The organism is Stenotrophomonas sp. SrG, assembly GCF_050031795.1.
GTDB lineage: Bacteria > Pseudomonadota > Gammaproteobacteria > Xanthomonadales > Xanthomonadaceae > Stenotrophomonas > Stenotrophomonas rhizophila_A.
The window spans coordinates 114,251-165,278 of sequence record NZ_JBNBBE010000011.1 but is presented as its reverse complement, the minus strand read 5'-3'; the positions used below and the strand labels follow the sequence as shown (position 1 = coordinate 165,278).

Annotated in this window: 49 protein-coding genes and 1 tRNA gene (1 of these 50 only partly in view); 16 read left to right on the top strand and 34 right to left on the bottom strand. The window is 66.2% G+C overall.

The window, feature by feature from the left end:
* The 4 genes from ACQG3P_RS12385 to ACQG3P_RS12370 all read right to left on the bottom strand — a co-directional run.
* Positions 1 to 314, bottom strand: a 314-nt coding sequence (locus ACQG3P_RS12385; RefSeq protein WP_426805223.1) for a biotin/lipoyl-containing protein, incomplete at its 3' end; no start/stop codon positions are given.
* A 17-nt stretch (positions 315 to 331) separates the two neighbouring features.
* Complete coding sequence (locus ACQG3P_RS12380) at positions 332 to 982, bottom strand: hypothetical protein (RefSeq protein ID WP_426805222.1); 651 nt, start codon at positions 980 to 982, stop codon at positions 332 to 334.
* Positions 979 to 2,697, bottom strand: a complete 1,719-nt coding sequence (gene aceF / locus ACQG3P_RS12375) for a dihydrolipoyllysine-residue acetyltransferase (RefSeq protein ID WP_426805221.1) — start codon at positions 2,695 to 2,697, stop codon at positions 979 to 981. Before aceF ends, ACQG3P_RS12380 begins: the two co-directional genes overlap by 4 nt.
* A gap of 179 nt (positions 2,698 to 2,876) precedes the next feature.
* Positions 2,877 to 3,431 carry a DNA-deoxyinosine glycosylase gene (locus ACQG3P_RS12370; RefSeq protein WP_426805220.1) on the bottom strand — a complete coding sequence of 185 codons (555 nt, stop codon included), beginning with the start codon at positions 3,429 to 3,431 and terminating at the stop codon, positions 2,877 to 2,879.
* Between the two features lie 162 nt (positions 3,432 to 3,593).
* On the opposite strand from ACQG3P_RS12370, the gene ACQG3P_RS12365 reads away from it, so the two are divergent.
* Both ACQG3P_RS12365 and glpK read left to right on the top strand, forming a co-directional pair.
* Positions 3,594 to 4,226: an OmpW/AlkL family protein gene (locus tag ACQG3P_RS12365; protein WP_426805219.1), complete on the top strand. Its 633-nt coding sequence runs from the start codon at positions 3,594 to 3,596 to the stop codon at positions 4,224 to 4,226.
* A 235-nt stretch (positions 4,227 to 4,461) separates the two neighbouring features.
* Positions 4,462 to 5,964, top strand: a complete 1,503-nt coding sequence (gene glpK / locus ACQG3P_RS12360; protein WP_426805218.1) for a glycerol kinase GlpK — start codon at positions 4,462 to 4,464, stop codon at positions 5,962 to 5,964.
* A gap of 29 nt (positions 5,965 to 5,993) precedes the next feature.
* Here the strand turns inward: glpK and ACQG3P_RS12355 are convergent, their stop codons facing one another.
* Together ACQG3P_RS12355 and ACQG3P_RS12350 are read right to left on the bottom strand one after the other, a co-directional pair.
* The gene (locus ACQG3P_RS12355; protein WP_184125734.1) at positions 5,994 to 6,788 is read right to left on the bottom strand and encodes a MetQ/NlpA family ABC transporter substrate-binding protein; all 795 of its coding nucleotides are present in this window, start codon (positions 6,786 to 6,788) and stop codon (positions 5,994 to 5,996) included.
* Positions 6,789 to 6,881: 93 nt separating this feature from the next.
* Entirely contained in the window at positions 6,882 to 7,847 is a 966-nt protein-coding gene (locus ACQG3P_RS12350; protein ID WP_068854112.1) for a helix-turn-helix transcriptional regulator, read from the bottom strand.
* A gap of 89 nt (positions 7,848 to 7,936) precedes the next feature.
* Here ACQG3P_RS12350 and ACQG3P_RS12345 point away from each other — a divergent pair, with 89 nt between their 5' ends.
* Together ACQG3P_RS12345 and ACQG3P_RS12340 are read left to right on the top strand one after the other, a co-directional pair.
* Positions 7,937 to 8,566, top strand: a complete 630-nt coding sequence (locus ACQG3P_RS12345) for a hypothetical protein (protein ID WP_426805217.1) — start codon at positions 7,937 to 7,939, stop codon at positions 8,564 to 8,566.
* A gap of 116 nt (positions 8,567 to 8,682) precedes the next feature.
* Entirely contained in the window at positions 8,683 to 9,459 is a 777-nt protein-coding gene (locus ACQG3P_RS12340; RefSeq protein WP_068854114.1) for a DUF481 domain-containing protein, read from the top strand.
* An 80-nt stretch (positions 9,460 to 9,539) separates the two neighbouring features.
* Here ACQG3P_RS12340 and hemC read toward each other — a convergent pair whose 3' ends face one another.
* From hemC to ACQG3P_RS12310, 6 genes are all read right to left on the bottom strand, one after another.
* The gene (gene hemC / locus ACQG3P_RS12335; RefSeq protein ID WP_426805216.1) at positions 9,540 to 10,451 is read right to left on the bottom strand and encodes a hydroxymethylbilane synthase; all 912 of its coding nucleotides are present in this window, start codon (positions 10,449 to 10,451) and stop codon (positions 9,540 to 9,542) included.
* A gap of 17 nt (positions 10,452 to 10,468) precedes the next feature.
* Positions 10,469 to 11,239 (bottom strand): LytR/AlgR family response regulator transcription factor, encoded by a 771-nt coding sequence (locus tag ACQG3P_RS12330; RefSeq protein WP_176472593.1) that lies wholly within the window; start codon positions 11,237 to 11,239, stop codon positions 10,469 to 10,471.
* Complete coding sequence (locus ACQG3P_RS12325; protein WP_426805215.1) at positions 11,208 to 12,254, bottom strand: sensor histidine kinase; 1,047 nt, start codon at positions 12,252 to 12,254, stop codon at positions 11,208 to 11,210. The genes ACQG3P_RS12330 and ACQG3P_RS12325 overlap by 32 nt, the downstream gene beginning before the upstream one ends.
* A gap of 3 nt (positions 12,255 to 12,257) precedes the next feature.
* Entirely contained in the window at positions 12,258 to 12,932 is a 675-nt protein-coding gene (locus ACQG3P_RS12320) for an alpha/beta hydrolase (RefSeq protein ID WP_426805214.1), read from the bottom strand.
* A gap of 43 nt (positions 12,933 to 12,975) precedes the next feature.
* Entirely contained in the window at positions 12,976 to 14,880 is a 1,905-nt protein-coding gene (gene mdoH / locus ACQG3P_RS12315) for a glucans biosynthesis glucosyltransferase MdoH (RefSeq protein WP_426805213.1), read from the bottom strand.
* Positions 14,881 to 15,280: 400 nt separating this feature from the next.
* Positions 15,281 to 15,460 carry a hypothetical protein gene (locus ACQG3P_RS12310; RefSeq protein ID WP_426805212.1) on the bottom strand — a complete coding sequence of 60 codons (180 nt, stop codon included), beginning with the start codon at positions 15,458 to 15,460 and terminating at the stop codon, positions 15,281 to 15,283.
* Positions 15,461 to 15,656: 196 nt separating this feature from the next.
* Here ACQG3P_RS12310 and ACQG3P_RS12305 point away from each other — a divergent pair, with 196 nt between their 5' ends.
* Entirely contained in the window at positions 15,657 to 16,046 is a 390-nt protein-coding gene (locus tag ACQG3P_RS12305; protein WP_068854119.1) for a DUF2628 domain-containing protein, read from the top strand.
* Positions 16,047 to 16,103: 57 nt separating this feature from the next.
* Here the strand turns inward: ACQG3P_RS12305 and ACQG3P_RS12300 are convergent, their stop codons facing one another.
* Both ACQG3P_RS12300 and ACQG3P_RS12295 read right to left on the bottom strand, forming a co-directional pair.
* Complete coding sequence (locus tag ACQG3P_RS12300) at positions 16,104 to 18,701, bottom strand: methyl-accepting chemotaxis protein (protein ID WP_426805211.1); 2,598 nt, start codon at positions 18,699 to 18,701, stop codon at positions 16,104 to 16,106.
* Between the two features lie 169 nt (positions 18,702 to 18,870).
* Positions 18,871 to 20,325: a SulP family inorganic anion transporter gene (locus tag ACQG3P_RS12295; RefSeq protein WP_426805210.1), complete on the bottom strand. Its 1,455-nt coding sequence runs from the start codon at positions 20,323 to 20,325 to the stop codon at positions 18,871 to 18,873.
* Positions 20,326 to 20,393: 68 nt separating this feature from the next.
* Here ACQG3P_RS12295 and ACQG3P_RS12290 point away from each other — a divergent pair, with 68 nt between their 5' ends.
* Entirely contained in the window at positions 20,394 to 20,678 is a 285-nt protein-coding gene (locus ACQG3P_RS12290; protein WP_068854122.1) for a putative quinol monooxygenase, read from the top strand.
* On the opposite strand, the gene ACQG3P_RS12285 is transcribed toward ACQG3P_RS12290, so the two are convergent.
* The 11 genes from ACQG3P_RS12285 to ACQG3P_RS12235 form a co-directional block, all read right to left on the bottom strand.
* The gene (locus tag ACQG3P_RS12285; RefSeq protein WP_426805209.1) at positions 20,672 to 22,621 is read right to left on the bottom strand and encodes a response regulator; all 1,950 of its coding nucleotides are present in this window, start codon (positions 22,619 to 22,621) and stop codon (positions 20,672 to 20,674) included. The genes ACQG3P_RS12290 and ACQG3P_RS12285 overlap by 7 nt on opposite strands.
* Entirely contained in the window at positions 22,608 to 23,471 is an 864-nt protein-coding gene (locus ACQG3P_RS12280; protein ID WP_426805208.1) for a sensor histidine kinase, read from the bottom strand. The genes ACQG3P_RS12285 and ACQG3P_RS12280 overlap by 14 nt, the downstream gene beginning before the upstream one ends.
* Positions 23,468 to 24,484 carry an ATP-binding protein gene (locus ACQG3P_RS12275; RefSeq protein ID WP_426805207.1) on the bottom strand — a complete coding sequence of 339 codons (1,017 nt, stop codon included), beginning with the start codon at positions 24,482 to 24,484 and terminating at the stop codon, positions 23,468 to 23,470. The genes ACQG3P_RS12280 and ACQG3P_RS12275 overlap by 4 nt, the downstream gene beginning before the upstream one ends.
* On the bottom strand, positions 24,475 to 24,876 hold the full coding sequence (locus ACQG3P_RS12270; protein WP_426805206.1) for an ATP-binding protein: 402 nt from the start codon (positions 24,874 to 24,876) through the stop codon (positions 24,475 to 24,477). The genes ACQG3P_RS12275 and ACQG3P_RS12270 overlap by 10 nt, the downstream gene beginning before the upstream one ends.
* A complete protein-coding gene (locus tag ACQG3P_RS12265; protein WP_068854127.1) occupies positions 24,873 to 25,253 on the bottom strand; it encodes an STAS domain-containing protein in 381 nt (126 codons plus the stop codon). The genes ACQG3P_RS12270 and ACQG3P_RS12265 overlap by 4 nt, the downstream gene beginning before the upstream one ends.
* Before the next feature lies 1 nt (position 25,254).
* Complete coding sequence (locus tag ACQG3P_RS12260; RefSeq protein WP_426805205.1) at positions 25,255 to 26,112, bottom strand: STAS domain-containing protein; 858 nt, start codon at positions 26,110 to 26,112, stop codon at positions 25,255 to 25,257.
* A gap of 205 nt (positions 26,113 to 26,317) precedes the next feature.
* The gene (locus tag ACQG3P_RS12255; protein ID WP_426805204.1) at positions 26,318 to 26,464 is read right to left on the bottom strand and encodes a hypothetical protein; all 147 of its coding nucleotides are present in this window, start codon (positions 26,462 to 26,464) and stop codon (positions 26,318 to 26,320) included.
* Entirely contained in the window at positions 26,464 to 27,165 is a 702-nt protein-coding gene (locus ACQG3P_RS12250) for a glycosyltransferase (RefSeq protein ID WP_426805203.1), read from the bottom strand. Before ACQG3P_RS12250 ends, ACQG3P_RS12255 begins: the two co-directional genes overlap by 1 nt.
* A complete protein-coding gene (locus ACQG3P_RS12245; RefSeq protein ID WP_426805202.1) occupies positions 27,162 to 27,749 on the bottom strand; it encodes a methyltransferase in 588 nt (195 codons plus the stop codon). The genes ACQG3P_RS12250 and ACQG3P_RS12245 overlap by 4 nt, the downstream gene beginning before the upstream one ends.
* On the bottom strand, positions 27,746 to 28,504 hold the full coding sequence (locus ACQG3P_RS12240; protein WP_426805201.1) for a PIG-L deacetylase family protein: 759 nt from the start codon (positions 28,502 to 28,504) through the stop codon (positions 27,746 to 27,748). The genes ACQG3P_RS12245 and ACQG3P_RS12240 overlap by 4 nt, the downstream gene beginning before the upstream one ends.
* Complete coding sequence (locus ACQG3P_RS12235) at positions 28,492 to 29,454, bottom strand: acyl-CoA dehydrogenase (protein ID WP_426805200.1); 963 nt, start codon at positions 29,452 to 29,454, stop codon at positions 28,492 to 28,494. Before ACQG3P_RS12235 ends, ACQG3P_RS12240 begins: the two co-directional genes overlap by 13 nt.
* A 345-nt stretch (positions 29,455 to 29,799) precedes the next feature.
* On the opposite strand from ACQG3P_RS12235, the gene ACQG3P_RS12230 reads away from it, so the two are divergent.
* From ACQG3P_RS12230 to ACQG3P_RS12210, 5 genes are all read left to right on the top strand, one after another.
* Positions 29,800 to 32,037, top strand: coding sequence for an ATP-binding protein (locus tag ACQG3P_RS12230; protein ID WP_426805199.1), 2,238 nt, complete (start codon positions 29,800 to 29,802; stop codon positions 32,035 to 32,037).
* Positions 32,034 to 32,507 (top strand): response regulator, encoded by a 474-nt coding sequence (locus ACQG3P_RS12225; protein WP_217535648.1) that lies wholly within the window; start codon positions 32,034 to 32,036, stop codon positions 32,505 to 32,507. The genes ACQG3P_RS12230 and ACQG3P_RS12225 overlap by 4 nt, the downstream gene beginning before the upstream one ends.
* Positions 32,500 to 34,893 carry a PAS domain-containing protein gene (locus ACQG3P_RS12220; RefSeq protein WP_426805198.1) on the top strand — a complete coding sequence of 798 codons (2,394 nt, stop codon included), beginning with the start codon at positions 32,500 to 32,502 and terminating at the stop codon, positions 34,891 to 34,893. The genes ACQG3P_RS12225 and ACQG3P_RS12220 overlap by 8 nt, the downstream gene beginning before the upstream one ends.
* 15 nt (positions 34,894 to 34,908) lie before the next feature.
* On the top strand, positions 34,909 to 35,103 hold the full coding sequence (locus tag ACQG3P_RS12215; protein WP_068854137.1) for a hypothetical protein: 195 nt from the start codon (positions 34,909 to 34,911) through the stop codon (positions 35,101 to 35,103).
* Between the two features lie 344 nt (positions 35,104 to 35,447).
* Positions 35,448 to 38,006: a TonB-dependent receptor plug domain-containing protein gene (locus ACQG3P_RS12210; RefSeq protein WP_426805197.1), complete on the top strand. Its 2,559-nt coding sequence runs from the start codon at positions 35,448 to 35,450 to the stop codon at positions 38,004 to 38,006.
* A gap of 405 nt (positions 38,007 to 38,411) precedes the next feature.
* Here the strand turns inward: ACQG3P_RS12210 and ACQG3P_RS12205 are convergent, their stop codons facing one another.
* Positions 38,412 to 39,182: an oxygenase MpaB family protein gene (locus ACQG3P_RS12205; RefSeq protein WP_426805196.1), complete on the bottom strand. Its 771-nt coding sequence runs from the start codon at positions 39,180 to 39,182 to the stop codon at positions 38,412 to 38,414.
* A gap of 173 nt (positions 39,183 to 39,355) precedes the next feature.
* Here ACQG3P_RS12205 and ACQG3P_RS12200 point away from each other — a divergent pair, with 173 nt between their 5' ends.
* Together ACQG3P_RS12200 and ACQG3P_RS12195 are read left to right on the top strand one after the other, a co-directional pair.
* Positions 39,356 to 40,276 (top strand): MBL fold metallo-hydrolase, encoded by a 921-nt coding sequence (locus tag ACQG3P_RS12200; protein ID WP_426805195.1) that lies wholly within the window; start codon positions 39,356 to 39,358, stop codon positions 40,274 to 40,276.
* A gap of 118 nt (positions 40,277 to 40,394) precedes the next feature.
* Complete coding sequence (locus tag ACQG3P_RS12195; RefSeq protein WP_426805194.1) at positions 40,395 to 41,348, top strand: alpha/beta fold hydrolase; 954 nt, start codon at positions 40,395 to 40,397, stop codon at positions 41,346 to 41,348.
* 245 nt (positions 41,349 to 41,593) lie between these two features.
* Here the strand turns inward: ACQG3P_RS12195 and ACQG3P_RS12190 are convergent, their stop codons facing one another.
* Both ACQG3P_RS12190 and ACQG3P_RS12185 read right to left on the bottom strand, forming a co-directional pair.
* Complete coding sequence (locus ACQG3P_RS12190) at positions 41,594 to 42,559, bottom strand: hypothetical protein (protein WP_426805193.1); 966 nt, start codon at positions 42,557 to 42,559, stop codon at positions 41,594 to 41,596.
* The gene (locus ACQG3P_RS12185; protein WP_426805192.1) at positions 42,556 to 43,500 is read right to left on the bottom strand and encodes a LysR family transcriptional regulator; all 945 of its coding nucleotides are present in this window, start codon (positions 43,498 to 43,500) and stop codon (positions 42,556 to 42,558) included. Before ACQG3P_RS12185 ends, ACQG3P_RS12190 begins: the two co-directional genes overlap by 4 nt.
* A gap of 101 nt (positions 43,501 to 43,601) precedes the next feature.
* Here ACQG3P_RS12185 and ACQG3P_RS12180 point away from each other — a divergent pair, with 101 nt between their 5' ends.
* The 3 genes from ACQG3P_RS12180 to ACQG3P_RS12170 all read left to right on the top strand — a co-directional run bounded on the left by ACQG3P_RS12180 (position 43,602) and on the right by ACQG3P_RS12170 (position 45,627).
* Positions 43,602 to 43,931, top strand: a complete 330-nt coding sequence (locus ACQG3P_RS12180) for a nuclear transport factor 2 family protein (protein WP_426805191.1) — start codon at positions 43,602 to 43,604, stop codon at positions 43,929 to 43,931.
* On the top strand, positions 43,928 to 44,710 hold the full coding sequence (locus ACQG3P_RS12175; RefSeq protein ID WP_426805190.1) for an SDR family oxidoreductase: 783 nt from the start codon (positions 43,928 to 43,930) through the stop codon (positions 44,708 to 44,710). The genes ACQG3P_RS12180 and ACQG3P_RS12175 overlap by 4 nt, the downstream gene beginning before the upstream one ends.
* 137 nt (positions 44,711 to 44,847) lie before the next feature.
* Positions 44,848 to 45,627, top strand: a complete 780-nt coding sequence (locus tag ACQG3P_RS12170; RefSeq protein WP_426805189.1) for an alpha/beta fold hydrolase — start codon at positions 44,848 to 44,850, stop codon at positions 45,625 to 45,627.
* Positions 45,628 to 45,719: 92 nt separating this feature from the next.
* On the opposite strand, the gene ACQG3P_RS12165 is transcribed toward ACQG3P_RS12170, so the two are convergent.
* From ACQG3P_RS12165 to rpoD, 6 genes are all read right to left on the bottom strand, one after another.
* Positions 45,720 to 45,989, bottom strand: coding sequence for a putative hemolysin (locus tag ACQG3P_RS12165; RefSeq protein ID WP_426805188.1), 270 nt, complete (start codon positions 45,987 to 45,989; stop codon positions 45,720 to 45,722).
* Positions 45,990 to 46,180: 191 nt separating this feature from the next.
* On the bottom strand, positions 46,181 to 46,660 hold the full coding sequence (locus ACQG3P_RS12160; RefSeq protein ID WP_217535627.1) for a hypothetical protein: 480 nt from the start codon (positions 46,658 to 46,660) through the stop codon (positions 46,181 to 46,183).
* A 486-nt stretch (positions 46,661 to 47,146) separates the two neighbouring features.
* Entirely contained in the window at positions 47,147 to 48,106 is a 960-nt protein-coding gene (locus ACQG3P_RS12155; protein WP_426805187.1) for a hypothetical protein, read from the bottom strand.
* Positions 48,107 to 49,093: 987 nt separating this feature from the next.
* Positions 49,094 to 49,552 carry a hypothetical protein gene (locus ACQG3P_RS12150; RefSeq protein WP_426805186.1) on the bottom strand — a complete coding sequence of 153 codons (459 nt, stop codon included), beginning with the start codon at positions 49,550 to 49,552 and terminating at the stop codon, positions 49,094 to 49,096.
* Positions 49,553 to 49,737: 185 nt separating this feature from the next.
* A tRNA-Ile gene (locus ACQG3P_RS12145) sits at positions 49,738 to 49,813 on the bottom strand.
* A 387-nt stretch (positions 49,814 to 50,200) separates the two neighbouring features.
* Positions 50,201 to 51,028, bottom strand: the final stretch of a protein-coding gene (gene rpoD / locus ACQG3P_RS12140; protein WP_068854157.1) for an RNA polymerase sigma factor RpoD. It continues 1,023 nt past the right edge of the window; the window shows 828 of its 1,851 coding nt (coding positions 1,024–1,851); the start codon falls outside the window, past its right edge; it ends in the stop codon at positions 50,201 to 50,203.

The window sequence follows — 51,028 nt, the reverse complement described above, 5'->3', positions numbered from 1 at the left end:
TTCACCGGCGGCTTGCTGGCCGGGGCGGCGGCCTTGGGCGCTTCCGCCGCAGGCGCGGCCGGGGCGGCAGCGGCGCCTTCGGCGTCCAGCACCACCACCACATCGCCCTCGGACAGCGTATCGCCGAGCTTGACCTTGATTTCCTTGACCACGCCGGCAGCCGAAGACGGCACTTCCAGGGTGGCCTTGTCCGATTCCAGCGTGACCAGGCCCTGGTCCTTCTTCACCGTGTCGCCCACGGCGACCAGCAGTTCGATCACCGGCACCGCGCTGTAATCGCCGATGTCGGGAACCTTGATTTCAATAGCGGCCATTCGTCTTCTCCTGGGTCTCAGCCGGCGTTGCCGGCGAGCAGTTGCTGCAGTTCGTCGAGCGACTCGTCCAGATCCTGCCAGCGACGGTCGAGCTTCTTTTCCTTGGTGTCGCTGGCTTCGATCAGCAGCGCCACCTGTTTCATCATCAGTTTGCCGGCGCCGCACTCCCAGCGCGGGCCGCTGTAGCGCTCGCCAGCCACCTGGAAGGACAGCACCTCACCGTCGGTCACCGGCGCCTTGCGCCCTGCCGGCACACCCGAATCCAGCGCGGCCTGCCAGCTGCGCACCAGGCGCTGGGCCAGCGCGGCGGGGATGGCGACCTGGTACTGGTCCGGTTCCTGGTCCACGCGCAGCTCCACGCCACCACCGCGTGCACTGTTGTTCCAGTTGTACACGCGCTTGTCGGCCTCGCTGTAGCGCAGGGTCCACGCCTGGTCCTGGCTGCCGGGCAGCAGCGCCACGCCGGTTTCCACCCCGCCCTTGGGCAGGATGGTCAGCGCCAGCGCGGGCTGTGCATTGCCATTGAACAGGGTTTCCACGGCCTGGCCGTAGTTGCCCACCGCCGGCGGCCAGCCGCGGCCGATATCGGTCGTGCACGCGGCGGACGCGCCGGGCGCAACGACCAGCGCGGCCAAGATCACCGCAACGCCCGCCAGGCGCTGCCTCACAGCAGCACGCGCCGCATGTCGGCCAGCACCTGCGACAGGTACGTGGTGAAGCGCGCGGCCAGCGCACCATCGATGACACGGTGGTCGTAGCTCAGCGACAGCGGCAGCATCAGCTTCGGAGCGAATTCCTTGCCGTTCCAGACCGGCTGGATGGAGGACTTGGACACGCCCAGAATGGCCACTTCCGGTGCATTGACGATCGGGGTGAACGCGGTGCCGCCGATGCCGCCCAGCGAGCTGATCGAGAAGCAGCCGCCGCTCATGTCGGCCGGGCCCAGCTTGCCGTCGCGCGCCTTTTTGGCCAGCTCGCCGGTTTCCTGCGCGATCTGCACCACGCCCTTCTTGTCGACATCACGGATCACCGGAACGACCAGGCCGTTCGGGGTGTCGGCGGCGAAGCCGATGTTGAAGTACTTCTTCAGCGTCAGGTTTTCACCGGCCGCATCCAGCGATGCGTTGAATTCCGGGAACTGCTTCAGCGCCGCGGCGCTGGCCTTGATCAGGAAGGCGAGCATGGTCAGCTTGATGCCGGCCTTCTCGTTTTCCTTGTTCAGCGCCACGCGCAGGCCTTCCAGGTCGGTGATGTCGGCCTGCTCGAACTGGGTGACGTGCGGAATCATGGCCCAGTTGCGCGCCAGGTTGGCGCCGGAGATCTTCTTGATGCGCGACAGCGGCTGGGTCTCGACTTCACCGAACTTGCTGAAATCGACCTTCGGCCACGGCAGCAGGTTGAGCCCGCCACCGGCGGCGACCGTGCCACCGGCAACGGCGGCGCCAGCGCCGGTCAGCGCCGACTTGACGAACTTCTGCACGTCGGCCTTGGTGATGCGGCCGCCCTTTTCAGTGCCGGTCAGCTGGTTGAGGTCCACGCCCAGCTCGCGGGCGAACACGCGCACCGCCGGGGTGGCGTAGGGCACCTTGGACGGCAGCACGCTGTCGGCGTTGAACTGCACCGGCGGGCTGCTCGGGGCACCGGCCGAGGGGGCGCTGGCGATTTCGCGCGCCGCCAGCTTGTCCGGCTGGGCCGGCACGGCGACCGGTTCCACCTTGGTGCCGGTTTCGGCGGCGGCCGGGGCAGTGGCAGCGGCGGCCTGGCTCGGCGCCGGGGCGGCAGCGCCCTCGGCTTCGATGATGGCGACAACCTTGCCCTGCGACAGGGTGTCGCCGACCTTGACCTTGATTTCCTTGACCACGCCGGCAACCGACGACGGCACTTCCATCGTGGCCTTGTCCGACTCGAGCGTGACCAGGCCTTGGTCCTTCTTGACGGTATCGCCGACGGCGACCAGCACTTCGATCACCGGGATGTCGGTGTAATCGCCGATGTCCGGCACCAGCGCTTCCACCGGGCCACCGCCGGCAGCAGCCGGTGCAGCGGCGGGCGCGCTCTGGGTGGCCGGGGCCGGGGCGGCAGCAGCAGCGGCCTTGGCCGGGGCGGCAGCGGGTGCCGGCGCAGCCGCCGCAGCGGCCGCGTCAGCCACTTCGATCAGCGCCACGACCTTGCCCTCGGACAGGTTGTCGCCGACCTTGACCTTGATTTCCTTGACCACGCCGGCGACCGAGGACGGCACTTCCATCGTGGCCTTGTCCGACTCGAGCGTGACCAGCCCCTGGTCCTTCTTGACGGTGTCACCAACGGCGACAAGCACCTCGATTACCGGGATATCGCTGTAGTCACCGATATCGGGGACAAGTGCTTCCTTGATTTCGGCCATGGGGATAACTCCGGCAATCTGGTGTAGGGAATCGCCTATTGTGGGGGCATGAGGCGTCAGCGCCAACCAGCTTGGGCAATTTTCACTCGCTCTGTCCCGGGACAGCCTGTTGCAGCAGGGATGGGCGCTGCTGCGGCGGGTGTTCCAGTCGGTACCGTATTGTCCCGCTGCGGTCCGGCTCAGCCGGCCAGGACATCGGCGACGGGCTGCCACGCCACCTGCAGGCGCGGGAGCGGCCATGCCGCATTCGCCGGGCTGGTCGAGGGCAGCGACCACACCGACAGGGACGCCGCACGTTCGCCCAGCACCGGCAGGATGTAACGCACGAAGGCGGCGTGTGCAGTGGCGCCATTGCAGGCGACCGCCGCGAGGGCCGGCAATTGGCCAACCAGATCGGCCACGGCGTTGGGCACTTCGCTGCCGCGCACGATCGCCGCGTCCAGGCTGCCACGCCGCTCGCACTGCCCGATCACATCCCACAGCCCTACGCCCGCCGATTGCAACGCCTGCAGGCGATCAACGTAGGAAAGGCCCGCGTTGATCCCGGTCAGCGCCGACATCAACGGCCAGAATCGGTTGCGCGGATGCGCGTAATACTGCGCTGCATGCAGCGATGCCACGCCCGGCATCGATCCCAGCACCAGCACGCGGCAACCTGCCGAAACCTGCGCAGGCAGGCCGATGCACAGCGTTGGATTCGTCACAGTGTCTCCAGATGCATGAATGTCGCGCATTGCATGATCGCGCGCCAGCGCAACGATTTCGCGCTGCTGGCTGAACAGAACAAACTAAATTTTAACGTGCGTCGGATTCGATTCATGTTGCGGGGACTACGTTTGCCTCGCCCCGATGCAACGGGGGCCCAAGAACAAAAAAATACCTGAGGAGATTCCCCCATGCGCTCCATCCGCACCCTGACCCTGGCTACCCTGGCTGCCCTTGCCTTCGCACCTGCCGCCTTCGCGCAGGACAGCACCACCGACACCGCGTCGGGCAAGCATTTCGCCGTTGTCGGCGGCGTTGCACTGCTGCAGCCCAAGAATGATCCGCTGGAAGGCATCGACAAGGTCGATGGCGGCCCGGCGCCGACGCTGAGCTTCAGCTACTACATCAACGACAACTGGGCCGTGGAACTGTGGGGCGCAGCTGACAAGTTCGACCACCGCGTGCGCGGCGCCAACAATGCCAAGCTGGGCACGGTTGAGCAGCAGCCGATCGCGCTGAGCGGCCAGTACCACTTCGGCCAGGCCGACAACGTGTTCCGTCCGTTCGTGGGCGTGGGTTACTACGAGTCGAACTTCAGCAACGAGAAGCTGGCCAGCGACGCCGGCCATATCGGGCTGGAAACCGCCAAGGGCGCCATCGGTACCGTCGGCGTGGACATGAACATCAACAGCACCTGGTTCGCCCGTGCCGATGCCCGCTACATGCATTCGCGCCCGGACCTGACCGTCAACGGCCGCAGCACCGGCGACGAAGCCAAGCTGGATCCGTGGACCGTGGGCTTTGGTATCGGCGCGCGCTTCTAAGCGCTTCCGCTACACGTAGCAAGGCAACGGGCCCCTCGCGGGCCCGTTGTCGTTTCTGGCATTGCCCTTTTTACCGGTCGCGCGACCAACGGTGGGGCGCTGCCGCTTTCATTCTTCCTTGCGGCGGCGACGTCGATACTGCTCACCATAGCGAGGGGGAAGCCCATGGATGACATGCTGGATGTCCCGCTTACCATCGCCAGTGCATCGTGCCGGCCGCACCCCAGGATCCCCCATGGACAAACGCTACGTACTCGCCATCGACCAGGGCACCACCAGCTCGCGCGCAATGCTGTTCGACCGCGCCGGGCACGTCGCCGGGGTGGCGCAGCGCGAGTTCGGGCAGATCTTCCCGCAGCCGGGCTGGGTTGAACACGATCCGCGCGAGATCCTGACCAGTGTCTATACCACCCTGACCGAACTGCTCAATCGCGAGCAGATCGACCCGCGCCAGATCGCGGCGATCGGCATCACCAACCAGCGCGAAACGACTGTGGTGTGGGACAAGGCCACCGGCCAGCCCATCCACAATGCGATCGTCTGGCAGTCCCGACAGAGCAACGACATCTGCGAACGCCTCAAGGCAGAAGGCCACGAGCCGCTGATCCGCGCACGCACCGGGCTGCTGGTGGATGCCTACTTTTCGGCGACCAAGATCCGCTGGATCCTTGACCACGTGGAAGGCGCGCAGGCCCGCGCCGAGCGCGGCGAGCTGCTGTTCGGCACCATCGACAGCTGGCTGGTGTGGAACCTCACCGGCGGCGCGGTGCACGTCACCGACTACAGCAACGCGGCCCGCACGCTGCTGTTCAACATCCACACCCTGGCCTGGGATGACGGGTTGCTGGCGCTGCTGGACATCCCGCGCGCGATGCTGCCCGAGGTGCGCAGCTCCAGCGAGGTGTATGGCACCACCCGTTCGCAGTTCTTCTTCGACCAGCACATTCCAATCGCCGGCATCGCGGGCGACCAGCAGGCCGCGCTGTTCGGCCAGGCCTGCTTCGAACCTGGCATGGTCAAAAACACCTATGGCACCGGCTGTTTCATGCTGATGCATACCGGCATCCGCGCGGTGGCCTCCAGCAACGGCCTGCTTACCACGCTGGCCTGGGGCATCGATGGGCAGGTGGAGTACGCCCTGGAAGGCTCGATCTTCGTGGCCGGATCGGTGGTGCAGTGGCTGCGCGACGGGCTGCGCATGTTCGGCAAGTCCAGCGACTGCCAGGCCTATGCCGAACGCGCGGCCGACAACGGCGGGGTGTACATGGTGCCGGCCTTCGTCGGCCTGGGCGCGCCGTACTGGCGCAGCGATGTGCGCGGGGCGGTGTTCGGCCTGAGCCGGGGCACCACCAAGGAACACTTCATCCGCGCGGCGGTGGAATCAATGGCGTACCAGACCCGCGACGTGCTGGCCGCGATGCAGGCCGATGCGGGCATTGACCTGAAGGAACTGCGCGCCGATGGGGGCGCGATCGCCAATGACTTCATGGCGCAGTTCCAGAGCGACCTGCTGGGCGTACCCGTGCTGCGCCCGCAGGTGGCCGAGACAACCGCGCTGGGCGCGGCCTACCTGGCCGGCCTGGCGACCGGGTTCTGGAGCAGCCGCGCCGAGATTGCCGAGCAGTGGGCAGTGGATCGCCGGTTCGTGCCGCAGATGGCGGTTGACCGGCGCGAAGCGCTGTATGCCGGGTGGCTCCAGGCGGTGGAAGCGACGATGGGCTTCCGCCCCCCGCGGTAGGAGCCGACCGTTGGTCGGCTCTTCCCCGATCAGAACGCCGGCAGCACCGCGCCTTTGTACTTCTCGGCGATGAAGGCCTTTACTTCCGGGCTGGTCAGCGCCTTGGCCAGCTGCTGCACGCGCGGGTCGTCCTTGTTGTCCGGGCGGGCGACCAGGAAGTTCACGTACGGCGAATCCTTGCTTTCAATCGCGAGCGCGTCCTGGGTCGGGTTGAGGCCCGCGTCCAGCGCGTAGTTGGTGTTGATCAGGGCCAGGTCCACCTGGTCGAGCACGCGCGGCAGCATCGCTGAATCCAGTTCGCGGAACTTGAGCTGCTTCGGGTTGGCAATGATGTCGCGCTGGGTGGCCAGTGCGTTGGTCGGGTCCTTGAGCGTGATCACGCCGGCCTTGTGCAGCAGGATCAGCGCACGGCTGTTGTTGCTCGGGTCGTTGGGAATCACCACGTCGGCACCCACCGGCAGATCGGCCAGCGACTTGACGCGGCGCGAGTAGGCGCCGAACGGCTCGATGTGCACGCCGATCACCTTGGTCAGGTCGGTCTTGCGGTCGCGGTTGTAGGCGTCCAGGTAGGGTTCGGTCTGGAAGTAGTTCACGTCCACCTGCTTCTGCACCAGCTGGTCGTTGGGCTGCACGTAGTCGTTGAAGACCTTTACGTCCAGCTCCAGGCCTTCCTTCTGCAGGATCGGCTTGACCACCGCCAGGATCTCGGCGTGCGGCACCGCAGTGGCCGCAACGACCAGTTTGCTGGAATCGGCGGCAGGCTTGCCGCAGGCGGCCAAGGCCAGCGTGACGGCCAGCAACGGGAGCAACAGGGTCTTTTTCATGGGGACGGAATCCGGGGGGCTGCGTAGCAGCCAACCATACCGCAAGCCCCGGCCAGCGGGGTATCCCGGCCATATGACCGGGGGGCATGACCGCTATTCGTAATTGCTTAGCGCCATCATCAGCAGCGCCTTGGCCTGCTCGCGCAGCACGGTCGGCTCGATGATTTCCGCATCCGAACCGTAGTGCAGCACGTCCATCAGCAGCTCACGCGAAACGCTGTAGGGCACCTTGAGCTCATAGCGGCCGTCGGCCAGGAACCGGCCCTGCTGCTTGGAATGCCAATGCTCGTCGGCCACCCAGCGCGCGGCCTTGGCACTGAAGACGATGGTGGCCCAGCCCTTGGGCGGGCCGGAGAAGATGCCGTAGCTGGCACCCAACTGCTCGTCCAGCTCGGTGTCGTCCACGTCGCGCGCAACCGTGTCGACCACGCGGGCCTTGTAGATGCGGTCCACGGCGAAGCTGCGCAGGCCCTCGCGGCCGTGGTCCCAGGCGTCCAGGTACCAGTTGTCGCGATAGTGGGTCATGCGCTGCGGCGACACGGTGCGCTTGGTCGCCTCGTCGGTGGAACGGGCCCGGTACTCGAACGCCAGCTGCCTGCGCTCCAGCACGGCCGAGGCCACGGCGCGGAAGCTGGCTTCATCGAACTTGCGGCCGCGGTGCGGAATGACCCGCACCCGGTCCACCGGCCAGGTCGACACGCCGGCCTGCGCGGCCAGCAACCCTTCGATGCGCTGCTGCAGCGGTGCCAGCACCGACGACAACACGCCACCGCCGGTACGCGCCAGCAGGTGCTGGGAGGCCAGCAGGGCGTGCAGTTCTTCGGAGCTGAGCCATAGGCCGGGCAGCTCGAACCGCTCGCTCTCGTTGTCCTGGTAGCGGAAGCCGGCCTCGCCATCGCCCTCGACCGGCGCCATCAGCGCATCGCGCAGGAAGGCCAGGTCGCGATAGACGGTGGCGCGCGAACACGCCAGTTTTTCCTGCAGGGTCGCCACCGTGACCGGATAGCGGGCGGACTTCAGCAGACGATGCAGGGCGTTGATGCGTTCATATCGGTCCATGACCCGATTATGTCCGAGTCGCCGCCGTTGTGGCGGCCCGGATCCGAACTTCGGCTATCGTGGGGCCCCCTGCCCGCCCGAACCCCGCCATGCGCCTGCTGCCTGCCGTTGCCGTGCTGTCCCTGCTGCTGTCTGCCTGCGGGCAGGCACCTGCGCCCGCCGCGCCCGCCGCGCCCGCCGCGCCTGCAGCCGCCACGCCGCCGGTGCCGGTCGCCAGCGATCCCGCGCAGGCGGTACTGGCCGCCAGCCAGCGCTTCGGGCAGCTGCGCAGCTTCCACGCCAGCCTGCACATGCAGGGGCCGCGAACGCTGGACGCCAGCATGGAATTCGTGGCGCCGGACCGCTACCGCCTGCAGACCGACGAGGGCGTGCAGACCATCATCGGCGACACGTTCTTCCTGCAGCGCGCCGGCGAAGCCCGCCAGGTGCCGGTGCCGCCGGGCCTGCTGGCGCAATGGCGCAGTCCGTTGCCGGCTGACGCCACCGCCGCCGAACTGCAGGTTGAAGCGCTGGGCGAGGAACGCGTGGACGGGCAGCCCGCCCGCCGCTACCGCGTGCGCCATGCCAGCGCCGCACCGGACGGCATGCTGTACTGGATCAACGCGGCCGGCCTTCCGGTGCGGATCGAACGCCAGGGCCAGACCCAGGGCAAAGCCTTCAAGGTCACGGTGGAGTACAGCCGTTTCGACGACCCCACACTGCAGATCGCAGTGCCCTGAACAGGCGACAAGTCCAAACCTCTCCTAAAGCACGGGCGGGAAAAGGAAAAACGGCGTGAAGGCATCCAGTATCATCACGCGTTGCTCCTCCCCCCTGTTGATCCGGAGAATCGTTGATGTCCCTGCGCGTGACGTTGCTTGCTTCCCTGCTGCTCAGTGCCCCGGCCGCCTTTGCCCAGGACACCACCGACCTGGCCGCGATGACCTCGCCATGGAGCGGCAGCGGCGGCGAACTCGGCTTTGCCTCCGCACGGGGCAACAGCAACACCGAAAGCGCCAACGGCCGCCTGCGCCTGCGCTATACCGATGACGACTGGGTGCACAGCATGGACCTGTTCGGCCTGCGCTCGCGTTCGGAATACACCGAAACCGCCGACGATGGCACCGTCACCAAGCGCAGCAACACCACCGCCAACCGCTACACCGGCAGCGCCGGCAGCGCGCTGCAGCTGGGCGAGCACCGCCAGATCACCGCCACGGTGCGTTATGAGCGCGACGATTTCGCTACCTACGACCGCCAGAGTTCATTCGGTCTCGGTTACGGCACCCGGCTGGTGGAAGGCGACCGTTTCTACATGGACGCGCAGATCGGCCCCGGTGTGCGCCGCACGCACAACACCGAAGACGATGAAACCCGTACCGGCCTGATCGGCCGCGGGCTGTTCGACGTGAAGTATTCGCTGACCCCCAATACCGACCTGATCAACACCCTGCTGGTGGAATCGGGCTCGTACAACACCTTCGGCCAGAACGATTTCGGCGTGTCGGTGAGCATGAACGAGCACCTGGCCCTGAAGGCCGCCTGGCAGGCGCGTTACAACAGCGACGTAGCCGAGGACAAGCGCAAGACCGATACCCTGACCACGATGAACGTGGTCTACAAATTCAAGTGATTCCAGCGCGACGTGCCGACCAACGGTCGGCACCTACCCGCAACGCACGGTAGGTACCGACCGTTGGTCGGTACGCCCTGTCAGACGGCGATCAACTCGCCGGCGCCGCCGTCCAGCAGGCCCTGGGCCACCGCCTTTCCGAGCGCATCCGGGTCGTTGCCCGGGCCCCGCGCTTCGGCGCGGATCAGCCGCCCGTCGGCCACGCCGCCGACCAGGCCCTGCAGGAACAGATCGTCGCCCTCCCACTGCGCGTAGCCGGCCACCGGCACGTGGCAGCTGCCGTGCAGCGCGCGGTTCATGGCGCGCTCGGCTTCCACGCAGGCGCGCGTACGTGCATCGTCGAGCGCGGCGAACAGTGCCATCACCCGCGCATCGTCGCCGTTGCATTCCACCGTGACCGCGCCCTGCGCCGGCGCCGGCAACCAGTCCGGTGCAGCGAGCCGCGCCACGATGCGCGCGCCCAGCCCCAGCCGTTCCAGGCCCGCCACGGCCAGCACGATGGCGTCGTAGCCGCCGTTGTCGAGCTTGGCCAGGCGCGTGTTGACGTTGCCGCGCAGGTCCAGCAGTTCCAGGTCCGGGCGCAGCGCGCGCAGCTGGGCCTGGCGGCGCAGCGAGGAGGTGCCCACGCGCGCGCCGATCGGCAGCGCGTCCACCGAGGCGTACAGGTTGGAAATGAACCCGTCGGCCGGGTCGTGCCGGGCCAGCATCGCCGGCAGCGCGAACGGTGCGTCCAGTTCCATCGGCACGTCCTTGAGCGAGTGCACGGCGCAGTCCGCATCGCCCCGCAGCATGGCCAGCTCCAGCTCCTTCAGGAACAGGCCCTTGCCGCCGATCGCGGCCAGCGAGCGGTCCAGCACCTCGTCGCCGCGGGTGCTCATCGGCACCAGCACCACGTCCAGCCCGGGGTGGGCCTGGCGCAGGCGGTCGGCAACGTGTTCGCTCTGCCACAGGGCAAGCGGGCTCTTTCGGGTGGCGATGCGCAGGCTGGTCATGCGCCCATTATCGCCGGTTACAGGTGCTTGAGGTCCTGCTTCAGGCTCGCCACGCAGCGCCGGCTGACCTCCAGCGGGGCCTTGCCATGGCGCAGCACGGCCTGGACCTGGCCTGCGCCATTTCGTCGCAGCTCCACCAGTTCGTGGCGGGCCACCAGGCAGTTGCGGTGGATGCGCACGAAACGGCTGGCAAATTCCTCTTCCAGCGACTTCAGCGACTCCTCGATGAGGTCCTCGCCGCGCGCATGGTGCACCACCACGTACTTTTCCTCGGCCTGCATGTAGTGGATGTCGTCGATCGGGATCAGCCGCAGGCTGCCGCGCAGGCGCGCGCACAACAGCGTGCGTGCCTGCTGGCTGGGCGCGCTGGGCTGCCCGTTGCGGCCGGCCAGGAACGTCCGGGCGCGTTCCAGCGCGGCAACCAGGCGTTCACTGCGTACCGGCTTCATCAGGTAATCGATGGCAGCCGCTTCGAATGCGGACAGCGCGTGCGCATCGTAGGCGGTGCAGAACACCACCGCCGGGCGCGGATCGAAGGTGGCCAGGTGACGGGCGGCCTCCAGGCCGTCCAGCCCGGGCATGGCGATATCCAGCAGCACCAGGTCCGGCTGCAGCTCCGCGCAGGCATGCAGCGCCTGCTCGCCATTCTCGGCTTCGGCCACCACCTCGACCCCGGGCTGTTCGGCCAGCAGGCTGCGCAGGCGCTCGCGGGCGAGCGGCTCGTCGTCGGCGATGACAACTCTCAAGCAGGCTTCCTCACTGAACAGGCACGAAGATGTCGCAGGCATAGTAGCCGTCGTTCCATGCCCCCGTCATCCGTGCAGCCGGGCCGAACCGCCAGGCCAGGCGATGCGCGATGTTGCGCTGCGCGTGCCCGGCGCCCTGCATCAGCGGCAGCGCACGCACGTCCGGATCGGGCGCGGGGTTCTGGATGCGGATGTGCAGCTGCGCCCCTTCGAAGGACAGCGCAATGACGATGGTGCCGCCAGCCGGCAGCCGCGAAATGCCATGCAGCACCGCGTTTTCCACCAGCGGCTGCAGCACCAGGCGCGGCATCGGCAGGGTCCAGGGCAAGCCGTCTGCGCGTTGCCATTCCACCTGCAGGCGCTCCCCCAGCCGCAGCGATTCGATCGACAGGTAGGCTTCGGCCAGTTCGCACTCGGCCTGCAGGGTGGAGTCGCCCTCGCCCGCCCCCAGCGCGGCACGGAACAGGTCGGACAGATCCAGCACCGCGCGCTCGGCCACTTCCGGATCACGCCGCACCAGGCTGGCGATGAGATTCATGCTGTTGAACAGAAAATGCGGGCGGATCCGCGCCTGCAGCGCATCGGCCTGCGCGCGTGCGTTGGCCACGGTCTGCGCGCTCCAGCGATCGCTGACGTAGAAGTAGCGCAACGCCAGTGCCACGATCAGCGCGGTGACCGTGGCGCAGCCCAGGGTGAACCGCCAGAAGCCGACATCCCCGGCGAAACCGCGCGCATCCAGCACCGCATACAGCGCGTGCACGATGCCCGTGCAGGCGGCAGCGATCAGGGCGGCCATGGCTACTGCCAGCGCCGAACCCAACGTTTCCGGGAGCCGCGACAAGGTCGCCCGCGCCGCGCACAGACTCACCGTGACCGCCAATGCCAGCCACAACGCCAGGCCGCTGGCCGACAGGAAATCCGGCACGCTCCATTGCCGGCTGCCGTCGGGCGACAGCGCTACCACCACCACCACCAGCTCTGCCAGGCCGAGCATCGCGCCCAGCCGCGGCAGGCGGCACAGCTCGGGCAACCACAGCTGCTGGCGCGGATCGTTCATGGCTCAGGCGGCGGCGAAGCGTGCGTCCAGCCAGTCGCCCAGCGCCTGCAGTTCTTCGGCGCAGACCTGGTGGGCCATGGAATAGGAATGCCACTCCAGCGGGAAGCCGGCTGCCGTGAGCCGCTGGGCGGTGTCGGCAGCGATCACCTGCGGGATCACCGGATCCTGCGCGCCATGGGCCATGAACACCGGCGGCCGGGCGCCATCGGCAATGGCGGCCTTGATGGCCGCTTCCGGATCCGGCAGGTAGGTGGACAGCGCGATCAGACCGGCGATGGGCCGGGTCGAGCGCAATGCGGCGCTGAGGATGATCGCCCCGCCCTGCGAGAAGCCGGCGAGCAGGATGCGCTCGACGGGAATGCCGCGCGCTACCTCGGCATCGATCAGGGCATCCAGCGCCCGTACCGAGGCATCCACACCGGCGGCATCGGCGCGCGAGCGGAAGTCCATGCTGACGATGTCATACCAGGCGCGCATGGGCACGCCGTTGTTGATGGTGATCGGCTGCATCGGGGCATGCGGAAACACGAAGCGGATCGCCGGCCAGTGCGGACGCAGCAGCTCGGGCACGATCGGGGCGAAATCATGGCCATCCGCGCCCAGGCCGTGCAGCCAGAGCACGGACCATTGCGGGTTGGCGGCGGTTTCGTTGACTACGGTTTCCAGCGCTTGCGACATCGTGCGGCTCCAGTACGTTCTGGCCGCATTATGGGGCCAGATGTCAGTGGCCGGCGCGTTGGGCAGCAGCACGGCGCAGTTCGGCGGCGCGCTGCAGGATGGTCGGCGGGGTGGTCTCTTCCGGGATTTCCATCAGGCGCAGGCGGTGCAGCAGGTCGCCGGCGCGGCGCCCGGAAGTCAACGCGACCACCGGAATGGCCAGCACCATGCCCACCACCACCGGCGCCATCCAGGCGGCCAGCGCCGGCGACACCGCATAGGCCAGCATGCCCATGAACAACCCGAACACGCTCAGGCCACCGTAGCCCTTGATCAGCGCCGGCCAGGAAATGCCGCCGTCATCGCGCTGCTGTGCATCCCAGCCCGAATCCTTGCCGGCCAGCACTTCGGCCACGCCGCGCGACTGCACGTACATCACCACCGGCGCCATCAGCGCGGCCAGCACGGTTTCCAGCAGCATCGACACGAATGCGCGGATGCCCCCGCCGCAACCGCGGCGCTCGGCCGGGTCGATCAACATCGCGATGTAGCCCAGCACCTTGGGCAGCAACAGCACCGCCATGGTGATGGCGAACATGCGGATCACCTGGGTTTCATCCTGCTGGCGCCAGTACAGGCCCGGCGACATGTGCAGCACTTCGCTGAAATCGATACCGCCCTGGAACAGCGGGATGGCAATGCCGATCAGCATCAGCATCGCCCACATCGGCGCGGTGAAGTAATGGCCGATGCCGATCATCATGTGCATGCGGCTGACCCAGTGCAGGCCACGCGAACCCACCACCTTGGCGTGCTGCAGGTTGCCCTGGCACCAGCGGCGGTCGCGCACCAGCATGTCGGTCAGGGTCGGCGGACCTTCTTCATAGCTGCCCTTGAGGTAGGGCACCATATGGGTGGCCCAGCCACCGCGACGCATCAACGCCGCCTCGACGAAATCGTGGCTCAGTACGTGGCCACCAAACGGCTGCCGGCCCGGCAACGGCGGCAGGCCGGCGTTCTCGGCAAAGGCCTCGGTACGGATCACCGCGTTATGGCCCCAGTAATTGCTTTCCGCGCCGTGCCACCATGCCACGCCCCGCCCGATCACCGGGCCGTACACGCGCCCGCCAAACTGCTGCATGCGCGCGAACAGGGTACGCCCACCGATCACCGCCGGCAGGGTCTGGATCAGGCCCACGTCCGGGTTGTGCTCCATGCCCGCCACCAGCCGCACGATGGTGTCGCCGGTCATCAGGCTGTCGGCGTCCAGGATCAGCATCTGCGGGTAACCGCCGCCAAAACGGCGCACCCAGTCGGCGATGTTGCCGGCCTTGCGGCCGCTGTTGTCACCACGGCGCCGGTAGAACAGGCGATCATGCCCACCGACCGCGTCGCACAGCTCGGCGAACGCCTGCTCCTCGGCCGCACCGATGTCCTCGCGCCGGGTATCGCTGAGCACGAAGAAATCGAACTGCTCCAGTTGCCCGGTATCGGCCACCGACTCATAGATGGCCTGCAGGCCGGCCAGCAGGCGGCGCGGATCTTCGTTGTAGGTCGGCATCAGCAGCGCGGTGCGGGTATGCACCTGCGGCAGGGGCTGGTCCGGGTCGATGCCCAGCTTGTAGCCACGGTCGAACACGGCGGTGAGGAACCCGGCCAGGGCACCGGCAAAGGACAGCGCGATCCAGGCGAACAGCGCCACGAACAGCACCAGCAGGCAGCCTTCCAATACGGTGACGCCATTGGTAGCCAGCACCTTCCACATCATGTGGGTGGCGGCCACGGTCATGGCCGCCGTGCCGCCGAAGATGTAGAAGCGACGCAGCGCAATCATGCGCGGCGCGGTGCGCTGGCGCGGCGTCAGCAGGCGGCCTTGGGTAAAGGTCTGTTCGGGCATGCCCATCGGGCTTTCGACGGGCAGCACCGGGCGGCCGGCATCGATCACGGCGTTGACGGTCTGCACACTCATGCGCGGCTACCCTGCGTGCGCTTCCCGCCAGTGCTGCCCTGTCCTGCAGCGGCGTGGCCGTGGCCGGCGCCCTGCTGATGTCTGTGACTACCGGAACCCACGAACTCTCCAACGGCACTGAGGCGAAAAATGCGGCCCAGCATAGGGGGCCAAATGTAAGCCGCGCGCGAAGGGGCTTTCGGGGTATTTCTCCCCATTCAGCAAACTTGCGCAAGCCCTCGAACGGGCGGATTGCGACAAACGGCCGCAGGCCTTGTGCCGTAAGACTTTCCCTATTCAGGGCGTAGGGTAACCCCTGGCAGAAGGCGCCTCAGGGCAGCCTGGGCAGGAAGGCCGGGGACAGACGCACCCGGCTTGGAACTGCGCAGACCGGCGCTCAACCGGGGGGCATGAACCCGCTTCAGGCCGGGGTGGCGTCCACGGCCACATCGCTCTCCACCGGCAGGCGCGCCAGCGCGCGCGAACCGACATGGGAAAACTGCAGCTGTGCCAGCAGATGCTGCGCCTGGGTGGCAACCGGGCACGGCAGGATGCGCGGGCCGGCTTCAGGACGCTCAGGGGACATCACAACACTCGACATGGTCTGACTCTCGATCGCTTCCAATACACCCGCGCGGCACCCATGCCGCGAGGAATGCGAACCCTATATGAATTTGTGGACGAATGTGTGACGTCGCCCACGCCGGAATGCGTCAGCACTGCCGCGCGCCCGAAAACTGGCGCTTTTCAATAGTCAGCGACTATCATGTAACCGTTTTCAACATCATAAAGTGGATATGGATTCCAACATCGCGTCATCCTTCAGCCCCAAGTGGCAGTTCCGGTTCGACTTCTTCAATGCCCACGGGGCGCCAAACTCGCCGGCCTTCAAGGCCGCCTACAAGGCGCTGCCGTTCGGGCAGAAGGTCAAGGTCAACTTCAACTTCTTCGCCCTGTTCTTCGGCTGCATCTACCTCTTCATCCTGGGCATGTGGCGCAAGGCCCTGACGATCCTGGGCCTGACCCTGGTGCTCGGCGTGGTGCTGGCATTCCTGCCCGACCCGATCGGCCGTGGCATCGCGATTGCGTGGTCGCTGTTCATTGCGCTCACCACCAACTACAACTACTACCTGGAAAAGGTGAAGGGCGACACCAGCTGGAATCCCTTCCAGGGCATGCGCTGGTAAACCCCCGCAGCTCGCCTCACCTGAAAAGCCCGGTCGATTGACCGGGCTTTTTGTTGCTCAGAAGGTTTCCCATTCGGTCTCGACCGCTGCCGCTGCTGCACGCATCGGGGCCCGCTTCTGGCCGACGGCCTTGCGCGGTGCCGCAGGCGCTGCGGCCGGCGCAGCCGCGCCGGTGCGGAAGATCGCCACGGCCTTGCCCAGGTGCTGGGCCTGCTCTTCCATCGCCCGCGCCGCCGCGGTGGCTTCTTCCACCAGCGCCGCATTCTGCTGGGTGGTTTCGTCCATCTGGGTGATGGTCTGGTTGACCTGCTCGATGCCGGCGGACTGCTCCTTCGAGGCGGCGGAAATCTCGGCCATGATGTCGTTGACCCGGCGCACGCCGGTAACGATCTCTTCCATGGTGCGCCCGGCGGTCTGCACCAGCGCCGAGCCTTCGGCGACCTGCTCCACCGAATCGTCGATCAACTGCTTGATCTCCTTGGCCGCACCGGCCGAGCGCTGCGCCAGCGCGCGCACTTCGGAGGCCACCACCGCAAAGCCGCGGCCCTGCTCACCGGCGCGCGCCGCTTCCACGGCGGCGTTGAGCGCCAGGATGTTGGTCTGGAAGGCGATCCCATCGATCACCGAGATGATCTCGGCGATGCGCTTGGACGCGGCCTCGATTCCGGCCATGGTGGTCACCACCTGGCCCACCACCTGCCCGCCCTGTTCGGCCACGTTGGCAGCACCGGCCGCCAGCTGGTTGGCCTGTACGGCGTGGTCGGCGTTCTGGCGCACGGTGGAGGTCAGTTCCTCCATCGACGCGGCGGTTTCCTCCAGGCTCGCGGCCTGCTGTTCGGTACGGCGCGACAGATCGCTGTTGCCCGAGGCGATTTCGCCCGCCGCCAGGTTGATGCTGTCGGTCGCCTGCTGGATACGACCGACGATGTCGGTCAGCTGGGTCACGGTGGTATCGGCATCGTCGCGCATCTGCGCGAACACGCCGTGGAACTGGCCGTGCATGCGTGCGGTGAGGTCGCCGGCGGCGATCGCGCGCAGCAGCGCGGAGATCTGCTGCAGGTTGTCGTCGCTCACCTGCATCATGGTGTTGAGGTTTTCGACCATGGCGCGGAAGTCGTGGTCGAAGCGCACCCCATCGCCGCGCTGGCTGAAGTCGCCGCGCGCGGCGGCACCGGCCAGATCGCGGATCTGGGTATTGATCGCGCGCAGGTTGGCCTTGGTGGTGTCCATTGCATCGGTGAACACGGCCTGGTCGCCGGGCAGGCGGTCCATGTCCTGCGACAGATCGCCCACCGCATAGCGCTGCATCACCTCGACCAGGCGACGGGTGACGGCAATGTTGGCGCCCACCAGCTGGTTGGTGTCTTCGACCATGCGTCCGTACGCGCCCGGGAAGGCCTGCGCATCCATCCGGTAGCCGAGTTCGCCGGCTTCATGGCGCTGCGCCATCTCGCCCTGCGCGGCCATCACCGCACGCAGCTGGCCGCGCATGCGCTGCATGGATTCCAGCAGGCGGCCAACCTCGTCGTCGCGTGGGGGCGGCAGCGGCGTGTCCAGGCGGCCTTCGGCCACGTCCGCCGAGAGCCGCACGGCATCGGCAAGCGGGCGGATCGCCTGGCGGCGCAGCAGCACGTACACGCTGGCGCTGAGCACCAGCGCCGCGCCCAGGCCAACGCCGAGGATGATCCACAGCAGCGAGCGCGCCTGTTCGGTGATCAGCGCATACGGCACGATCACGCCCAGCGCGAACCGCTCTTGGCTGCCACCGATGCGCAGCGGCACATACGCTTTCACGTTGCCTGCGGCATCCGGAGTGAACGCCTCGAAGCGCTGGTCACGCGCCACGGCTGCAAGGACCTGCGCAGTGACGGCATCGTCGCGGCGCTGGCCGATCTGCTTGGCATCCTGCGCGGCCAGCACGATGCCGCCAGGCGAGATCAGTTCGACGTGGCCCTGCCCCATCGGGCGCAGCGCCGCCAGACGCTCCTGCAGCGCGGCCAGGCCGAAGTCCACGGTGACCGCGCCCAGGAACTGGCCGTTGTCGAGCACCGGGGTCGACAACGTGGTCATCAGCACCTGCCTGCCACCGATCTCATAACGGTACGGCTCGCTCACGGCCTGCCGCTTGAGCTCACGCGGGCGCAGGTACCAGTCACCATCGCCGGGGACGTCATAGCCCTTGAGTACATCCTGCACCGGGGCGCCGTCCTGCCAGGCCCAGTAGCTCATGAAGCGGCCGGTGGCATCGTGGGCTTCGGCACCGACGAACTCGGCATCCCTGCCATCGAAGGCCTGCGGTTCCCACAGCGTGCCCAGGCCCACCCATTCCGGGTGCGACTGCAGCTGCTGGTGCAGCACCTGCGCGGCGGTCGCGCGCGACAGGGTGGCAGCGCGGTGCTGCACCACCAGGCTGTCGGCCAGTGCCTGGCTGGTGGAAAACGCGGCGGCCAGGTCGGCACCGACCCGGCGCGATTCGGCCTCGGCCTGGCTTTCCATGGTCCGCCGCGAGGATTCGAGCAGCGCCTGGCTGGCTTCGCGGTAACTGAGGGCGGCGGTCACGCCGAAGCAGAGCATGGCGATCAGCGCGGTTCCCAGCATCAGCCGGTTGGCGATGCTGCCGGGGCGCTTGGAAGCGGACGGGCGGGACGTGGACATGGGGAGTGTTCCGGGCAGGAGTACAGAACAGCGCGCGCCCGAGGGCACCGCTACTACGTCACGCAGTCCATTGCGGCCCGCCCGGCACGGTGCAACGCACATGCAGGTCGGGTCATACGCTGGTAGCGGCCCTGTGCTGGAGATGTTGAGCGCCGGATCCTGACCGGGTTCAGTGAGGCGTACGGCCACCCAGCCGCTCCACCAACGTCTGGCTGGCGGCATTGAGTCCGATCACCTCGACCTGCGCCCCATGCCCGCGCAGTTTGAGGGTAACCCTGTCCAGTGCGCCAACCGCACTCAGGTCCCAGAAGTGCGCCTGGCTGAGGTCGATCCGTACCCGCGCCGGCACTTCCTGGTAATCAAAGCTCTCGCCGAACTGCCCCGCCGAAGCGAAGAACACCTGCCCGGTCGCCGTGTAAGTACGGACTCCGTCGGCATCGGTGTGGTCGGTGACGACCAGCAGCCGACCCACCTTGCGCGCGAAGAACAACGCCGACAGCAGCACTCCGGTCAGCACGCCCTTGGCCAGGTCGTGGGTGGCCACGGTCACCACGACGGTGGCCACCATCACCACCGAGGAGCTCATGGGGTGCACGCGGAACTCGGCAAAGGAACGCCAGTGGAAGGTCCCGATGCTGACCATGATCATCACCGCCACCAACGCGGCCATGGGAATCTGCCGCACCCATTCGTGGCCGTACACCACCAGCAGCAACAGCAGCACGCCTGCCACCAGGCAGGACAACCGGCCACGCCCGCCGGAGGACACATTGATGACCGACTGCCCGATCATCGCGCAGCCACCCATGCCGCCGAACAGGCCAGCGGTGATGTTGGCCAGGCCCTGGCCCGCGCACTCACGGTTGCGCTGGCTCGGGGTGTCGGTCATGTCCTCGACGATCTGCGCGGTCATCATCGACTCCAGCAGGCCCACCACCGCGAGGGTTGCCGAGACCGGCAGCAGCAGCGCCAGCGTGTCCCACGTCATCGGCACATCGGGGAACAGGAACGTGGGCAGGCTGTCGGGCAGTGCGCCCATGTCGCCCACGGTCCGCACTTCCCAGTGCAGCCCGATCGACAGCGCGGTCAGCACCACGATGGCCACCAGCGGCGACGGCACTGCGCGGGTCAACCGCGGCAGCAGGTAGATGATGGCCAGCCCCGCCGCGCACACCGCCCACACCTGCCACGAGCGCCCGATCAGCTCGGGCATCTGTGCCAGGAAAATCAGGATGGCCAGTGCGTTGACGAAGCCGGTGATCACCGAACGCGACACGAACCGCATCAGCGCGCCCAGCTTCAGTGCGCCGGCGATGATCTGCAGCAGGCCGGCCAGGATCGTCGCGGCCAGCAGGTACTGCAGGCCGTGGTCCTTCACCAGGTCCACCATCACCAGCGCCATTGCGCCGGTGGCCGCCGAGATCATGCCCGGCCGGCCGCCTGCGATGGCGGTGACCACGGCGATGCAGAACGACGCATACAGACCCACCTTGGGGTCCACGCCGGCAATGATCGAGAAGGCAATGGCTTCAGGAATCAGCGCCAAGGCGACCACGGTGCCGGAAAGCAGGTCGCCACGGATATTGCCGAGCCACTGCTGGCGCGGGGGATAGGAGACAGACATGGGGGGCCAGGCGGCAGAACGGCGCGCAGGATACCATCGACCCTCCCTCGAGCAGCAGGAAGGCATCCATGTACGGTCTGATCGGAAAGATGAACATCGCTCCCGGCGAGCGCGACGCGGTCATCGCGATCCTGCTGGAGGGCACCCAGGCCATGCCGGGATGCCGCAGCTACGTGGTGGCCAAGGATCCCGCCAATGCCGACGCGATCTGGATCACTGAAGTCTGGGACAGCGCTGAACTCCACCACGCCTCGCTGGCGCTGCCGGGCGTGCAGCAGGCCATTGCCCGGGCACGCCCGCATATCACCGGCTTCGGCGAACGGTTCGAAACCGAACCGGTCGGGGGTTACTGACGGGCGCCGAACATCGCGCCAACGCTGTGCAGCAGCTCGTGCACGCTGAACGGCTTGGGCAGCAGCGACATGCCCTCGCCCAGGAACTCGTTGCGCACGGCGGCGCTTTCCGTATAGCCGGTGATGAACAGCACCGGCAAGCTCGGGCGCAACGCGCGCGCGGCATCGGCCAGATCGCGACCGTTCATGCCGGGCAGGCCGACGTCGGACAACAACAGATCCACGGCCCGCGCTGAATGCAGCTCCAGCAACGCCTGCTGCGCGTTGGTGGCTTCCACGACCTGGTAGCCGACCTCGAGCAGCATCTCGCGCACCATCATCCGCACCGAATCGGTGTCGTCCACCAGCAGGATGCGTTCGGCATGGCCGCGCTGCACCTGCACCTGCGCCGTGGACGCAGACGCCGGCTCGACCTGTTGCTGGCCCTCGGGCAACAGCAGTTCGATCTCGGCACCTTCCCCCTGCTCGCTGGCAATACGGGCGCTGCCGCCGGACTGGCGCGCGAAGCCGTAGGTCATCGACAGGCCCAGGCCGGTGCCTTCGCCCTGCGGCTTGGTGGTGAAGAACGGTTCGAATACCTTGTTGATCAGGTCCAGTGGAATGCCGGTTCCGTTGTCGATCACTTTGATGGTGATGTAGTTGCCCGGCGACAGCTCGTGGTCACGCTCGATCCTCGCGCGGCCCGCGCGGATGCGGATCAGGCCCTGGCCGGCCAGCGCATCGCGCGCGTTGATGACCAGGTTGAGCATGACGTTCTCGAACTGGTTGGGATCGGCCATGGCCACCAGCGGTTCGGCGCCGAGCTCCAGTTCCAGTTCGATGTTCTCGCCGATCGAGCGCCGCAGCATGTCTTCCAGCGAGCGCACGCGGGCAACCACGTCGAACGTCTGCGGGTCCAACGGCTGCTTGCGGGCAAAGGCCAGCATGCGCTGGGTCAGCGCCGCGGCGCGGTGCGCCGAGGCGGTGGCGATGTCGACGTAACGGCTTGCCTTGTCCCACTTGCCGCTGCTGGCGGCCATCTCGATCATGTCCAGGCCGGAGATGATGGTGGTCAGCAGGTTGTTGAAATCATGCGCGATACCGCCGGTCAGCTGGCCAAGCGAATCCATCTTCTGGGCCTGCATCAGCTCCATTTCGGTGCGCTCGCGCTCGGCGATCTGGAAGGCCAGTTCGCTGTTGGCGCTCTCCAGTTCCTGGCGCTGCTCCAGTTCGCGCACGTGGCGCTCGGTGATGTCTTCCACCAGCACCAGGCCAAGTCCAGGAGCGCTGTAGGGCGTCACCCGCCACTCGGTCATGCGCCGGCTGCCCTGCACCTGCAGGGCAAAGGTGCCCTGCCAACGCTCACCTTCGGCCAGCGCCACCTTCAACGCGCTCATCGGCGCGAACTGGTGGTCCAGCAAGGCCTCGATCCGGCCCGGTCCCAGGTCCTCTCCAAGCAGGCGCTTGAAGGCATCGTTGGCTTCATGCACCTGCAGCTGCGCATCCAGGACGGTGATCGGTGCATTGATCTGGCGGAAGATCTCGCCGAAACGCGCTTCGGCATCGCGTAATGCGTCTTCGGCGCGGCGCGCACGCAGCAGGCTGCGCAGCGTGGCCAGCAGCACGTCCGGATCCACCGGGTGCACCAGGTAGGCATCGGCACCGGCGTTGAGGCCGGTGATGAGGTCCCCGGTGGCGATCGAGGCGGCCGAGACATGTACAACCGGCAACAGCTGCATGCGCGGATTCTCGCGCAGCTGGCGAACCACATCGAAACCGCTCATGTCGGGCAGGTTGACGTCCAGCACCAGCGCACCGAAATCCTGCGTGTTGAGCTGGACCAGGCCTTCGGTGCCGGTGCCGGCTTCCTCCACGCGGAAGCCGTGGTGTTCCAGCACCCGGCGCACCGAATAGCGGGTGGCCGCGTTGTCGTCGACGATCAGGATCCGGTCACGCGTCGGCATCGGCAGTCTCCTCGGCAGCCAGCTTCAGCGGCAGCTTCACATGGAACTCCGAACCGACGCCCAGTTCGCTGGTCACCCCCACCTCGCCGCCCAGCAGCTCGGCAAAGCGCTTGCACAGCGACAAGCCCAGGCCGGTGCCGCGCAGACGCTTCTGCAGCGGCGTGTCCACCTGCACGAAATCCTCGAACAGGGTAGGCAGCAGGTCCTGCGGAATGCCGATCCCGGTGTCGCGCACGCTGAAGCACACCGAATGCGCGTCGACCAGTTTGGCCGACACCACCACCTGGCCATTGGGCGTGAATTTGAGCGCGTTGGAAATGAAATTGCGCAGGATCTGCGCCAGCTTCTTGTCATCGGTGTACAGCAGGGGCAACGCCGGCGGATCTTCGAACACCAGGTCGACCTGGTTGCCTTCGATCAGCGGGCGGAACATGCCGCGCAACGCCGAGAACAGGTCCATCAGGTCGAACCAGTCCGGCGAAATGGTGATTCGACCGGCTTCGATCTTGGCGAGGTCGAGCAGGTCGTCGACCATTTCGCGCAGCTCGCTCGCCGACCCGCTGATGAAGCGCACCTGGCGGCGCTGCTCTTCGGTGAGCGGGCCGTCCATGCCGTCTTCCAGCAGCCGGGTCATGCTCAGTATCGAGCCCAGCGGCGTGCGGAACTCATGGCTCATGTAGGACAGGAACCGGCTCTTGAGCTCGGAGACCTCGCGCAGCTGCTCGGCCTGCTGGTCCAGTTCGGCGTACAGGGCCAGCACGCCCTGGTTGGTTTCCTCAAGCTCCGCGCGCAGGGCATCGGCCTGCGTGCGGAGCTGGACGATTTCCTGTTCGGGGGGAAGCGCGTTCAATGCAGGTCTCCGAGCCGCAGGGCGATGATGCCGGTGTCGTCGCGGCCACGATCGAAATCGCGCTGCAGCACCGCCACTATAAGCGCCGGGTGGCGATGGAACAGGCCGGGGTAGTCGCGCAGGCTCCAACGCGCCTGCAATCCATCACTGTGCATGAGCAGCAGCGTGCCTTCCGGCGCGTGAAAATGGAATGGTTGCGCCTTGCGGAACTGCACCCCGACGATGCCCGGGTGCGAGGCCATGCCACGGGTCGTGGTCGCCTCGTGCAGGCCCGCCGAAATGTTTCCGATGCCGGCAAACTGGACCGCGCCGCTGGCAAGATCCACGCTGGCAACCGCCGCGGCCCCGCCCCGGGTACCGGACATGCCGGCATGCATCGCCGCGATCAGGTCCGCCGGTGCAAGCGCCCCGCGCGCGGCTGCGACCGCCACGCCGGCCTGGGCGGCATCGGCCGCCGGCAGCCCGTGCCCGAGGCCATCGATCAGCGTCACGGCCACCGACTGGGCATCGGCACGCAGGTGCCAGGCGTCACCGCAGGCCACCTCATGGCGCATGGCCAGGCGCAGCGCACCGTAGGGCACGTCCACGTCGCGGGCAACGCGGCTGGCGTAGACGCGCGCCACCACCACGCAGCCCTTGTCGTCGGACCAGGCATCGAGCACGGTGGCCTGGCGCCGTATTGCGCCGAGGCCCAAACCCTGCGTACCGCCGGTCGAATAGCCGTCAGGCAGGGACTGCGCCAGCGAGAAGCCCGGCCCGGCATCGAGGGTGCACAGTTCGATGCCCTCACCGCCGCGACCGCACACCACTGACAGGTACATGCGCCCGCCGCGTCCGTGCTTGATCACATTGGTGGCCAGCTCGGTGGCGGCCAGGGCCACCCGGCCAGCATCCATTTCATCGAAGCCGATGCCATCGGCCATGGCCAGCGCTTCGCGCCGGGCCTGCCCTACCTGCGAGACTTCTTCCACCACCACGACCCGGGTAAGGCGGCCGGAGAAATTCAGATCCATTTGGTGATGGCAACCCGGGTGCCCTTGCCGGGTTCGCTCTCCAGTTCGAACTGGTCCACCAGCCGGCGCGAGCCGGACAGGCCCAGCCCCATGCCGCTGCCCGAGGTCCAGCCATCGGTCAGGGCCTGGGCGATATCGGGAATGCCGGGACCATTGTCGGAGAACACCAGGCGCAGCCCGCGGCGGATGCCGCTGTCCACCACCTCCCATTCCATGCTGCCACCGCCGCCATAGATCACGGCGTTGCGGGCCAGTTCGCTGGCGGCAGTGACCAGTTTGGTCTGGTCGATGAGCCGCATCCTGCATGCCACGGCCGCCTGCCGGGCAGCCTGGCGTGCCAGCACCACGTCCTGCTCGACGCGGATCGGCAAGGATCCACTGACGTCGGTCATGGCGACTCTTCGTCGGGTTGCTGCAGCAGGTCCATGCGCAGCAGTTCCATGCCACGTTCGACATTCAGCGCGGTGCGCACCCCGGTCAGGGTCAGGCCCAGCTCAACCAGCGTGATCGCCACGGCCGGCTGCATGCCCACCACCACCGTGGTGGCATCCATGATCCGAGCCAGTGACGAAATGGTGGAAATCATCCGGCCAATGAAGGAATCGACGATGTCCAACGCGGAAATGTCGATCAACACGCCGCGCGCAGAGGTCTTTTGAATACGTTCGGTCAGGTCGTCCTGCAGGGTCAGCGCAAGCTGGTCGTGCATGTCCACCTGGATGGTCACCAGCAGCAGATCGCCCATCTGCAGGATCGGGATGCGGTCCATTTCAGCGCGCCGCCTTGGTCACCGTCTGGCCGGTGCGCTTGAGCGCCAGTGCCAATGCGTCGGCCAGGTTGGCCTTGGTGACGATGCCCTGCAGGTCCAGGCCCAGGTGCACGATGGTCTGTGCGATCTGGGGGCGCACGCCACTGATGATGGCGTCGGCGCCCATCAGGCGGATGGCGGTAACGGTCTTGAGCAGGTGCTGGGCGACCAGCGTGTCCACGGTGGGCACGCCGGTGATGTCGATGATGGCGATTTCCGAACCGGTGTCGACGATCCGCTGCAGCAGCGATTCCATCACCACCTGGGTGCGCTGCGAATCGAGGGTGCCGATCATCGGCAGGGCCAGCACGCCCTCCCACAGCTTCACCACCGGGGTGGACAGCTCCAGCATTTCTTCCTGCTGGCGCTGGATCACATCCTCGCGGGTCTTCTGGTAGACCTTGACGCTGTGCAGGCCAAGCCCGTCGATGAGTTCTGAAATCGCCCACAGCTGATCGCCGACCGCCTTGGGGTCGTCGGCGAAGTTCTGCTGGACCAGCTCGAACAGCGGGCGCTTGAGCGAGAACAGGAAGCTGGCGGTTTCCGAGGAGCTGAAGCCCTTGAGCACGCGGTCACGCGAGAGCTGTTCGAGGAACTGGCGGGTGTCCTGCCATTCGCTGCCGGCCACGTCCGTACCGGAGGTGGACAGCGCGGCCTGGAACAGCCGCCAGAACTCGCGCACCTGGGTATCCAGCTCACGCGCGGACAAGCGGCTGTCCTGGCTCTGGCCGGCGCCGGCCAGCTGTTCCACCCACTGCGCCACCACGGCGTCCTGGTGGCTGCGGATGAGGTCGATGGTGCGCTGCTGCAAAGCCGCCATGGGGGTGGTTTCCTGCTGGGAAGGTGGGAAAGCCCCGCCACGAGGACGTGACGGGGCTTGGTTTCACCTGAGCTTAAATGAATTCAGGTAGCCGAACCATCACAACAACCGAAGACCCGTGAAGGTTGCGCGCACAAACCTGACCAATTCAGAATTCAGCCGCCGCGACTCACTTGACCGGTGTTCCTCGCTGTCTTCCGACGCTTCAGCGCGAGGACCTGTCCCACCACGGCGGTGAGCAGGAGACGCCCTCCGCCGATCCCGCCTGATGCTGCTTGTAGATCTGGCGTCCCAGCGTGGCCACCAGCACAAGCGTGGCGGCCCAGCCCAGCAGGTCGGCCGGCTGCTCCATCACTCCGGCACCAGCTGCGCGGGACGCAGTGCCACACCGCTCCCCAGGACCTCGCGCTCCAGCGCGCGCAGGAAACTGCTGAACCCATGCGGCGCACGCGCGCTGCGGCGGGCGCTGGTCGCGACCACCGGCCGCGCCAGCCAGGCAATGCGGGCGCCGCTGCCGGCCAGCGCCTCTACCAGGGCCACGTCCTCCCCGGTGCGGAGCGGAGGAAAGCCGCCCACGGCACGGTAGGCCGCCGCGCTCAGGCCGAGGTTGGCGCCATGCACATGCCGATGACCGTCGCGCATCGCCTCGCGCCCGGAGAAGGCGGTGCGTACCACGTCGGGATAGTCCAGCCAGTCCACGACCTCGACCACGCCACAGAACGCATCGGCGCCGCAGCGCAGCTGCCGCCACAACCAGTCCGCGGGCACTTCGGTATCGGCATCGGTGCTGGCGATCCAGCGCGCGCCGCGCGCAAGCGCGTGCTCGGCCGCAGCCGCCCGCGCAGTGCCGACGCAGCGGGCGGCCACTTCAAGGGTGGTCGCGCCGTGCGCGGCGCACACGGCGGCGGTGTCGTCTGTACAGGCATCCAGCGCGACCACGGTAATGACCGCTTCGCCGCGCAGGCGCGGGTCCGCCGCCGCGGCCGTAATGGACGCCAGGCAGCGCCCGATGGCATGCGCTTCGTCATGTGCCGGTACGATCACGGCGATCATCGCAACCCCTCCCAGCGCGCCACGCTGACCGGTTCGGCACTCCAGCCCTGCAGCAGCATGTCGGCGTCCTGGTAGAAGAAGGCTTCTTCAAGACCACGCGCAAACGCGCGGTGCACCTGCGCGGCGGAGGTGCGGGCCTCGGCGAACGGATGCACCCAATGGCAGGCCAGCAGCAGCCCGTCGTCCGCCAGGCTTCCGCGCAGTTGCGTTGCCATAGTCACCACGTCCTGCGGGGACAGGTAATAGCCCACCTCGCTCACCACGATCAGGTCGAACTGGCCTTGCGGCCACTGGTCGGGATGGCTGGCCTGCTGCAGCCGCACGTTGGCATGCGCCTGCGTCGACACCGACGCTTCGGCCAGCGCCGCGGCGCTGAGATCGGTGGCCAGCAGCGCATCGCACCGCGCCGCAAGCTCCGCCGTCAACACGCCGTTGGAACAGCCCAGTTCCCACCCGTTTCGGTAACGCTGGCGCGGCAGGCTGGCCAGGGTGAGGGCGCGCTTGCGCGCTTCGTACCAACGATCGCGGTACTGGAAGGGATCGGGGTGCTGGTAGATCTGCTCGAAGTAAGCGGCGGTGTTCATCCGATCAGCACCTCGAACGGACGCCGGAACCTGGCCAGCACGTGGTCAGGGAGCACGGGCTCACGGTCCAGTCCCGCAACCTCTCCGGTCTGGGTGGCGAATGCCGCCATCGCCTGACGCTTGCGCGCCTGGGAATCGGCGCACAAGGCAATGCGTTGGGCACTCGACCACGGCCCTACCGGCGCCTCGGCATCCAGCCAGTGCCAGGCCCAGACCGGGTACTGCAGGAACCGCGCCCCGCAACTGGCCGCCGCCGCGCGGGCGGCACGACCGGCCGCTTCGTGATCAGGGTGGGCATCGTGTACCCAAGGGCCGACGACCACGTCGCCGGGCGACAGCCATGCGGCGAGGTGGGAGGCGAGGTCGGTTTCATGCCGGGCAATGCCACCATCCGGCAGGCCCAGCGCGGTGACATGGGTGGCGTCCATGCCCAAAGCCTGCATGGCATTGGCCAGTTCGCGGCGCCGGGCATCGCGGAGCCGAGCCCCTGGCCACTGCGGGTGGTCGGGATAACAGGCCTCACCATCGCTGACCGAGACCACCTGGACCGCACAGCCCTGTGCCAACGCCGCCTGCATAAGGCCTCCACAGCCGAGCACCTCGTCATCCGGATGCGGTGAAACGACCACCAGGCGGCGCGCACCCAGCAGCACCGTATCGGCCTCCACCATGGGCAACGCATCCAGCCAGGTGCAGGCTTCCCACGCCGATTCCAGCGTGCCGCGCCCTTCGATGCGCACGGTTACAGCGTCCATGGTTGCTCCTGGCGCTGGATCGCGCGACCGAGTTCGGCCCAGTCGCGGTCGGCGTGGCTCTGCCGGATGAAGACGGTAAGATCCGCCCAGCGCTGGGCGTGGCCGGGATCCAGGCACATGGGCGCAGGGCCCAGCGCGCGTCCGACCGCATCAAGCACCTGCACACAGGCGCGCTCCACGACGCTGCGCACGCGGGTCACGTCGGACGTGTGCGGCTGCGATGGCATCGCATCGATCCAGGCAGCCAGTTCGCGCAGCAGCGCCGCCGACGCCTGCAGCGCCATGTCCACCTGGCCAAGCAATGCAGCGGCCTGGGCGTTGTCGTCTACGCGCGGCGAGCGCTGCAGCGGTGAGGCCAACGCAACCGCGGCGCCATACCAGCACGCGGCGATACCGGCACCGCCATGCCAGAAGCCCGGGCGCGCGAGGTAGGCGCCGGGCGCGCCTATGGGCTCGGCGCGTACGTGGTCGAACTGCACCGTGCCGCTTGGAATGCCGCCCATGCCGGTGGCATGCCAGCTCTGCGGCTGCAACAGGATGCCGGGCGCGTCAGTGCGCAGGCACACCAGCCGGGACGCGTCGCCGCAGTGGGCAGTGACCAACGCCACATCGACCAGACCGGCGCCGGAGCACCAGGGCTTGGCGCCAGTTACCGTGCCCGTCGCTTCGTCATAGCACAGCCTGGCCTGGGGACCTTCCGCCGCCCAGACCGCCGCAAGCGTCCCGTCCGCCAAGGGAGCCGAATGCAGGTCGGCCAGGATCGCCTGTGCGTCGTAATGGGCCTCCATCACCTTCGCCACGCACAGATCGCGCCCGGCAATGGCAGCCAACGCCCGCCAGCGCTCCAGCGTATGTCCACGCCCGGGCAGCGGCAGCGACGGCTGGCGTGCCAGCACCTGTCGTGCGGCGGACTCCAACGCGGGCGCGGCATGGTCGACAATCTGATCCATATATATAACCGGTGGAACCGTGTTCTTCGGGCGGGTCAGGCAAGGGATACCGTGCCCTGCGTAGCCGGGTGGTGACCGCGATGTGTGGGCACCGTGCAGCGCGTGCGGACATCGCCCTCACCTTGTCGCGCCCAAGCTCGGATTCCGCACCCACTGAGGCGACTTCCATGGCCCCCCCCCCTGAGCGGCCATTGCCTCCGTTCCTCACGGATCGGGGAGCAGTGATATGCGAAGCTATGCGGGTGGGCCCCTGACGGCGGCGTGGACCCCCGTGCCCGCCGATACAGGGCTGCTCCAGTGGTTGAACAGCGTCTTTTGATTACGGTACCCGGTGGGGGTCAACGAATGTCGTCCTGGAAAGTGAGTGAACCCGCGTTGGATCTCAACAGCTGTGCCAGAGAGCCGATACGCACTCCGGGAGCGATTCAACCCTACGGCCTGATCCTCGTCCTCGACCCGGCGACCCTGCGGGTCAAGGAACGCGCGCTGTCGCGCCCGGACCTCATCGAGACCTTCGGCGACCCGCTTGGCCAGACGGTGGATGTGGTGCTGGGCGCCACGCTGGCCGCCTGCCGACCGACCCTTGAGGCGCTCAAGCCGGACACCTCCCAGTTCCTGGGCGCACACACGATCGGTGAACATGGCAGGCACCAGGTGCTGGCCCATCGGACCGGCAACGATCTCATCGTGGAGCTTGAGGAGCCGGTGTCCGGTGAACCGGGCTCGCTTGAAGACCTGTACCCGGCGATCCGCCGCTTCATGGGTGCCATCGAGCGGGTGGCCAGCACGCAGGAACTGTGCGAGCTCGCCGCCGTGCAGATCCGCGAGCTGACCGGTTTCGACCGGACCCTGGTCTATCAGTTCGACAAGGAATGGAATGGCGCGGTTGTCGCCGAGGATGGCAACGGGGTTCTGCCCAGCTACCTGGACCTGCGCTTCCCCGAATCGGATATCCCCGCGCAGGCGCGCGCGCTATACCGGCAGAACCGCGTCCGCCTGATCGCCGACAGCGATTACCAGGCCGTACCGCTGGTGCGCGACGCCGCCAACGCCGATGCCCCGCCCACCGACCTCAGCCCCTCCATGCTGCGCAGCGTGTCGCCGGTGCACCTGCAGTACATGCGCAACATGGGCACGGGCGCATCGATGTCGGTGTCGCTGCTGCGCGAAGGCGAACTGTGGGGGCTGATTTCCTGCCACAACCAGGCGCCCAAGCGTGTTCCCTACCATGTGCGCACCGCCTGCGAGTTCATCGGCCAGATCCTGTCGCTGCAGATCACGCTGAAGGAACGCGCGGCCTTGGTCGAAGAACGCATCGCCCGCCGCGCGATCCAGGTGCGCCTGCTCGGCCGCATGGCCGGCGACCAGGATTTCATGGCCGCGCTGGGCCGGGACCAGCAGAGCCTGCTTGCGCTGACCCAGTCCGCCGGCGCGGCGATCGTGCATCGCGGCGAGTGCATCCTGCATGGCGAGTGCCCTGACGAACCGCAGGTGATGTCGCTGGTGCAGTGGCTGACGGCGCAGCAGCATGACGGGGACCTGGTCTGTACCGACCGGCTGCCGCTGGAATGGGCGCCGGCCGATGCCTTCGCCGACGTCGCCAGCGGCGTGCTCGCCATTTCCATTTCCCAGATCCACGACAGCTACGTGCTGTGGTTCCGGCCCGAGGTCGTGCGTACCGTGCGCTGGGGCGGTGACCCTCGCAAGGAAGATACCGGCCTGCCGCTGTCCCCGCGCACCTCGTTCGAGGGCTGGAAGGAAACGGTACGCAAGCAGTCTCTGCCCTGGAACGACGTGGATCGCGACGCGGCGCTGGAATTACGTACCGCCATTGTCGACATCGTGCTGCGCAAGGCCGAGGAAATGGCCGCGCTCAACGAACAGCTCCTGCGCAGCAACAAGGAGCTGGAGGCGTTCTCCTATTCAGTCAGCCACGACCTGCGCGCACCGTTCCGCCACATCGTCGGCTATTCGGAGCTGCTGTGGGCCTCGGCCGGCGAGCGGCTAAACGATTCAGAAAAGAGATTTCTCGACACCATCGTTGAATCTGCACAATCGGCCGGAACACTGGTTGACGACCTGCTCAGCTTCTCGCAGATGGGCAGGTCCACGATGGGTCAGATCGCAATGGACATGACCGCCCTGGTCGAGGACGTCCGGCACAAGCTGGACATGGAATACGACGGCCGCACCATCCACTGGGTGGTGCCGCATCTGCCGCGCGTTCAGGCCGACCCGGGCATGCTGCGCCTGGTCTGGCAGAACCTGCTCTCCAACGCGATCAAATTCACCCGCGATACGCCCAACACGGTCATCGAAGTGGGCCACTACCGCACCGATACCGAAAACGTGTTCTACGTCCAGGACAACGGCTGCGGCTTCGACATGCGCTACGTGGACAAGCTCTTTGGCGTGTTCCAGCGCCTGCACCATGCCGACGAGTACGAAGGCACCGGCATCGGCCTGGCCAACGTGCACCGCATCATCACCCGCCACGGCGGCAGGACCTGGGCGGAAGGCCAGGTGGGAGTGGGCGCCAAATTCTATTTCACCATTCCCTTTGCTACTGGAGACAAAGTATGAGAGATCTGCGGCCGATTCTGCTCGTGGAAGACAATCCGAAGGACGCTGAGCTGACGATGGCTGCACTAGCCCGTTGCCAGCTGCTGAACGATGTCACCCATGTGCGGGACGGTGTGGAGGCGCTGGAGTACCTGCGTACCGAGGGCCGGTACGAGGGCGCCATGCACGGCGGCCCGGTGGTGGTGCTGCTGGACCTCAAACTGCCCAAGCTCAACGGGCTGGAAGTACTCAGGGAAATCCGCGGCGATGCCGCGATCAGCAGCACCCCGGTGGTGATGCTGACCTCCTCGCGAGAGGAGCAGGACCTGATCCGCAGCTACGAGTTGGGCGTGAACGCCTTCGTGGTCAAGCCGGTCGATTTCAAGGAATTCCTGGAAGCCATCCAGGGGCTGGGCATGTTCTGGGGCATCACCAACCAGCCGCCGCCGCACGGCACACTGTTTGGCGCGAAGAGTCGAAAAGATGGCTGAGGATGTAACCGGCAAGCCGATCCGCATTCTGATGGTGGAGGACAGCGCGCTGGACGCGGAGCTGATCACCCTTCAGCTCAGCCGCGCCGGCCTGCCCTTCACTGCGGAGCGCACCTGGTCGGACCAGGGAATGCGCGATGCACTGGCGAACAACGACTTCGATGTGATCCTGGCCGACCATGTGCTGCCCGGTTTCAGCGGCGACCTGGCCTTGGTGCTGGCCACCGACGTCGCGCCCGAAGTGCCTTTCATCTTCGTCTCCGGCACCTTGACCGAGGAACTCGCGGTCGAGGCGCTCAAGCGCGGCGCCCGCGACTACGTGGTCAAGTCGCGCCTGCAGCGCCTGCCCGAGGCCGTGTTGCGCGCGATCAACGAAGCCAAGGAGCGCCGCAGGCTGCGCCGGGTGGAAACCGAGCTGCACGAAAGCCACCGTCGGCTGGGCCTGATCACCGATTCGCTGCCGGCCCTGATTGCGTATCTCGATCGCGGGCACCACTACCGCTTCGCCAACCAGGCCTACGTCGAATGGCATGGCCTGGCGCCGGAAGACGTGGTCGGCCTGCACGCCCGCGAGCTCGTCGGTGATGAAGGCTTCGCGCTGCTGCAGGAGCATTTCGACAAGGTCCTGACCGGACAGAAGGTCAGTTTCGAGGCGCTCACCCCCCGCCGCGCCGGCGCACCGCGCTACGCCCAGGTGGACTTCGTACCCGAGCTGGATGCCGACGGGTCGGTCATGGGCTACTACGCCATGGCCCGCGACATCAGCGAGCTCAAGCACGCCCAGGCCCTGCTGAAAGCCAGCAACGAATCACTGGAGCGCCAGGTCAACGAACGCACCTCTGCCCTGCACCGCAGCGAAAGCCGCCTGCAGGCGCTGTTCGAATCCAGCTTCCAGCACCAGAACCTGCTGACCCTGGATGGGCACATCATCGACACCAACTCCGCCTCGCTGGCCGCGATCCTGGCCACGAAGGAGGATGTCCGCGGCGCGCTGTACTGCGAATCGGCCTGGTTCGCCAATACCGAAGGCGTGCCGGCCATCGTCTGCCAGGCCGTGCTGGAGGCGGCCGCAGGCAATGCTTCGCGGCATGAGCTGGACCTGCTGCTTCCCACCGGCAAACGCACCTTCGAGTTCTCGTTCCGCCCATTGCTCGACCACCAGGGCACGATCACCGCCGTGGTTTCCGAGGCGGTGGAAACCACCGCGCGCCGCCAGGCCGAGGAAGCACTGCGGCAGAGCCAGAAGATCGAAGCCGTGGGCCAGCTCACCGGCGGCATCGCGCATGACTTCAACAACATCCTGACCGTGATCGCTGGCAACGTGGAGTACGCCAAGCTGCTCACCGAACGTCTGGGCGATGTGGCGGACGGCTCCACGCGCGCGCTGGACAACGCCCTGAAGGGCGTGATGCGCGCGGCCAATGTCACCCAGCGGCTGCTTGCGTTCTCGCGCCGGCAACCCCTGCGCAGCCTGCCGGTCGACCTCAATGCACAGCTGCGCGGCATGGAAGACATGCTGCACCGTTCGCTGGGCGAGCTGGTGCAGCTGGAAATCGTGCACCACCCGGACATCTGGTGCGTGGAAGTGGACCCCAGCCAGCTGGAGGCATCCGTGCTCAACCTGGCGGTCAACGCCCGCGATGCCATGCCGGAAGGCGGCCGCCTGGTGATCGAAGTGGACAACGCCCACCTGGACAATGACTTCACCGCGCAGAACCCCGACGTTCCGCCGGGCCATTACGCAATGCTGCGGGTCAAGGACACCGGCCACGGCATGTCCGCCGAGACGCTGACCCGCGTGTTCGAACCATTCTTCACCACCAAGGAAGTTGGGCGCGGCACTGGCCTGGGCCTGTCCATGGTGTACGGCTTCGTCAAGCAGTCCGGCGGCCACGTGCTGGTGGATTCCGCGCCCGGTGCCGGCACATCGATCACCCTGCTGTTCCCGCGTTCGGCAGCCGAGCTGCCGCAGGCCGGCCAGACCGAGCACCGGGGCCTGGGCGGTTACGAGATGCAGGAGGAGGCCACGGTGCTGGTCGCCGAGGACAACGACGACGTGCGCGCGTATACCGTGGACACGCTGCGGCAGCTGGGTTATCGCGTGCTTGAAGCACACGACGGCGCCTCGGCCATGCGCCTGCTCGAGCGCACCGACGTGGACGTGGACCTGTTGTTCTCGGACATCGTGATGCCCGGCATGTCCGGTTGGGAACTGGCCAAACGCGCGCTGGCGCACAAGCCGGCGCTGCGGGTGCTGTTCACGTCCGGCTACCCGCGCGACATCGACGCCAGCGGCGCGGTGGGTCGCAACATCGCCATCCTGGGCAAACCGTTCACCCGCAGCGACCTGGCGCGCTCGATCCGCGGATCGCTGCAGGACGAATGACACGAGACCGTTCCCATGACGCCGCTCGACAAACCCCTGCGCCGCGAAATCCAGATCGGCGATGAGTCCTACACCCTGACCCTCGACCCCGAGGGTCTCAAGCTGGTGCGCAAAGGCCACCGCAAGGGGCTGGATCTGCGCTGGGTGGACCTGGTCAGCGGCGATGCGGCCCTCGCGGCCGCGTTGCAGGCATCGCTGGAAGCGCCCTGATTCCAGCGGGCTGACAGGCCAGATCTGTCCAGATTCGCGGCACCGATCTCATTACACATGAGATCCCAATCACACTTTTCTCCACTTTGCCGGATTCATCAGGGGCGGATGCGGGCCGTTTTTGCCTCACGCCTCTCGAACGAATGAGGTCAGAACGAAAGATACGTTGCAGTATTGTTTACGTTCTGTTAAGTATTTGTGCAGCGCACCAGGTCCGCTGGCACGCAAGGAGAACCACCGGATGAGCACGTAACGAGAACGACCCAACCACAACCAGACTGCAGGGTGCATGCATGAACGACCGCATTGGCAAGTGTGTTCACGCTCCGAAAGCAATTTCGCCATTGGCATCTTCAGTAAAGGCGGCACTGGCTGCCGCACTGCTGCTCACCAGTTCCGCAGCGGTGGCACAGAACAGCGACAATGCTTCGACCAACCCGGAAACCGCGACCCTCGATACGGTTTCAGTACTGGGCAGCCGCACCAAGCCCCGCACCGTTTCCTCGTCCGCGGTACCCATCGACATCATCAGCGGCGAAGAATTCCGCAACCAGGGCGCCACCGATGCGCTCGACCAGCTGAAGGTGCTGGTCCCCTCGTTCAACGTCAGCACCATTCCCATCGATGACGCGGCCAGCCTGATCCGCCCGGCCAACCTGCGTGGCCTGCCGCCGGACAACACCCTGCTGCTGGTCAACGGCAAGCGCTTCCACCGCGCGGCGGTCATCACCTTCCTGGGCCACGGCCTGTCCGACGGCGCACAGGGCCCGGACCTATCCGTGTTTCCCTCGCTCGCCTTGGAACAGGTGGACGTGCTGCGCGACGGCGCCGCCGCCCAATACGGTTCGGATGCCATTGCCGGCGTGATCAACTTCGGCCTGAAGAAGCTGCGCGAAGGCGGCACGGCCGAAGTGTTCACCGGCCAGTACTACAAGGGCGACGGACTCACCACCCAGTACTCGGCGCAGATCGGCCTGCCGCTCACCGAGCGCGGCTTTGCCACGCTGACCGCCGAGTGGCGCAAGGTCGACGACACCTCGCGCAGCGTGCAGCGCGATGATGCGGCCGCAGCGATTGCCGCTGGCTACCCGGGCGTGGGCGAGCCGGCGCAGATCTGGGGCTCGCCGAAGGTCGACGACGACCTCAAGCTGGTCGCCAACCTGGGCCTGAGTACCGACAGCGTGGACTTCTACCTGTTCGGCAACTACGCCAAGCGCGACGTGGATGGCGGCTTCTACTTCCGCGACCCCACTGCACGCTCGGGCGTGTACTCCAACGACGGCGGCGACACGCTGCTGGTCGGCAACCTCACCGGTGCAGGCGCCTGCCCGACCATCGCGCTGCGCGACGGCGGTGGCAACCTGCTGCCGTACAGCACGGTGAGCGGTGCGGTCGCCGCGCTGCCGGCCAACTGCTACACCTTCCTGTCCAGCCTGCCGGGCGGCTTTACCCCGCGCTTCGGCGGCAAGCTCGAAGACAGCTCCGTGTACGCCGGCGCCAAGGGCAACTGGGGCGAGTGGTACTGGGACGTGAGCGGGTCGTGGGGCCGCAACGATATCGAGTTCATCATCTACAACACCGTCAACGCCTCGCTCGGCCCGGACCAGCCGGCCGGCCTGTACTTCCGCCCCGGCGGCAACACGCAGACCGAGAAGAGCGCCAACATCGACGTGAGCCGCGATTTCGCCACCAGCTTCACCAGCCAGCCGCTGCGCCTGGCCATGGGTGCCGAGTGGCGCGAAGAGAGCTTCGAGATCAGCCCCGGCGATGGTCCGTCCACCGCGATCGGTCCGCTGACCGAACAGGGCTTCGCGCTGGGCTCCAACGGCTTCAACGGGTTCAGCACGCGTACCGCCGGCACCTTCGACCGCCGCAACTGGGCCGCTTATGCAGACCTGGAAGCACAGGTCACCGAGCGCTTGCTGCTGGCCGGCGCGCTGCGCTTTGAAGATTTCGATTCGTTCGGCAGCACCACCAACGGCAAGGTCACCGCGCGCTTTGACTTCAACGAGCACTTCGCGCTGCGCGGCGCCTACAACACCGGCTTCCGTGCCCCGACCCCCGGCCAGGCGAACATCAGCCAGATCAGCACCGTGTTCGGCGGCACCGCACTGGAAGACATCGCCACCCTGCCGCCAACCAATCCCATCGCCCAGCTCAAGGGCGCCCAGCCGCTGACCCCGGAAGAATCGAAGAACGTTTCGCTGGGTGCGGTGTGGACCGAAGGCGATTGGCTGATCACCCTGGATGGTTACCAGATCAAGGTCGAAGACCGCATCGCGCTGAGCACCAGCTTCGCGGTCACCCCGGAAGAACGCGCGGCACTGGTGGCCGGCGGCAACCCCGAAGCGGCCTCGATTTCGCAGGTGACTTACTTCGGCAATGCGTTTGATACCACCACCACCGGTGTCGACCTGGTCACCAGCTTCAAGAGCACGCACTTCGGGGGCGACACCACGTACTCGCTGGCCGCCAACTGGAACCGGACCGAGGTCGACCGCTTCGACCCGGACTTCATCGACGAAGCGCGCGTATACAAGCTGGAGAAGTCGCTGCCCAAGACCAAGGGCTACTTCAGCATTCATCACCAGCGCCAGATCTTCAACGCCAACCTGCGCTTCAACTACTACAGCTCCTGGTATGAGGATCACCTGGACAGCGGCGTGATTTCGGCGGCCGATGGCGGCCTGCCGATCTACGGCGGCAGTGCATTGATCGTAGATGCCGAAGTGGGCTGGAAGTTCGATTCGGGCCTCTACTTCAGCTTGGGCGCGCAGAACCTGTTCGACCGCACCCCGGCCAAGAACCCGTGGTCCGGCGTGGCAGGTGCGGAGTACCCGGTGCATTCACCGTACGGCTTCAACGGCGGCTTCTACTACGCGCGGGTGGGCTGGAAGTTCTGATGCCAGTTGACGCATGAAGCCACCCCGCCGTTGCCGGCGGGGTGGTTGCGCGTTCGGTAATCACGTGCGCTTGCGTGAATCAGGCTACGCGGAGAATGACTTCCTCGTCCTGATCGTAGTAATCAGCATTGGCGATTACAGTTTTTGCGCCGATTACGTCGGTCGCCTCTCGAGCTGTCCACATTGATTGCTCGCCACGTCGAAACCAGTGCAGCCCCTTCAGCTGGGCACCAAGGCTGGTGCACATGTGGTGGAGCTGGCGGGAATCGAACCCGCGTCCGCAACGCATCCTCTCTGCTTCATACAGCCATAACCCGTTGCCAACGACTGCATTCGGGGTTTCTCGCCACACACGGCGAAGAAGCATTGAACCGCCATGGGAGGCAAGCGGCTTTCAGGATTCGCTCATTTCCCAAGCTGCCTGAGCTTTCGCAGGAAGTACCGCGCCGGCAGATGCCGAAGCCAGCGCGGCTGCAGCCAATACAGACGCGGTGCCCAACGACGAAAGCGCTGCCAGCGCTTCTCGTCTGCCGGCGCCCATGGCAATACGAACATCTGTCTCAGGTGCGGTGGCAACATCGCCCGCGTCACGAACGCCTGCAGCGGCAGCGCCGGGCGCAGGTACCACGGGGCTCCTTTTTCCAGCACGGCATGCAGATAGGCGCGCACTTCCTCGTCCACGCGCAGCTCCAGCTGACGGCTCTCCCACCACGCATCGAAGGCATCGGCCGTGGGCGGCCACTGCTCGTCTGCCACCTGCAGCGTGCGACCGAAGGCCCACGCCTCTTGATACAACGGTTCGCGGCTGCTTTCAGGCACCGGGCCAACGAACAGTTCGTACATCTCCAGCCCGCCGCGGTAGAGCGTTGCCGCGACCCACAACTGCAGGTCGCGATCAAATGCGCTGTAGTCTTCGCCCTGCACAGGCACATGCGCGCGATTGACATGGCGGGCGATGGTGGCCCGGTCCTCGTCCGTACCCAGCGACACCGCGTAGATGTAGCTCATGGTGGCCCGCAGCCTTGAGAACGGCCGCCTTAATGTCTGGCTGTGGCGGGCCACGCCGCGCCCCACGCCGGGGTAGGCAAGCTGCCACGCGACCGCCGCGCCTGCACCGAAGAAGATGTAGGACTCGATGTTGATATCGGCCAGGCGGACAGGTGTGTGATTGGGCATGGGCCCAGTCTAGACACCCGCATGTGGGTTCGCCGTCACCGGTAACGCGCCGGCATTGCTGCGTGATCGGCAACAGTGTGAGCCCCTGCGCGGATCTACTGGCCGCGCGCGCCCTTCCCTAGGCTGATCCCGCACGGCGCCCCTGCCGTGGATCCCGCCAAGGAGATTTCCTCATGTTCACCCTGGAAAGCACCGTAGCCCCGCCCCCGCCCGCGCTCGACGAACTGGTTCCCTCACGGTACGCGCTCAAGGTGGGCGATATCGACGTGCTGGTGGTCAGCGATGGCGTGCTGCCGTTGCCCACCCAGATGCTCGGCCACAACGTCTCCGCCGCCGAGCGCGCGCCGTGGTTCAAAGAGATGTACCTGCCGCCGGATGCGCTGGACTGGGCGTTGAACGTGATGGTGGTGCGCAGCGGGGACCGCAACATCCTGATCGACGCCGGTCTGGGCATGGACCCCGACCTGAACCTGCCGCGCGCCGGCCAGCTGATCCGCCGCCTGGGCGCTTCGGGTATCAACCTTGGCGAGATCACCGACGTGGTGATCACCCACCTGCACATGGACCACATTGGTGGCCTGCTGGTGGATGGCGTAAAGGAACAACTGCACCCGGAGCTGCGCATCCACGTGGCCGCCGCCGAAGTGGAGTTCTGGAAGGCGCCCGACTTCAGCCGCACCAACATGCCGCCAGGCTTCCCGGATGCGCTGCGGGCCACCGCTACCCACTTCGTGGCCGAGTACGGCAGCTACGTGCGCACCTTTGACGAGGTGCACGAGATTGGGCCGGGCGTCACCGCGCACCGCACCGGCGGCCACACGCCCGGCCACAGCGTGGTGCGCCTGAACTCGAATGGCGAGGCACTGACCTTTGCCGGTGACGCCATTTTCGCAGTGGGCTTCGAGCAGCCGAACTGGCACAACGGGTTCGAACACGATCCAGAGGGCGCCGCACAGGTACGCATCACCCTGCTCAACGAACTGGCCGGTACCGGCGAGATGCTGGTGGCCACCCACCTGCCGTTCCCGTCGGTCGGTCGCGTCTCGGCCGATGGCGACGTCTTCCGCTGGGTGCCGGTGTTCTGGGACTTCTGAGTTCGTTGACGCTTTGTACTCTCGGTCAAATTTCAGGGACTTTCAGCCATCCCGAGTCCGCCCGAGGGGTCCAATGTAGCGCCTGTCGCATCCCCTTCCCTCTGCAGGAGACCACCCGATGAACACGCTTACCCGTACCCTGGCCACCACCGCCTTGGCCATTGCTGTCCAGGCCGGTGCCGCCGCGCAGGCCGCTGCACCGGTGAACCCCGCCGCTGTCACCGCCATTGCCCACACCCCCAGCACCATCACCACGGCCGATGGCGTGCAGCTGTATTACAAGGACTGGGGCCCGAAGGATGGCCCGGTGGTGACCTTCAGCCACGGCTGGCCGCTGGATTCGGACAGCTGGGATGCACAGATGATGTTCCTGGCCAACCACGGCTACCGCGTGGTCGCGCATGATCGCCGCGGCCATGGCCGCTCAAGCCAGCCGTGGGAAGGCAACGACATGGACCACTACGCCGACGACCTGGCCACGGTGATCAACACGCTCGACCTGAAAGACATCACGGTGGTCGGCTTTTCGACCGGTGGCGGCGAAGTGGCGCGTTACATCGGCCGACATGGCACCGGCCGGGTCAAAAAAGCCGTATTGATCAGCGCGGTGCCGCCCTTCATGCTCAAGACCGCCGACAACCCCGGCGGCGTACCGGTCGAGGTCTTTGACGGCCTGCGCAGGGGCCAGCTTGAAAACCGCGCGCAGTTGTTCAGCGACGTGGCAAGCGGTCCGTTTTATGGCTACAACCGTCCCGGCGCCAAGCCCAACCAGGCGCTGATCGACTCCTGGCGGGCGCAGGGCATGCTGGGCGGAATCAAGAACACCTACGACTCGGTTGCCGCGTTTTCGGCCACCGACTTCCGCGAGGACCTTAAGCGGTTCAACGTCCCGACGCTGATCATCCACGGCGACGACGACCAGGTCGTGCCGATCGATGTCGGCGGCCGCATGTCGGCCAAGCAGATCAAAGGCGCCAAGCTGATCGTGTACCCCGGCGCGCCGCACGGACTGACCGAGACGCACAAGGACAGGGTCAACCAGGATCTGCTGGCGTTCCTTCAGCAGAAGTAATGTCGCGTCCGGCCAATGGCCGCCATGTTACGCAAGGCGCCGGATGCATATCCGGCGCCTTCTTTTCGCCTGCGCACAAGCAGGGTAAGCGTATGGCGAAGCTGGCGCGCTCGTCCCAGAGTGACCCGCCAGAAATCAGGGCGATACTACGGACGACATGGCACAGATACGAATCACCTACTGATCTGCATGATTGAGCATCGCCGTGCGGCAAACCAGATTGTGCTGCCTGGCATGCAGCAGGCTCAACGCTGAGTCGGCAATCCGGGCGTTGTGTTCACTGCGGGCTTCTGCCTTGCCGCTTCTTCCTTCAGCACTTCCTCGTAAAACGCACGTTCGCGGGCTGCGGCAGCGGCCTGGTCGCGTGCGTCTTCCTCGCGGCTGAGGCGATCGATCTCTTTGTAACCGGCCCATGTCTCCGGCGATATGGTTTCGAGGCGGTTGTCTGCGCGCAGCTGCAGCGACGCGGCAGGCGCCGTAGCCACGGCGAAGTTATCCATCAGCCACTGCTGCCGTAGTTGCGGTGACGCATTCACCAGGTCGGGTTCGGCATAGGTGTCCATCGGCAGTATCTGCTCGGCCAGCGTCTGCTGGGAAGAAATGCGTACCAGCCTTACGACCAGGCGCTCCTGCTCTCGATCCTTCTGGTACACGGCGACAACGTCGCCCTGGATCAGCAGCACGTACCAGTAGCCTGCGATCGGGTAGACATGGAAGGGCGCGTGGCGGACCAGCAGCAGGTTACTGCCCTCATCGTAAAGCGCTGACCATCCCGGCGGCGCCGGGTCGGGCGCGCAGTCGATGCTGCTTTTCATGATCTTCTGAAGATGCACCGCACCGCCACTGGCGGAGAGCCGGGTCGCCCAGCAGCGGGCGCCGGTGTCGTTGTGCGATGCCAGCAGGATGGAGGATGCATCCAGCACCACCACGTCGCTGTGCACGACCGTATCCTTCAGTGCTTCCGGGTCCTTCAGCATCGCTGCAAAGCCAGCGTCGGACAGCTTCTCGCCGTCCACGTACAGGTCATAGCGGGTGTACTTCCGGTATTCGCTGACATTGATGTCCAGCGTGCTCTGCGTCACCGCCACGACCTTCAGCGGATCGGCGGATAAAACGGTCTCGTGGCTGGTCCTTCCGCACGCTCCCAGGAGCAGCGGCACGGCAACGAGAAGGGTGGCCATGCGCGACAACGCGCTGATGCTGGCGCTCATGGAACTCCGGGGGGCTGGGAAGGCGAGGCATCATCGTCACCGCCAAGGTCGCGGTCGAGCAGGCAATCGATGAAGGCGCGCAGCGCAGGACGCAGGTAACGCCTGCTGGAATAGTACAGATACAGGCCCGGCACCGTGGGCGACCAGTCGGCCAGCACGCGCCGCAGCCGTCCATCGCGCAGGGCCTCGGCGATGCCGTCGTCATTGTAGGCGTACAGGATACCCAGCCCCTGCAGGGCAGCAGGCACCACGATGTCCTGGTGGTTGGAGATCAGCGGGCCCTCGCCGACGTACTCGGCGCGCTTGCCGCGCTTGATGAATTCCCATCCCGCCACCTTTCCGCTGCCCGGGAAACGCCAGTTGTTGCAGGCGTGGTTACCGAGGTCATCCGGTGTCCTGGGCTCACCAGACCTGGCGAGGTAGTCGGGCGACGCCACCGCCAGCAATTCGATGTCCGGCGTCAGCCGCACCGCCACCATGTCCTTCTGCAGGCGCCCACCCACCCGGATCCCGGCGTCGAAGCCCTCACCGGCGATATCGGCCAAGCCATCGTCGATCACGATGTCCAGCACCACCTCCGGATGCGCCTGCGCGAACCGGCCCAGGCGCGGGGCGATCACCTTCTTCGCCGCCATGCTCAGCGTGTTGATGCGCAGCGTGCCCGCCGCGCGCGCGTTGGCACCGACCGCTTCTGCCACGGCCTGGTCCATGTCGCGCAGCATCGGCGCTATGCGCTCATGAAGCCGGCGCCCGGCTTCGGTGGGCGACACGCTGCGGGTGGTCCGGTTCAACAGGCGAACGCCCAGGCGGGATTCGAGCTGGCGGATGATCTGGCTCAGGGCAGACCGGGACAGGCCCAGGTGATCGGCCGCCCGGGCAAAGCTGGTGCGATCCACCACTGCCACGAAGGCCTTCAGTTCCGCGAATTCAGCGCCGCGCATTGTGCACTGTTCCCTACATGGTCTGATCCGATCATAGGCGATTCTCTTACCCTCCAGATCGGCTCACGCTTGCTCCACCCCGAACCCACTGGAGCACTGCCATGAAAGACCTGAACCTGCCCGAGCCGATAGCCGCCTACTTCCACGCCGACAGCCAGGGCGCCGCGGCCGTGGCCCGCTGCTTCACCCGCGATGGAGTGGTGCTGGACGAGGGCCATACCCATGCCGGGCCTGCGGCCATCGAGGCGTGGAAGACCGATGCCTCCGCCCGCTACAGCTACACCGCCACGCCGCACGCGCTGGAGCGGCATGGCCGCAGCTACCTGGTCACCAGCACCGTGGCGGGCAACTTCCCCGGCAGCCCGCTGGACCTGCGCTACGCCTTCACCCTGGAGCGCGGAAAGATCGCCCGGCTGGAGATCGCAGCATGAACTTCGACCTGGAACTGACCGGGAAGCGCGTGCTGGTGACCGGCGGCACGCGCGGGCTGGGCGCGGCGGTGGTCGAGCTGCTGGCGGGGCTGGGCGCACGCGTCGTGGCAACAGCGCGTACCTTGCCGCGCGCCCCCATCAAGGGTGTGCATTACATGGAAGCAGATCTCGCGAGCGCTGAAGGCGCCCGCCAGGCCGGCGAGGCAACGCTGCATCACCTCGGCGGCATCGACGTGCTGATCAACGTGGTGGGCGGCTCATCGGCACCTGCCGGCGGGTTCGCCGCGCTGGACGATGCCGAATGGGACAACGCGCTGGACCTCAATCTGATGTCTTCCGTGCGGCTGGATCGTGCACTGCTGCCGACGATGATCGCGCAGGGATCCGGCGTGATCCTGCACGTCACCTCGATCCAGCGCACCCTGCCGCTGCCCGAGGCGACCACCGCCTATGCCGCCGCGAAGGCCGCCTTGTCCACCTACAGCAAGGCACTGTCCAAGGAAGTCACGCCGAAGGGCGTGCGGGTGGTGCGGGTCGCGCCGGGCTGGATTGAAACCGAAGCTTCCGTCGCCTTCGTCGAACGTATCGCGGCCGAAGCACAGACCGATTACGAAGGCGGCAGGAAACGGGTGATGGATGGGCTGGGCGGCATTCCGCTGGGGCGACCGGCGCAGCCGGGCGAGGTGGCCGACCTCATCGCGTTCCTGGTCTCGCCACGCGCGGCTTCGATTTCGGGCACGGAGTACACCATCGACGGCGGGACAGTGCCTACGGCGTGAGGGACGCAGGCCCGGGCGATTTGGACGCCTGATCAAGTTATCAAGACTTTATGCGACCGATCGTGCGCGTGTGGCCGGCAAAGTAGCCCTGCCGGCCAACGCCGCCCCCGCAATCCCACCGTCCCGAGGAGTCGTCCATGTTCAAGCTCATCCCTGCAGTGTTCGCGGTCGCCCTGGCGGCGGCCCTCTCCCCCGCCCAGGCCAGCGACGCCGTTCGCGACCAACCGGTGCACAACGTCGTGCTGGTGCATGGCGCCTTCGCCGATGGCAGCGGCTGGCGTGGGGTGTACGACGACCTGACCGCGCGTGGCTACCACGTGTCGATCGTGCAGAACCCGCTGACCTCGCTCGCTGACGACGTGAAGGCCACCCAGCGCGTGCTGGATCGTCAGGACGGGCCGGCCATCCTGGTCGGGCATTCGTGGGGCGGCACCGTGATTACCGAAACGGGTGTGCACGACAAGGTTGCCGGGCTCGTCTACGTGTCGGCGCTGGCGCCGGATGCGGGCGAGACCACGGCGCAGCTGTACACCGGTTTTGCGCCCACGCCTGAGTTCGTGATCGAGACTGGAAGCGACGGGTTTGGCTTCATCAAGCCCGACAAGTTCAAGGCAGGCTTTGCGCATGACACCACCGATGCGGACGCGGCATTCCTGCGTGATTCGCAGGTGCCGATCAACATGGCGGCGTTTGGCACTAAAGTGACGCATGCGGCGTGGCGCACCAAGCCGAGCTGGGCGGTGATCGCCACTGAAGACAAGGCGTTTGATCAGGCGATGCTGATCCACATGGCCGAACGCATCAATGCGCGCATCACCAAGGTGCCGGCCAGCCATGCGGTCTTCATGACCCAGCCCAAGGTGGTGGCCGATACGATTGATCGGGCGGCCAAAGAAGTCGGGAAGAACAACAAGTAGGCCGCCCACAACCATCGGTTGTGAGGCACGGGTAGCGTCGGACCGTTGGTCCGGCTGAAGCCAGCTGGCTTTACGCTCGGCGGCGCGGAGCTCTAGCTCGGCTTCTTCGGAGCGTCCCGCCGGAACAGCTCCCACTCATCGATCCGTTTGCCGTCCGGCAGGTGGCAGATGCCCCGCTCGTTGCCATCCCGGTCCTTCTCGATCATGACCTTGCCACCGCGCTTCACGCAGTACTCGGACGCCGGGTTTGCCATGCCAACAGGAACACCATTCTCGCGTGCCTCCTGGTTCTGCTGGGAACACCCCACTGCTCCGGCGACCGCGATGGCAGCAGCGAGCAAGGCGGCATTGATGCGACGCATGAGCCATCTCCAGTACTGCCCTATTGGCTCAGGCAGTGTGGAACCGGAGTTGTGAACGTTCTGTAGCAGCAACACCGGTAGCGCCGGACCGTTGGTCCGGCGACTCTCCACCCAACCCGCGACAACAACATGCGCGGGCCGCATTTCCATCATCCGCGCCCCAGCTGGGCAGTCACGGACACCTGCAGGCCCTAGTGCACCGCCGCAGCCGCCTTGGTGGCCTCCGTAACAGCCGCAGGCGTAAGCGGCGAGTTGTAGACATCCACAACGGAGATCAACGCCAGCAGGTTCCTGATAGTCAGGTCTTCCACAGTTCCCGGGCAGTGCTCCAGGATGTCGATGAGTGCCAGCAGTTCCACGATGCGCAGATCATAGATGCGCAGCAGCTCGCGGATGACCCGGAACAGATCCGTCCTGGAGACATCGTCCGCTCCAATCAACCGGTTGACCAAGGTACCCGGTGCGTGAGGGTGTGCGCTGCGGGTGGAGTGAATGGCACCAATGACATCGCTGAGCGTAAGCGCCTCGAACGGCGTGTCGTTGGCAGTCAGATGTTCTTCGAACGTAAGCCAGGTGGAGCTCCCCCACTCCAGGGTATCGGCGATCTGGCCGAAGTAGTGGGTGAAGTCGACGGATGTGCGCGTTGGCGCGGTCAGATTCTCGGATGACATGGCTGAGTTCCTTACTTGAGCCTTGGAATCCGCCACCTCGCTGCAAATCGAAGTGGCGGGCGGTACACGGTTTGCAGACCGGAGTAAGGCACCGGCAGGTCTTGCGACCTCCGTGCACCGCCCGCCATAGAACTAGCGAGAACACGCCCATCGTCGATGCAACGGGCCAAAAAAGAAAGCGCCGTGCATCGGACGATGGGCGCTGGTGCGCCTTACAACAGTCGGGCTGCAAATCCCGGTCGCCGATTTTGCGGCGACAATGTGATGCTGCGCTTGCCTAAAGTGGCGCGTCAACGGCTCAAGGTTCGTTTTGTGCGCGGCGTATCAGAGGGACAAGGGAAGCGTGAAGTGCGTACTGTCTTCACTGGCCTTTCGCGACATGGATCTGATTGTAAGGAGGGAATCATTTCGTTTCTGCTCGCTGCGGGTCGTTGCAAAGGTTCGTGCCTACCGCAGCGGTGAGCGACCCATAGCCTCCCGGTGATCCTATTCGCAGGTCGACGCGGCGGCCTCCAATAGCGGCCCCACAGCAAGCATCGGTGCCGGTTGGTCAGCTGGAAACGCGGCGGCAATGGCCTTGGCGGCGCGGTCGGCATGGGGCTGGAAATACCACGATGCGTCGCTGGAAAGTGCTTTTCCATGCACTTCCTGTTCGAACCGGTACTGGCCCCAGTAGATGGCCAACGGCTCTTCGAGTGCGTTCAACGGGTTGGGCAGGGCCAAGGCACTGGGACACAGCCGCGCGAACCCTGCAGCCAACGCCTCGCGGCTGGCCGCGGGCTGACCCGCCGACAGGAAGTGCGCGTACTCGTGCAACACTATCGGCGCCCAGTCGTCCTCAACGGCCCAGTCCGAGAACAGCACGATGGAGCCACCGCGCAGCTTGGCCTGGGTGCGGTTCGAGTACGGCCACCACACGAATCTCGCGTTGAAGACAGGCGCGGAATTGGCGCCGTAGAAGGTGCGCATCCGAGTGGCAAAGGCAGCGGCTTCCGGTGCCGCCAGTTCCCTGATCAACGCCTCCTGTTGCCGGCTGAAACGATCCTTGCCGGCCAACACCTCCCGCGCGCGGGGCGCGAAGCGGGCGTAGTAGCGCCGTAACAACGCCTGGTCACCCGGGGCCTGCGCGGCGATGGCGGCCTCGGTGGCGGCGGTGAATGACGCCGCGTTCTGGAAATAGGCGGTATATGGGTCGCCGATGCGTGTATCGCTCCCAGCGAGCAAGCGATCAGCCAAGGGGCGCCCTCCGTCGTCATTACGGGCCATGGGGGAAGTTCGTTGGCGAAACTGCCCATAAGCCGCGAGCGCGGCGCGGTCCTCCACGTCCAGCCCAAACCTGCGCTCCCAGTCCTGCTGGTAGACCGCGTTGGTGTACCCCGGCAGCCAATCTGGAAGGTTGTCCAGCAGATTGAACAGATCGAACGCTTCCTCGTAGCTCACGGTCACCAACGGAGGCGCCTGACGCGTCGGTCCGCCTGACTGACCGCTGACCCACTGTGGCCCCAGCAGGAGAATCGCAATGCACACCAAGTGTGTGGCGTTGGATCTGAAGGACATCCGACATGCTCCGTGACGAACGATTTTCCCGATTCGAGCATGGCGTCGGAGGTTCCACAACGTGACCATCGGCAGGGGGCCAACGGAAGCAGCCAAACCGTCAGAGCGGCGGAGCCAGGGCAACCATTGGTGGATTGCTCAATGGCAGCGGCCTTGCGGATGGGCAATAAATGGCCGGAATTCAGACCTTTCGGCGTGGAAGCCGCACGGAGCTGGCTGTGGGCGAAAGCACAAGCTTCTCCGGTGCTGCCGACGAAGATGCCCGGCAGGCCGTCGCCGTGAGGTCACCTATCGCCAGCCCATTGCCTTGACTGTGCGCCGGCAGGCGGTCGCTGGCGTCGGTAAAGCCGCTTCGCTGCAGGCGGACGCGAGCATGGCGGCGGCCAGTGCGGCCAGACGAAGAGGCGGGGTCATGGGAGACCCGTGCCCTCTTGGCCGTTAACGGCGACGCCTTCGCCAGCGTCGCCAGACCACCATCAACATCCACGCGATACCCGCGTAAACGAGAGCGGTCAATAACCGACCTGCAGGCATTACGAAGAACATTACTTCGGGGTCAAGCCTGAAGAAGGGCTCACCCATCCAACTCCCAAGCGGCAGATAGTACGCTTGGTGGAGTATGAACAAGTGCAGGTTATCCAGCAGCGTCGCGCACCACCAGAGCATTGCCGGCAGCACTATCCACGCAGTCAAGAGCAGCCAACTCCACCTCGATGGCGCACGCATCATCGCCCCGCCTTCCTCTCGGATTGCGCCTGGACAGCGCCAACACCGCGCTCGACCTGTGCTTCCATCACAGCTCACTCCTATGTGTCAGGCGTCGCGACCGCCCCGCGACCAGCAGACTCTGCATGCCGCGGCCGGACAATTGCGGGCCTACGGCTCGACCTCCATTTGCCGCCTTACCTCACGAATGAGCTGCTGTGCAGCTGCATTGGCTTTACTTGCATCGGATCGCCTGGCCGCCTCCAAGGCATCAAGCAGCATTGCATGTCGCTTCGCTGCATCGCTCTCCCGCCTTGCCGCCAAGACAGTGCTTGATGCGTAGAAGTACAGCTCGTTCGAATCACCAAGCTCGCGAGCGGTTGCCTTCCACTTCTCGGCAATTTCGTCGCTCCCCGAAAGCGCCTCGTAGTGCGCGATCAATCGCCTCACGGATTCGAGATCGCCCTTCTTCGCGGCCGCCTCCACCAATGCACGCTCCTTTTCCGGAATCATGTGCGCATCGCTTGGACTCATGATCTCATTATCGTCGGGGACGCCCCGCTCGCCTTCACAGCCAGCCAGTGCGAATGCAACAGCTATAAGCAACGCCACGGGCATTACTAGTTTCATCTTGGCACCGGCGAATGCGGGTAGAAGGGAGAATAGTGACCAGGACTGGACCAGTCAGGATCTGGCCCGTTACCCCCGACTCTAGGCATGGCCCCTGTAACGCCCTTCCGAGTGAACCAGACCTGTGTTTAGCCAAAACGGCCAACTTATGCTTTCGCCCACACATCGCTATCAGAGATCGGATGTGGTGGGCCCACCAGGATTCGAACCTGGAACCAAAGGATTATGAGTCCTCTGCTCTAACCGTTGAGCTATAGGCCCTTCGCGGTTGCACAGTGTAGTGGAGGCGAAGCGGGGGTTGCTACTGGGGACGGGCGGAACCAGGACGTGCTACGCCCTACTCCAGCGCTTTTGCGATCGTTCGGGCCCGTGGCCCACTTGATGTCGCCAATGCGACATGGCGCCAATGGCCCGATAGGCCGGGCAAATCGCCGGGCTCGGCACAAGAGGTCTTCGGTCGGAATCATGCGTTACCGTGCCGATGAGCGAGGTCGGCGGTCGTTTGGGAACCGACCCTACCCGCCCCCAGCATTATGTGTGCCAGCGTCCGGCGCGATGCGGCGGACCCCGATCCGTCCGTCGCTGGCGGCAGCCCATGAAAAAACCCCGCCGAAGCGGGGTTCTTTCATTTACGCGACTACCTGGAAATCAATCGATGTCCAGGAAGCTGCGCAGCTGCTCCGACCGGCTCGGGTGACGCAGCTTGCGCAGCGCCTTGGCTTCGATCTGGCGGATGCGCTCGCGGGTGACGTCGAACTGCTTGCCCACTTCCTCGAGGGTGTGGTCGGTGTTCATGTCGATGCCGAAGCGCATGCGCAGCACCTTGGCTTCCCTCGGGGTGAGGCCAGCCAGCACGTCACGCACGGTTTCCGACAGGTTGATGTTGGTGGTGTTCTCGATCGGGGACTCCACGTTGGTGTCCTCGATGAAGTCGCCCAGATGGGAATCCTCGTCGTCGCCGATCGGGGTTTCCATCGAGATCGGCTCCTTGGCGATCTTCATCACCTTGCGGATCTTGTCTTCCGGCATGTCCATTTCCTTGGCCAGCTCCTCCGGCGTGGCCTCGCGGCCGTACTGCTGGAGCATCTGGCGGGAAATGCGGTTCAACTTGTTGATCGTTTCGATCATGTGCACCGGAATACGGATGGTGCGGGCCTGGTCGGCGATCGAACGGGTGATGGCCTGGCGGATCCACCAGGTCGCATATGTGGAGAACTTGTAGCCGCGGCGGTATTCGAACTTGTCCACGGCCTTCATCAGGCCGATGTTGCCTTCCTGGATCAGGTCGAGGAACTGCAGGCCACGGTTGGTGTACTTCTTGGCGATGGAGATCACCAGGCGCAGGTTGGCCTCGACCATTTCCTTCTTGGCCTTGCGCGCCTTGGCTTCGCCGTAGGCCATGGCCCGGCTGATTTCCTTCAGCTCTTCCAGCTCCAGCGAGGTGTTCTTCTCGATGTCGATGGTGGCCTGCTGTTC

Bases quoted from the DNA above. Each gene is read 5' to 3' on its own strand.
- ACQG3P_RS12355 (WP_184125734.1), bottom strand. From the start codon at position 6,788: ATGAAAAAGACCCTGTTGCTCCCGTTGCTGGCCGTCACGCTGGCCTTG.
- ACQG3P_RS12230 (WP_426805199.1), top strand. From the start codon at position 29,800: ATGTCGTCCTGGAAAGTGAGTGAACCCGCGTTGGATCTCAACAGCTGT.
- glpK (WP_426805218.1), top strand. From the start codon at position 4,462: ATGGACAAACGCTACGTACTCGCCATCGACCAGGGCACCACCAGCTCG.
- ACQG3P_RS12260 (WP_426805205.1), bottom strand. From the start codon at position 26,112: ATGGCGGCTTTGCAGCAGCGCACCATCGACCTCATCCGCAGCCACCAG.
- ACQG3P_RS12180 (WP_426805191.1), top strand. From the start codon at position 43,602: ATGAAAGACCTGAACCTGCCCGAGCCGATAGCCGCCTACTTCCACGCC.
- ACQG3P_RS12275 (WP_426805207.1), bottom strand. From the start codon at position 24,484: ATGGATCTGAATTTCTCCGGCCGCCTTACCCGGGTCGTGGTGGTGGAA.
- ACQG3P_RS12185 (WP_426805192.1), bottom strand. From the start codon at position 43,500: ATGCGCGGCGCTGAATTCGCGGAACTGAAGGCCTTCGTGGCAGTGGTG.
- ACQG3P_RS12300 (WP_426805211.1), bottom strand. From the start codon at position 18,701: ATGTCCACGTCCCGCCCGTCCGCTTCCAAGCGCCCCGGCAGCATCGCC.
- mdoH (WP_426805213.1), bottom strand. From the start codon at position 14,880: ATGAGTGTGCAGACCGTCAACGCCGTGATCGATGCCGGCCGCCCGGTG.
- ACQG3P_RS12240 (WP_426805201.1), bottom strand. From the start codon at position 28,504: ATGGACGCTGTAACCGTGCGCATCGAAGGGCGCGGCACGCTGGAATCG.
- ACQG3P_RS12235 (WP_426805200.1), bottom strand. From the start codon at position 29,454: ATGGATCAGATTGTCGACCATGCCGCGCCCGCGTTGGAGTCCGCCGCA.
- ACQG3P_RS12215 (WP_068854137.1), top strand. From the start codon at position 34,909: ATGACGCCGCTCGACAAACCCCTGCGCCGCGAAATCCAGATCGGCGAT.
- ACQG3P_RS12190 (WP_426805193.1), bottom strand. From the start codon at position 42,559: ATGAGCGCCAGCATCAGCGCGTTGTCGCGCATGGCCACCCTTCTCGTT.
- ACQG3P_RS12170 (WP_426805189.1), top strand. From the start codon at position 44,848: ATGTTCAAGCTCATCCCTGCAGTGTTCGCGGTCGCCCTGGCGGCGGCC.
- ACQG3P_RS12365 (WP_426805219.1), top strand. From the start codon at position 3,594: ATGCGCTCCATCCGCACCCTGACCCTGGCTACCCTGGCTGCCCTTGCC.
- ACQG3P_RS12160 (WP_217535627.1), bottom strand. From the start codon at position 46,660: ATGTCATCCGAGAATCTGACCGCGCCAACGCGCACATCCGTCGACTTC.
- ACQG3P_RS12200 (WP_426805195.1), top strand. From the start codon at position 39,356: ATGTTCACCCTGGAAAGCACCGTAGCCCCGCCCCCGCCCGCGCTCGAC.
- ACQG3P_RS12150 (WP_426805186.1), bottom strand. From the start codon at position 49,552: ATGAAACTAGTAATGCCCGTGGCGTTGCTTATAGCTGTTGCATTCGCA.
- ACQG3P_RS12340 (WP_068854114.1), top strand. From the start codon at position 8,683: ATGTCCCTGCGCGTGACGTTGCTTGCTTCCCTGCTGCTCAGTGCCCCG.
- ACQG3P_RS12370 (WP_426805220.1), bottom strand. From the start codon at position 3,431: ATGCGCGACATTCATGCATCTGGAGACACTGTGACGAATCCAACGCTG.
- ACQG3P_RS12250 (WP_426805203.1), bottom strand. From the start codon at position 27,165: ATGATCGCCGTGATCGTACCGGCACATGACGAAGCGCATGCCATCGGG.
- ACQG3P_RS12255 (WP_426805204.1), bottom strand. From the start codon at position 26,464: ATGGAGCAGCCGGCCGACCTGCTGGGCTGGGCCGCCACGCTTGTGCTG.
- ACQG3P_RS12195 (WP_426805194.1), top strand. From the start codon at position 40,395: ATGAACACGCTTACCCGTACCCTGGCCACCACCGCCTTGGCCATTGCT.
- ACQG3P_RS12285 (WP_426805209.1), bottom strand. From the start codon at position 22,621: ATGCCGACGCGTGACCGGATCCTGATCGTCGACGACAACGCGGCCACC.
- ACQG3P_RS12205 (WP_426805196.1), bottom strand. From the start codon at position 39,182: ATGCCCAATCACACACCTGTCCGCCTGGCCGATATCAACATCGAGTCC.
- ACQG3P_RS12305 (WP_068854119.1), top strand. From the start codon at position 15,657: ATGGATTCCAACATCGCGTCATCCTTCAGCCCCAAGTGGCAGTTCCGG.
- ACQG3P_RS12270 (WP_426805206.1), bottom strand. From the start codon at position 24,876: ATGACCGACGTCAGTGGATCCTTGCCGATCCGCGTCGAGCAGGACGTG.
- ACQG3P_RS12290 (WP_068854122.1), top strand. From the start codon at position 20,394: ATGTACGGTCTGATCGGAAAGATGAACATCGCTCCCGGCGAGCGCGAC.
- ACQG3P_RS12225 (WP_217535648.1), top strand. From the start codon at position 32,034: ATGAGAGATCTGCGGCCGATTCTGCTCGTGGAAGACAATCCGAAGGAC.
- hemC (WP_426805216.1), bottom strand. From the start codon at position 10,451: ATGACCAGCCTGCGCATCGCCACCCGAAAGAGCCCGCTTGCCCTGTGG.
- ACQG3P_RS12265 (WP_068854127.1), bottom strand. From the start codon at position 25,253: ATGGACCGCATCCCGATCCTGCAGATGGGCGATCTGCTGCTGGTGACC.
- ACQG3P_RS12330 (WP_176472593.1), bottom strand. From the start codon at position 11,239: ATGCCTGCGACATCTTCGTGCCTGTTCAGTGAGGAAGCCTGCTTGAGA.
- ACQG3P_RS12245 (WP_426805202.1), bottom strand. From the start codon at position 27,749: ATGAACACCGCCGCTTACTTCGAGCAGATCTACCAGCACCCCGATCCC.
- aceF (WP_426805221.1), bottom strand. From the start codon at position 2,697: ATGGCCGAAATCAAGGAAGCACTTGTCCCCGATATCGGTGACTACAGC.
- ACQG3P_RS12345 (WP_426805217.1), top strand. From the start codon at position 7,937: ATGCGCCTGCTGCCTGCCGTTGCCGTGCTGTCCCTGCTGCTGTCTGCC.
- ACQG3P_RS12310 (WP_426805212.1), bottom strand. From the start codon at position 15,460: ATGTCGAGTGTTGTGATGTCCCCTGAGCGTCCTGAAGCCGGCCCGCGC.
- ACQG3P_RS12320 (WP_426805214.1), bottom strand. From the start codon at position 12,932: ATGTCGCAAGCGCTGGAAACCGTAGTCAACGAAACCGCCGCCAACCCG.
- ACQG3P_RS12325 (WP_426805215.1), bottom strand. From the start codon at position 12,254: ATGAACGATCCGCGCCAGCAGCTGTGGTTGCCCGAGCTGTGCCGCCTG.
- ACQG3P_RS12165 (WP_426805188.1), bottom strand. From the start codon at position 45,989: ATGCGTCGCATCAATGCCGCCTTGCTCGCTGCTGCCATCGCGGTCGCC.
- ACQG3P_RS12220 (WP_426805198.1), top strand. From the start codon at position 32,500: ATGGCTGAGGATGTAACCGGCAAGCCGATCCGCATTCTGATGGTGGAG.
- ACQG3P_RS12350 (WP_068854112.1), bottom strand. From the start codon at position 7,847: ATGGACCGATATGAACGCATCAACGCCCTGCATCGTCTGCTGAAGTCC.
- ACQG3P_RS12295 (WP_426805210.1), bottom strand. From the start codon at position 20,325: ATGTCTGTCTCCTATCCCCCGCGCCAGCAGTGGCTCGGCAATATCCGT.
- ACQG3P_RS12175 (WP_426805190.1), top strand. From the start codon at position 43,928: ATGAACTTCGACCTGGAACTGACCGGGAAGCGCGTGCTGGTGACCGGC.